Raw genomic sequence first — 57671 nt, 5'->3', positions numbered from 1 at the left:
TCAGTGCTGAACTGGCAGCCCGGGTTATTAATATCAGTGCTGAACGTGGTCAGCTGATGGCATCGGGTGACGAAATTATCCGGCTACGTGAAGGCAGCCTGAAGGCTCAACTGAAGTCTGCTGAAGCTCGTGTCAGACAAGCTGAGCAGGATTACCAGTCAGCCCTTATGCTGCAAAAGAAAAAACACATTGCTGATAATCAGATTACCCAACTTGAGGCTTCCCTGGCTGAGGCGCTGTCGCAAAAAGAGCAGCTCCAGACGCATTGGGACAATACCCTGATTAAGGCCCCCGTTTCCGGCATTCTTAACAAGCGCTATGTGGAAGTTGGTGACTTTATTGATAAAGGAAAACCGGTGGCTGAAATTCTCGACCTTGACCCACTGGTGGTCCATGTCGATGTTCCCCAGAATCACATTAATTATTTTACCTCCGGCCAGAAAGCAGTTGTCCGGTTTCTCGATGGAGCGACCAGCGAAGCCACTATTCGGTTTATTGATCGACAGGCTGATGCATCAACCCGGACATTTTCTGTCGAGCTAACCATCCCGAACCCTGATATGAAAGTTCCCGCAGGCCTCAGCGTTGAAGCCGATCTGCTGATGGAAGCAGTTATGGCACTGGCAATAAGTCCTGCATGGCTTGCGTTGAGTGAAGAAGGCGAACCGGGGATTAAATGGGTGACAATGGACAATCGGGTCGAGTTCACCCCCGTAGACGTGGTCAAGTCGGAAAGTGACCGACTCTGGGTGACAGGCATTCCAGAACAGGCCAGGGTCATTACCCGTGGTCAGGGCTTTGTTCGATCCGGTGATCAGGTTGATGTCATCAACCCTGATGTTTCTCTGGTTGCCGGGGAGTAATGGCCAATGCAAAGTCTGATTGCTGCATCACTGATGCGGACCCGTACGGTCATGATGCTGTTGGCGTTAATCCTGATGACCGGGCTGGCCAGCTATCTTACGATTCCCAGGGAGTCGAACCCTGATATTACCATTCCGGTCATTTATATCTCCGTATCACACGAAGGCATCTCGCCGGAAGATGCCGAACGGCTGCTGGTACTTCCCCTGGAGAATGAACTCAGGGCGATAGAAGGCGTTAAGGAACTCAAGGCCACCGCATCCCAGTCCCATGCCTCCATTACCCTGGAGTTTATCGCCGGGCTGGATACGGATGAGGTCCTTGCAGACGTCAGGGATAAGGTTAACCTTGCCAAAAGTAAGCTGCCACAGGATACCGATGAGCCCATTATCAACCAGATTTCCTTTGCCAGTATGCAACCGGTGATTACGGCGGTACTGTCTGGCAATTTGCCCGAGCGCGCACTGGTGAGAATCGCCCGGGAACTTAAGGATGTGCTGGAATCCAGAAAGCAGATTCTGGAGGTGGATATCGCCGGCGACCGTGAGGAAGTGGTTGACGTTATTATTGATCCACTCAAGCTGGAAAGTTACGGGCTGGTGCCTGCGGATGTGATCAATCTGGTCTCCCGGAACAACCAGCTGGTTGCTGCCGGCAACCTGGACAATGGTAAGGGACGTTTCTCGGTCAAGGTCCCTGCTGTCTACAAAACCGTGGCTGATATCCTCTCCCAACCCGTCAAGGCGGACGGTGATCGGGTAATTACTTTTGGTGATATTGCCAGCGTTCTCAGTACCTTCAAGGACGGTGGCGGTTACGCCAGAATGAACGGCAACAACAGTATCGCCCTGGAAATCAAAAAGCGCCCCGGGGAAAACATTATTGAAACCGTGATGCTGGCCAAAGCCATTATTGCTGAAGGCCAGAAACTGGCACCGAAAACCCTGAAGGTTGACTATGTGGGTGATCAGTCGGTGGATGTGGTGGATATGGTCAACGACCTGCAGAACAGCGTTCTGGTGGCCATCACTCTGGTGGTAACGGTGATTGTCGGGGCGCTGGGCCTGCGCAGTGCCATGTTGGCAGCCATTGCTATTCCCGGCTCTTTTCTGACCGGTATTCTGATCATCGCCATGATGGGTTTAACCATTAATATGGTGGTCCTGATCTCGCTGATGATCGCCGTTGGTATGCTGGTTGATGGTGCCATTGTGGTCACCGAGTATGCCGATCGGAAAATGAGTGAGGGGGTTGCCCGCAGGCAGGCCTATCAGGAAGCCTCGTTACGCATGGCATGGCCAATCATCGCCTCCACAGCCACCACACTTGCGGCCTTTTTCCCGCTGATGTTCTGGCCGGGCATTATGGGTGAGATGATGAAGTACCTGCCATTAACCCTGATTGCTACCCTCTCCGCATCGCTGGTGATGGCGCTGATTTTTATCCCAACCATTGGTTCCCTGATTGGTAAGCCCAGAAAACTCAGTGAGCTGGAAAAAAGGTCCATCACCGAAGCGGAAACCGGAGATTTAAACAAGGTGCCCGGTTGGGCCGGGATCTATATTCGAACGTTGTTGAAAGCGATCCGGCACCCTTTAAAAATACTGTTCTCTGGCATGGCGATGGTGGTAGCCATTTACTTTGCCTTTATCAGTTTTGGCAAAGGCATTGAGTTCTTTCCTGATGTTGACACCAATAACATCATGATCAAGGTGCGCGTGAACTCCAGCAACCTGTCCATAGATGAAAAGGATGAGATTCTGCGACGGGTAGAAGCAATCCTGCTGCAACAGCCAGAATTAAAAACATTGTATGCACGAACCGGTGATAATCAGGAAGTGGGGACCATCCGCCTGAATATGGTGGACTGGAAATATCGCCGCAAAGCAGCTCTGGTGGCAGAAGAGATTAATCAGAAACTTGCCCATTTTGCCGGACTCGATATCACCGTTGAACGAAGAAAAGATGGCCCTCCCCAGGGCAAACCCCTGGAGCTGGTGATCAGTGCCAAAGACCTTGATGTCCTCCACGAGACCGTGGGCAAAGTCAGAACGGTTCTGACCGGCATTGATGGCTTTACCAATCTGGCAGACGACGGCCCTACTTCCGGCTATGAATGGCGCATCGATGTAGACCGTGCCGGGGCTGCCCGCTATGGTGCCGATGTCAGCAGTGCCGGTGGTCTGGTACGGCTGGTGACCTCGGGTTTAACGGTGGGCGGTTACCGTCCGGATGACAGCAGTGATGAAGTGGACATTCGTATTCGTTTTCCTGAGTCAAACCGCCACCTGGAGAGCATTGATCAGCTCCGGCTGATGACCCCGGCGGGCCTGGTTCCCATCAACAACTTCACGACCCGGGAAATTGCCCCCAAGGTTGACAGTATCAAGCATCTGGATGGTAAACGAACCGTCACGGTCAGTGCCAACCTGGCCGAAGGCATTCTGCTCAATGACCTGCTGCCCGAATTGCAGGCGCAGCTTGATGCATTGGAAGTGCCACAGGAAGTCAGCTTTATCATCAAAGGACAGAATGAAGATCAGCAGGAAAGCAGCCAGTTTTTGCTCAAAGCTTTCGCGGTTGCCCTGTTTGTGATGGCCATGATTCTGGTGACTCAGTTCAACAGCTTCTACCAGGCATTCCTGATTATGTCAGCGGTGGTACTGTCTACCGGAGGTGTATTATTTGGCTTGCTTCTGGCAGGAAAACCCTTTGGCATTGTGATGTGCGGTATTGGGGTCATTTCCCTGGCGGGTATCGTGGTCAACAACAATATCGTGCTGATTGATACCTACAATGTGTTGCGCAAACAGGGCATGAAGGCCGAAGAAGCGATTCTTCGCACCGGTGCCCAGCGTCTGCGACCGGTGATGTTGACCACCGTCACTACTATTCTGGGTCTGATGCCAATGGTGCTCTCCACCAATATTGATCTGTTCAACCATCGACTTGAGATTGGCGGCCCAACTGCCCAGTGGTGGAATCAACTATCAACGTCCATTGCCGGGGGATTGGCCTTTGCCACTGTGCTGACACTGGTTCTGACGCCCTGCCTTCTGGTGATCGCTGGTCGTAGGCAAGATAGAAAGATGGCTCAGAAATGATCTTCAAGAGTGAAAGATATATACATTTGTTGACACTCTTCTGGCTGCTATCTAGTATCTACATAGATAGATACTAAAAAGGTTTTACATGGAAACTGAAATCAAGCGATGGGGTAATAGCGCGGCTGTGCGATTACCCGCTAAGGTTCTCGCTAAAGCTGGACTTGAGGTAAATAGCAGTATCAAGATTGAAGCACTTGATGGTGAGATCGTTATCAAACCTGCCAGCTCCCATAAAGAGTACACCATGGACGAACTGCTATCAGCCAGTCCTGCCAGTGCCTTCATTCTGGATGAAGAAGACCGGGAATGGCTCAATGATGCACCAAAGGGAGAGGAGCTTCTGTAATGGCGTATATTCCCGAGCGTGGCGATGTGATCTGGGTTGACTTTGATCCAACGCGAGGCGTGGAAATACAGAAGACTCGGCCTGCACTGGTTTTATCTCCAAAAGCATTTAACCAGAAGACAAAACTGGTTCTGGTAGCACCTGTCACCTCCACTGCCCGTGGTCATGCCTTTGAAGTTTCAATAGCGGGCAATCAGGTTTCCGGGGTTGTAGTGTGCCAGCAGGTCCGAACGGTAGATTACCAGGCAAGACACATAAAGAAGGTGGAAAGAGCTTCAAAATCGGTCGTTGATGAGGCTTTGGCAAAGGTCAGGGCTATTGTGGCCTGACGAAAAAAGACATCAGGCAATAGCATCTGCTATTACCTGAATAACTCAATATTCCAAAATCGTAACTTTATCGCCTATCCGGATAATGCCTTCCTGGTCCGGAATAAGGTTCTGGCCAAAGATAACACCCATTTCCGTTCGACGATATTGCGCCAGCGTAAATAGTGGTTCCCTCCCCTCTTTCTGTCCGGTTTCAGGGTTGACAGTGGTCATTACACACCGTGAACAGGGTTTGGCTACCCGAAATGTGATTTCTCCTACCCTGATCACTGACCAGGTGTCTTCTTCATAGGGCTGTTGACCACTGATGACAATATTGGGCCGGAAGCGGGACATCGGCACTGCATCAGTCAGGCGTTGATTCAAATCAGCCAGAGATGCTTCACTGGTGAGCAAGAAAGGAAAACCATCGGCAAAACTGGTGTGATCCTCTCGCTGGGAGTATCTGGCATCGGTTGGTCTTATTGATAGTTCCGGCTGATAAAACAGCCTGCATTGTATAGCCAGGAAATCGCTGAACCACCGGGCAGCAGCATCCCCGGCATCCAGTGCCTGACAATCGTCTTTCCAAACCGTTACTGTGGCAGAGCAAGCGCCCTCCTCCGGTATCGCTACATAGAGATTCTCGACCGCTGGCCGGGTAATCAGTAATCCCCCATCAACAATGGATGTGACCACGGTTGCCAGCTCTGGATATTGCCGTTGAGTGATAAACTTGCCATGTTCATCCGTCAACAGCCAGCGGCGATCATGCTCAAAACCTCTTCGGGTGACATGGGCGCTTTCCAGGGGTATTCCCCTGGTTGATTTGATTGGATAGATAGCCAGCCCGGTGACTTGCATCCGCCATTGCTCCTGTAAATTTTTTAGCCTGAAAATATTAGCGCCTAAGGATACGGCTATTGCCTGTTGATGAGAACCTTGTTTATAAGAAGAATCAACAGCAAAATATCCGGCAAACATACGGGTTATAACAGGATTCTCAATGACACAGCAGCTGGTGGATATAGGCGTTAACCTCAGTGATAAGGCTTTTGACCAGGATCATGATGAAGTTGTCAGTCGTGCGGTTGAGCACGGTGTTACTACCATGATCCTCACCGGTACTTCTTTGACAGAGTCACAGAGGGTCCTGGGGCTGGCCAGAAAATATTCAAAACACTGCTTTTGTACCGCCGGTATCCATCCCCATGGAGCCAAAGATACCAATACCCAGACCTTTAACGAGCTGAAAGCCTTATACAGTGAGCCAGAGGTGGTGGCCGTTGGCGAAACCGGTTTGGATTTTAACCGTGACTTTTCCCCACGGCCTGTGCAGGAGAAAGTATTTGAGCGTCAGTTGGAGCTGGCTATTGAGTCTGGCCTGCCACTGTTTTGCCATGAGCGGGATGCTTCAGAACGCTTTGCAGATATCATCAGAAACTACCGGGATCAGGTCAGCAAGCTGGTTGTGCACTGCTTCACAGCCGATAAGAAAGCCCTGTATCGATATTTGGACCTGGACTGCCATATTGGCATTACCGGTTGGATCTGTGATGAACGACGGGGAACCCATCTTTACCCGCTGATGAAGGATATTCCTGCAAACCGATTGATGGTGGAAACCGATTCACCATGGTTGCTGCCAAGAACATTGGCGAAAAAGCCGAAAAACCGGAGAAATGAACCGGCCTTTCTCTTTGAGGTTGTGCAAATGATCGCTAAGCACACCGGGCAATCCCCGGAACAGGTTGCCCGGCAAACCAGGGCAACATCACTGGAATTCTTTAATCTCTAGTGATCATGACCATCCGGGTCAAGATGGACAATAACATCCGCTTCGGGCAGGTAGTCAAGCACTGCCCGCTTGGCCTGAACGCCGAGATCGTGGGCATAGATCAGCGGCGTATGTGGCTCAAGATCCAGATGCATCTGAATAAACGGGGTTGAGCCTGACATTCGGGTTTTAACGTCATGAATACCCAGAACACCATCAACCGAGAGCGCCCGTTGCTCAATTTCCTGAAGTTCTTCCTCAGGCAGTGCCTTGTCCATCAACTGCTCAATGGATTCCCAGGCAAGACTCCTGACACTGAACAACATATAACCGCCAATCAGCAGGGCAAGGACATTATCTACCTGGTGATAGCCATAGCTGGTGCCAATGAGTGCAGCCAGCACCGCAATATTGGTCAGAAGGTCCACCTGATAATGCAGTGAGTCCGATTTTATAGCCGCTGAGTTGGTTTTTCGGATGACATAGCGCTGTATGGATAACAGGATCAGTGTGGCAATGATGGAGAAGGCCATCACCATAATACCGGCACTTTCATTTTCCAGCATCACGTCCTCACCGGTTATTCGGTCAAGCGTGTTAAGCACCAGAACAATGGCCGAACCACCAATAAAGGCTGACTGAGCCAGAACGGCAAGCTGCTCAGCCTTGCCATGGCCAAAGTGATGGTCTTCATCCGCTGGCGCAATGGCAATCCTGACGGCAAATAATGTGATCAGGGAGGCCAGAATATCCATGGTGGAATCCAGCAAGGTAGCCAGCAGGCTCATGGAGCCGGTCATAAACCAGGCAATAAGTTTGGCAATGATCAGCAGGCTTGCCGTTGCCACTGAGGCATAGGTTGCCAGTTTGAGGAGGCGGTTTTTGTCGTCAGACACGTTCTTTCCAGTGTTACTGTCATTAAGCCCGGACGATGCCATCCTGGCACGCGATTCTCGTCTTTGAGCCAGAGCGTAGTTAATCATGCGATCCCTGCCAATTAACAACCGTCGATGTTGTTATCCTATCCTGAAACGGGGGTTATCAGCCACTGATTCAATGCCTCAAGGGTAAATGGCCAGCCAAGTTCCCTGCCCTCTGCTGACGCGATGACCGGAATCCGGACACCATAACGATCAACCAGACGATCATCTTCACTGATCTCTACAGCTACCCATCGGCAAACCTGCTGCTTTTGCAGAAAATTGAGCATTTGTTCAGCTTGTTCACACAGGTGACATCCGGAAGTGGTATATAAAGTCAGTTGAATCATAAACTATTCCCTAAAAAGGGTGTCTATCATAGCGATAATATAACCGTAGAGTTAGTAAAGATTACGTAGATATAACTACAATACAATGTTTTTGCTTATACTCTCTCTGGGCATTAATAATTTCAGCTGGCGATCCCATGGACTTTACATTTTTCAATCAACTCATGCTTATTCTGGCTCTGTCAGCCGTCACTATTGCCTTTTTCAAGCGATTTCAACTGCCGGAAAGCCTGGGTTATTTATTTGTCGGCATCATTCTTGGGCCAACAACGTCCGGACTGATACAGCAGGACTTTGATATTGCCCTGCTGGCCGAGATCGGGGTGGTTTTCCTGCTGTTTACCTTAGGCCTGGAATTCTCCATGAAAACCATTATGGCCATGAAAAAAGAGGTATTTGGCCTGGGTGGGTTGCAGGTGCTCCTGACCGGAGTCGGCATTTTTGGCGTTCTGATCGCTTTTGATTTTGCCGTACTCACATCCTTTGTCTGTGCATCGGCACTGGCGCTCTCCTCCACCGCGATTGTCTCCAAGGAACTCACCCAGAGTAACGAAATACGTTCCCGCCAGGGGCAGCTGGCCATCGGTGTCCTGCTATTTCAGGATATTGCCGCCGTTGTCTTTCTGATTATGATTCCTGCCCTGATCGGTGGCGGCAGTGACTCCATCGCCTCCTCCCTCGGGTTTGCCTTTGCTGAAGGGGTTGTGTTTGTGGTGATCATGCTGGCCATTGGCAAATGGGTTCTACCCCTTATTTTTCACGAGGTTGCCAAGGCCAGATCTGAAGAACTCTTCGTGCTTATGGCGTTGGTTATTGCCCTGATGGCCGCCTGGCTCTCTCACGCAATGGATTTATCCATGGCGCTGGGCGGTTTTGTGGCAGGCATGATGATGGGTGAGAGTCACTACAAACACCAGGTTGAAGCCGATATCAAACCCTTTCGGGATGTGCTCCTCGGGCTGTTTTTCGTATCCGTTGGTTTAATGCTGGATATGGATGTACTGGTCACTTTCTGGAAAGAGATTCTACTGGGTACGGTAGCATTGATTGTCTTTAAGTTTCTGGTGATCTACACCCTGACCAGAACCTTTGCCGAGAGCAAAAATATCTCCCTCAGAACCAGCCTGTCACTGGCCCAGGGCGGCGAGTTCTGTTTTGCCCTGGTTGCCCTGGCATCGCAATATGGTGAGAGTGGCGGCAACCTGACTTCCGTTGTACTCGCGATTACCATCTTATCGATGATCATTGCGCCGCTTCTGATCAGAAACAGCAATGCCATCGTTAAACTGGTCAAGTTCGATAAATCCGAACAGAGTATTCATCGGATAAAGAAGAGGAAGTCCGCAAGCAAACTGCCCATATACACCACCATACCCTGATCTGTGGTTATGGCCGTGTCGGGCAAACCATTGCCCGCTTTTTGACCCAGGAAAACAAAGCCTATGTTGCCATTGATGATGACCCTATTCATGTACATGAAGCGGGTCTTGCCGGTGATCCGGTCTTCTTTGGGGACTGCAGGAAATTAGAACTGCTGATGGCGGTTGGACTGGAGCGGGCAAGTCAGGTGGTTATCTGTATCGACCGCCCTGAAAATGCGCTTAAAATCCTACAGGCTGTTCGACAGCAATCGCCCGAGGTTCCCGTTCTTGTTCGCACGCGGGATGACAGTCAGTCCGACGCATTGAAAAAGGCCGGGGCAACGGTGGTTATTCCAGAGGTGCTCGAATCCAGCCTGGTCATTGTCAAGCACGCCCTGCTGATGCTGGGCATGAACCCTATCCGTGTTCGTCAAAGAGTCCATGAAGCCAGAACCAAAGGGTATGAAATCCTCAACGGCTTTTATCCGGGCATCAGTGATTACCTGCTGGAGAATGATACGAAAACTTATCGCCACGCCGTTACCCTGGGCAAAAAATGTGCGGCAGATCAGAAAACCATCGAGTCTCTTGATTTTAAAGGTACAGACGTTTCAATTGTCGAGGTCCGTCGAGATAACATGGTGCTGCAACCACAAGTCGGAATGATTTTAAATGCCGGTGATATTGTGGTTTTGACTGGAAGCAATAGCGATATTTCTCATATTGAGAAACTTTTTCACTAATTTATTGCCTAATAATAAGCAAGCAACAATTATAATCGTCGGATTATTTCAGGCTCCTGGCCTGAAATAGTTAACCTTAGATTGAAATGGCAATGGAGTGCCTCCCATTCAGGATGGTAGGTATGCCAAGAATAATTGTGTCCAATGACCGCTTCCAGAGTTTCCAGACTCTTCGATTTGCCGGGTTATTATCCTTGATTTTCTTATTGTGTAACACCTCACTGGCTTATGCATCCCATCAGAACGAACTTTACCTTTTATCACCAGGCAGCAGTTCTGATTTAGAAATAGCAGCTTCAGAACCGCAGGAAATTACAATTGCCATCGATACCAAAGGTCTTGAGAAAGATCTTCAGGGCAACATTCCTGTACAAATTGTTTTGGAAAATGAAAGTCTGTTATTTGAAAATGGTGAGCGGCAGATATTATGGCATGATCAAATTAGCGCACTAAAAAAAGAAAGTAACCAAAGTGTCACTACAGATGAGCTGATTTATTTAACACTCAAACCAGACCCAAGCCATTTTGACAAGATTGTAAAAATCAGGATAAAAAAAGAGAAAGATCTATCCAGGTTATCAGCACTGGCTGCATTTTTTCCTCAAATGATTCCTGTTATCTTCATGGATGAAGTTACCTTCGGCCCAAAGCCTGTTATTTTCTACGAAGCACTCATGAGATGGAATTATAAGCTATTGGGAGGTGATCTTGTTAAATCGATTCGAAACCTTGTTCTGAGCCAAACGTTTGGTAACCACAAATCCCTGGCAACGCAATGTTCAGCAGATTTTATTGAAGGGTTCCTGCTTTTTGAAGCTGCCAATTATGGAGAAACTTCGGCATCGTCCAGAACCAAAAGCCAAACCATCCGGGCCTATGTGATGAGCGCCCCCTTCAAGAGGCTGATGGACTGTATCTCAAACACAGTGGCATCAGCACTGTTTGATATCCAGAAAAATCACATTGGTGACGATTGGCAATATTTGCAAGGACTGAACAAAGAGTCGATCAATGGCCTGGCAAAAATCATGGTCGGCTATGGCTTTAATACCTTTGCTTTTGAGGCGGGAGACTTCTTTAAGTTACTGAAGCAAATCATTGGTTTTTCTAATGCAATTGAGGATCTTGCGTTGCAGAATGAACTGGACCGGTCAATCGTTAAAGCCACCCAATATACTCTTCATACAGGGTATGAAGATTTCTTTAAGGGCCAACTCAAATCACATAATGTCAATGAGCGCTACGCGCTGCCAATGGCCACGGGTGCAGGGGTTATTGAAATCCTGTTGAGGCTGTATGCCCAACAGGGGATGGCAGGTCGGGACCAGACTCATCAGGTTCATTCATTGACCAAGCGGGCCGAAGCAATTGGAGTATCCTTCAATAAATCCCTGGCATTACCGGAATTATCTGAACTTCAACTACTGACACTGGGTGTCGCAATACCTGCTGTTATTTATGGTGCATTTAAATTAACCACTGGATCTGATGTTTCATCTCCTTTGTTTAAACTCTTTGACGCCACTTATGAAGGAATGGTACTTGGTGCTGCCACGCATTTATTGTCACCTGTTCTTCAGAGATATGGTATTTGGGCAGCAAACACTGTACAAAAGCCTATTCTTCAATACATGGAGGCAGAGCTTGGAAGCTGGTCAGAATATTTTCTGGCAGATACGATTCGTTATCGCATAGATGTGGTTACTGAAAATCACCAGTCAAAAAACTGATTTTGATAATAGATATAAATTTTTATTAGTCCATTTGTGGGAATGCAAAGGGAATAAAAACAAAATTTGTATCTCAATTCATTATGATAAAAAAATATTAAATTCGTTTAAAATATTTGAAAATTCGTCTCTACAACAGAGATAACAACTTTAAACAGTATTATTCCAGATTTTTCTGCGGCAAAGGAGAGCCTTTCTACTTAGGTGGTAAATGATGGCTTTTCTTTTATCCTTCAAATCCAGAAAGAAACCTGAAATATTTAAATCAGGTACGACTACTTTTTATCCCCCGCCCCTGCTGTCACTCATATCCGGGTTATTTAACAGTAAAATCTTGCTGACATTTTTTGTCTTCTCAGTTTTACCGGTTGATTCTTTTGCTGTTAATATTCCGAAGCTATCTCCCAGTAATAACAATTCTGTGGAGATTACAGTAAAAGACAACACGCCACTTCGGCTGGAAATTGATACCGAGATATTAAAAGAACAAATTTTTGGTAAAATACCCATACGATTTCAATCAGAACATGATCAGGCTTTTTTCAGTTCAGGAAACGCAGAGTCCAACACAATGTATTGGCATGACAAGCAAGCTTCTGTTGTTGATAATGGGAAAATCCAGCGTGCCAATAATGACCGCTTTATTCATCTGACACTGAATACCACGGATGAAATGGTGGGTAAAAAAGTAAAAATCATACTTGAGAAAGAGGAGAACCTGTCCAGGGTAGCCGCTGTGGGTGCTTTTGTTCCTCAGGTGGTCCCCATTATTGCCATGAACATGGTAACCTGGCAGCCACACTCATTCTGGCAAAATCTTTTACGCTGGAATTATTTACTTCTGGGTATTGATGTTATTCATTCAATCCGGAACCTTGTCCAGAATCAGGTGTTTACGGATACTGACTCTCTTTTTGCCCAGTGCGCTGCGGATTTTGTTGAAGGCTTTACCGCCTATTCATTACTGGCAAATCATGGCGAAAAGGTGACCGGCGACCTGCACAGACCAGCAGCGGCGGCAGTAAACACCGGGAAAATTGAAAAAAACGTAATTGAGACAAGCAGGATAGAAACGTTCAGACTATTCATGAGGACAACACCCACCAATCGAATGCTTAACTGCATGTCTTCCGTTGTTGGCAGTTCACTGAAGACGCTACACAACGAAGGTCGCTTGCATCAGGTCCTTGGGAAATGGCCCATGCTCCACAGCCTGAATGATGAAACCATTGATGGTATCGCCATGCTGATGGTCGGGTATGGCCTGAATATGATTGGCAACGTTCCCGGAGGTGCGTTGTCTTTAATCCGAAGAGATCTGGGCTTTGACCATTTGCCTGAGCTTGCCGGTGATTTTAACAACTCGATAAAGACCAGTATTCAATACACCATTCACAATGGCTATATGACGTACTTTAAAGGCAGGGGGTGGGATGCAACGTCAGCTTACGCTCTTGCCTCAGGAGCCGGGTTGCTGGAAATCGGGTATCGTTTTTACCAGTTAAATGAAATGATACCTGCAGGCCAGGATGAACGCCTGAGCCTTTCAGATTCAGACGACACAAGCCTGCTCGCCAACCTGCAGCACCAGATAATCTCTATTGGAGAGCGGGCGGAGGCGATAACTTCATCAGGGTATCAACTGATCCCTCTGCCCGAAAACATCAGAGGCTATGTAGTTCCTGTAGCAGCAGCAACCATTCTCCCGATAGCAACCTATTACGCCATGAATGGGGTGTTGAATCATTACACTACCGGTGGTTTGAATATTGCCTTGCAAAGAGCAGTGACATCCGCAACCAATGGCCTGGTTCTCGGTGCAATGGCTTATGTGTTACTGCCCTATGTCAAGGATATGGGGGCCAGAGGTACCCAAATGCTGGCTGATCAACTGGTATCATGGACAGACGCTGATAACGATAGCTGGATCGGCTACTTTGCAGCCAGAGATACCCATTACCGGATCAGGGTTATCGTCCTCAATTAGTCTTAAGTAGTTGGCCAACTGAAATAACAAGATCATAATATGTTAACAGTTGATAAAGAGAGTTGGCTGATGTCAGAAAGAAAAGGAACAGGCATTAAATCAGTGGTGTTGAGTGCGCTGTCTGCTGCATTCGGTGTTCAGAAAAGGGCGAATCTGGAAAGGGATTTCCAGCAGGGAAAGCCAGCGCACTACATCATCGCTGGTATCGCCGGAACCGTACTGTTTGTTTTGATACTTTTATTTGTGGTGCATGTCGTCACTCAAAACACTTAAGCTTTTACTGAGAACTGACCCAGTATACCGCCGTCGCAACAACCAGCATTATCAATGCAACAGCCGCAATGGCATCAATTGTACTGTCTTTCATTATTTATCTCCTTGATACTGTCAAAAAGGGCACATATCGCCCCAACTCATTTAAATTAGCGAAACCCTGACCAACCATCAACTTATTGCACCCCTTTGATTTATTACTTTTTAGCCTACTTTTATTAATAAATAATAGTTTTACTTATAAATAAAAGTCAGTATTCTTCCTCTGTCCCAGGTTTCTGACCTGTTCCCTGGATGTGGCTAATCAGACGAACAATTCATGTATAAATACGATGATTACGACCAGCAGATAGTCGATGAGAGAGTCCTGCAGTTCAGGGACCAGACTCGTCGTTTTCTCGCTGGTGAGTTGCCAGAAGATGAATTCCTGCCTCTTCGTCTTCAGAATGGGCTTTATGTACAGCGCTTTGCCCCCATGCTGCGCATTGCGATTCCCTATGGCATGGTGAGCAGTACACAGATGCGTAAACTGGCCTACATTGCCAGACGTTACGATAAAGGGTATGTCCACTTTACCACCCGGCAGAACCTTCAGTTGAACTGGCCAAGGCTGGAAGAAGTACCGGAAATTCTGGAAGAACTGGCCTCTGTCGAAATGCATGCTATTCAGACCAGCGGCAACTGTATCCGCAATACCACAACAGACCAGTTTGCTGGTGTAGCGCACGATGAGATTATTGATCCCCGCCCCTGGTGTGAAATTATCCGGCAATGGTCCACTTTCCATCCCGAGTTCGCTTATCTGCCCAGAAAATTCAAGATAGCGGTTTGTGGCAGTGAACAGGATCGGGCAGCAACACAGGTGCATGATATCGGCATTCATGCTTTCTTAAATGAAAATAATGATGTTCGATTTAAAATCCTGGCTGGTGGCGGTCTTGGGAGACACCCATGGTGGGTTCCGTTATCAAACCATCCCTTGAGCCAGAGCACCTCCTGAGTTATCTGGATGCCGTACTGAGAGTTTATAACCGTTATGGACGGCGGGATAACAAGTACAAGGCCCGAATCAAAATTCTGGTGAAGGCGCTGACACCTGAGGTTTTTGCCAAGCAGGTTGAAACTGAGTGGTCTCACCTGAAAGAAACAGACGCCAGGCTTCCCCAACAGGAGATTGATCGGGTTCAATCTTTTTTTACTGAGCCTGACTACGACAAGCTGACCAATATCGACTTGACTGATCTGGCTTTAGCCGCCGAACCGGATTTTCAACTGTGGCTCAGACGAAATGTCCATCCCCATAAAAAGCCGGGGTATAGTGCTGTCACCCTGACTCTGAAGGCAACGGCTGATGCTCCGGGAGATGCCAGTGCCGAGCAACTGGAAGCTATCTCAGACCTTGCTGATCAGTTCAGCTTTGGCGAGCTCAGAGTGAGCCACGAGCAGAATCTGATTTTTGCCGATGTCCCCCAAAGCCGACTTCATGAACTCTGGCTGACACTGAAACCACTGAACCTGGCCACACCCAACCAGGGGCTGCTGACCGATATGATCTGCTGCCCGGGAGGCGACTTCTGTGCACTGGCTAATGCCCGCTCCATTCCGTTGGCAGAAAGCATTCAGCGACGGTTTGATGATATGGACTTTCTCCATGATATTGGCGAACTGGATTTGAACATTTCCGGTTGTATGAACGCCTGTGGTCATCACCATGTCGGTCATATCGGCATTCTCGGTGTTGATCGTAAAGGTGAAGAGTATTACCAGGTTCAGGTCGGTGGTGCATCCGGGCATGACGCTTCTCTGGGCAAGATCCTTGGACCCTCCTTCAAAATGGATGAAGTGCCGGACATCATTGATAAAATCCTGAAAACCTACGTCGAACTCCGCACTCCGGAAGAGCGTTTTATCGATACCTGTCGACGGGTTGGTGTGCAGCCATTTAAGGAGAAGGTTTATGCCAAAGCTGCTTAAGGATCAGCTAATCAGTCATGATGACTTTCAGATTCTGCTGCAGGATCCGGAAGAGCCCGTATTACCTGATGGCAATGTGCTCTTCCATGTGTCGTCAATTGATCAGGCTGTGAAAGCCAATGGCCTGCATAAAGGTCAGGTTGGCATCTGGTTTGACAGTGACGACGAACCTGAAACGGTGGCCAATGCCCTGAACCAGTTTGAAGTCATCGCCGTTAACTTTCCTCGTTTTATGGATGGTCGTGGCTACTCTCTGGCCCGTTTGCTTCGGGAACGCTTTGATTACCGAGGGGACATTAGAGCCATAGGCGACATTCTTGTGGATCAGCTCTATTACCTCAAGCGCTGTGGATTCAGTAGTTTCAGATTAAGGGAAGATCAGAATCCGGATTACGCCCTGGCCGCTCTGACCACATTTAGTACGAACTATCAAACCGCTGCCGATAAATTACCCCCTGTGTATCGGTTGAGGCATCAGCTCTAACCAAAGTTTGGAATCTCTTCCTTATTTGGAAGAGATTTTTCCCTTCTTCTGCACGAAAACCAAACTGTTGGTTATACTGTCCTTTCCATAAATAATCCAAGAATGAGCCAGAATGATGGAAAGCGGTTCCCTGCTCTTCTCTTTTTTTCTAATTTTCACCGGGGCAGCGATCCTCGCTACCGGAGCTCTGTTCACCCGTCAGCCCCTGCTGGTAGCCTATATAGCCCTCGGAGCCATACTCGGTCCGTTTGGACTGGAAGTGGTTAATGACACCAATCTCCTCAATGATATTGCCCATGTTGGCATCATCTTTTTGCTGTTCCTTCTCGGGCTGGACATGCAACCAAGTCACCTTGCCCATCTGCTCAGGAAAACGGCTACCGTTGGCTTACTGAGCTCATTTCTCTTTGCCTTGACGGGCTATGGACTCGGGCTGACATTTGGTCTGCCCCAGAACGAGGCGATCATCATTGGAGCAACCATGATGTTTTCCAGCACGATCATCGGCATTAAACTTTTGCCAACCACTGTGCTGCATCATAGACATACCGGTGAGATCATGGTCAGCCTGCTGCTTCTGCAGGATTTGATGGCCATTATTGCACTCCTGCTGCTTTATAACCTGAATCCGTCGCATAGTACTAACTACAACGAACTGATCATGGCCTTCATTGCCCTGCCAGCCTTGATCTTCACCGCTATTACGCTGGTCAAATACCTGCTGCTGCCATTGATGGTCCGCTTTGACCGCTTTCATGAATATCTGTTTTTGATGGCCCTGGGCTGGTGTCTTGGCTTTGCGGAGTTAGCTCATAGCCTGAACCTCTCCTATGAAATTGGTGCTTTTATTGCCGGTATCAGTATTGCCACCAGTCCAATCGCTCAATATATAGCCATCAACCTTAAACCGTTACGGGATTTTTTCCTGGTGCTGTTCTTTTTTTCTATCGGGGCCAGCTTCAATCTTGATTTGGTTGGCCAGGTACTTTTCCCGGCAACGGTGATGACCGGGGCTGTTATCCTGATCAAGCCGGTGGTTTTTGGTTTTCTGCTGCGCAAAGTCAGTGAAAATCGGTCCACAGCCTGGGAAGTCGGCTTTCGATTAGGTCAGACAAGTGAGTTTTCAATATTGATAGCGGCTTTTGCCAGCGGACAGAATCTGATTGGTGAGATTTCAGCGCATATTATCCAGGCAACAGCGATACTCTCACTGCTGGTATCTTCCTACATCGTCGTATTCCGCTTTGAATCCCCTATTGCCCTGTCAGAACGCTTGAGAAGGGATTAAGACAGATATGGAGCAGAATAATTAATTCTGCGCCATCTGCCGTCCCATAAAGTGTGGGCCATCAATCACCAGGAGGATTTTTCTTTGGGGAACCAGGCTACTGTCATAGGCATCAAGCCCATCAATGGATCGACCATGTTCATCGACAGCAAGAGTCACATTGTTATTAATATCTATGACAATGACTGGCATTTTGGCAACCTGTGCCAGGAAAAAAGTATCTATATGGTCTGAAAAACATCCCGGAGCGGCTATTTCGTCAAGTCCATTAGTTATGGAGGTATTGCCAGCGTTATAACCAACATCACCTTGTAATCGCGCATAAGCTCGTGCCTCGATGGGTGAAAAATGGCTGTTGCCATCTGGATAAAGCTGCTGCCATTCTCTTGCAAAACGGGCAACCTGTTGACGAAGATCTGCTGCATCTCTGGCTATTTCCGGGCATTGGTGGGCAGCTGAATCGTACAGGCAATTACCGTCTCGACTACTTCGATAAATAGTTTCCCCATGCTGCCTCAACAAAGCATCCACATCTGTTTCCTGCATCTGTATAAATTCCTCTGGCCCCACTATTTCATAAGCTGGTGGCGGCTCAAAAGGGTCTGCTACAACGAATCCCGGTAGTGGCGTGTAGGCCGGGGGAGGCTCGGCAGGAAGGGGATTTGATGTTACTGGAGGCACATGCGCGGCCGAAGTCCCTGCTGAAGCAGGAGGCTCAGCAAAGGCGGAGTATGGAGGTGGTGCCGATGGCACATAAGAAGCATAATTTGCAAACCTTGGCGGGTCTACATAAGGAGCAGTGGATGGGGTCGCTGCCGATGGTGGAACATACGAAGCAGTGGATGGCGGCGGTGACGATGGTGGAATATATGAAGCAGTGGATGGAGATGGTTGAATGGGAGCTTCAGGACTAACCGTATCCGCTGAGATGGGCTCTGGCGACTGTATATCAGGTGGTGTCGTTGTGCTGTTTCCACCCCTATGGTGGTAAAAATACCCAATGATACACACCCCAAGTACAGCAGTTACAGCACCAGCGGCAATAATCGCAGCCAGGGGACTGGCAAACAAAGAAACAGCCAGGCCCGCAAGCCCTCCTAAAGCTAAAACGGCCACCCCGGCAACTGCCCGAACGGTTCTGGACTGCGTCCAATGCTTAGTCTCAACGACATTATTGTCATTATGCGACTGATTATGATGGTAACCAGTCGCTACTGATGCTCCAACAGGGTTCATTATTATTGTCCATTTGAATAACTGATAGAGCATTTGACAGCTATTTAGATCTATAGTTCAAATTTAATCAGCGCAGATAAGAACAAAAATGATGAATCCCTGAAGAAATAGGAGGCTGACCGAGAATAGCGCCCTTAGCGAGGATGGCAGAAAATTGAGGATAAAAATTCGGTTTTGTGAGATGAATAGCGGGGCTATTTGCCGAACAAAAGCGGATTTTTAGACCAATTTGCTGCCACCGCACGACTGCATGGATGCAGGAGCTAGGGCAACGCAGGAGTAGTTGCCGCGTAGGGCAGTCTATTCTCGGTCAGCCTCCCAGGTACTGCTAAGAAAAGAAGCGACTGGTGTTAAACCGTCCCCACCACTTCATCAAGGTGTTATCCAGGGCTGACTCAGCCGCCATCCCCAGTTTGTCGGCAACGCCTTTTTTCATCGCATACTCAACCTGTACCAGAACAGCCTCATCGACCCTCCGGTAGATATACTCATCACTGGTGCTGATCTCATCAATAAGGTTAAGCGTCAGGGCTTTCTGACCATACCAGATTTCACCGGTTGAAACCTGATCAATATCAACAATTTCCCGCTCGGTCTTGACAAAATCCTTGAATAGCAGATGTGTATCTTCCATATCCTGGATAAATTTCTGCCGTCCTTTTTCGGTATTTTGCCCAAGAACGGTCAAAGTACGCTTGAACTCACCGGCAGTGTGTAACTCGATATCCACATCATGCTTTTTCAAAAGACGGTGAACATTGGGCAACTGTGCCATTACGCCAATAGAGCCCAGTACTGCAAAAGGTGCTGCAACAATATGATTGGCAACACAGGCCATCATATAGCCACCACTGGCAGCCACTTTATCGACGGTGACCGTCAACTTAATTCCTTTATCGCGGATTCGCTTCAGCTGGGATGCAGCCAAACCATAGGAATGAACCAGACCGCCACCACTTTCCAGCCGGATCACCACTTCGTCCCGCTCTTTATCTGCCAGAGAAAGAACCGCCGTAATCTCTTCCCTCAGCGATTTGACCGCTGAGGCTTTAATATCGCCATGAAAATCCAGTATGAAAACTCTTGGTTTACCCTCTTCCTCACACTCTTTATTCTTTTTGGCTTTTTTCTCCAGCTTGGCCTTTTCCTTCTGCTCTTTGGCTTCTTTTTTCAGCTCAGCCTTATCCAGCAAGGCATGTTTCAAATCCGCCTGAAGGTGCTCGTAGTGTTCATTAAGACGAGTAATCTCAAGATGTCCCTTGTGCATTTTTCTGGCTTTCTGGCTTATAGCTGTCACCAGAGCCACTAAAATCACCACACCACCAATCAGGGTAAACGTTTTGGCCAAAAACAAAATAAAGTCTGCCAGATACTCCAAAGGGACCTCCTTAGAAAGGCTTGTGAGTTCCAATATCAAAATGGCCTATATGATAACTGATTTATCATTGGCGGGGACTATAAAAAAGTGATGGGTGCCGGAAATTGTTACTGTCAGAGATTCATACAAGCGTTTGAATTTCATTGACACATTCGGTAAATACTCATAACATCGGTTTTGTCTAACCAGAAATGCTTAATGTTAAGAAGAAGGATAAAGAAAATATGAGCACTCCTGCCGAAATCATTGAGTCCATGAAAAGCCGCTTTAATACCGATGCAGCTGCAGGCGTCGATGAGATTTTCCAGTTTGATATCGAAGATGCTGATGCCTACCACCTGATCATTAAAGATGGGGCTCTGGATATCGTTGCTGGCACCCATGACGACCCAAGCGTAACACTGATTATGGACAGTGAAACCATGTCTGGTGTGATGTCCGGAGAAATTGATGGCATGCAGGCATTTATGATGGGTAAGTTGCGTGCTGAAGGAAACATGATGCTGGCTACCAAGCTTGGTGCCTATTTCCCTAACTAATAGACGACTATCTGTTAACTGTTTGTGAAAAAAAGCTGTCCCCTGATAGATCATCCCAAAAAGCCAGCCCTGGATAACTTCAGAGCTGGCTTTTTTTATTGTCGAAACCCTCTCATATCGGGAAATTCATTGCCATTTATCCAAAAATAGCTACCGCTTATCTCGAATGACGTGAGAAATCAGGTGAGAAAAGATATACAATCACTGACTTTTAATAATAACAATAACGCCATCAGCACCATCGATGAAAAAAATGGATGAAAAGATAAGAGAGTTCATACCTGAAAATTCTGCTGGCTTTACTTTGGTAGAATTGATCATCACCCTGACCGTTCTAAGTATTCTGTCGTCTATTGCCTACCCCTCCCTTACCGAGAGTATTGCCAATAACCGAGTCCGCAGCCACGCCGAAGAGATACAGAGTATCCTGGCATTTGCTCGCTCAGAAGCGATCACCCGTGGTACTGATGTTATTATCTCACCGGATAATGGCTGGGCAGGCAACAATGGCAGGGTGACCGCCAATGGTGCCACCATACTGCAACTCCCTCCCCTTTCCGGTACCGCAATCAATTCGACTGCCGCACAGTTCAGTTTTGATGCACGGGGGCTTTTCACCGGAGCCAATGTTGTTATCAATGATGCCAAAGCTTCTCATACTGCAACATTGAGTATTGATGGTGGTGGCGCTACATCACTATTGATAACTGGAAAGGTTCAGGAACAGCTTGAGACAGATACCGGCAATGCCCAGGAAACAAGTGATGAACAGAAATAACGGCTTTACCATGATTGAAGTGCTGGTGGCCATGATCATCATATCAGTGGGATTGTTAGGCATTGCCGGTCTGGTGGTTGAGTCCCGAAAGAATATCGTTGAAGTACAACAACGATCCATTGCCTTACAACTGGCTGAGGATCTGTTAGCCCGTATTAATGCCAATAATTCCGGGCTGGCCAGCTACAACGGCGATATTGCTGCCGCACCAGCCCTGCCAGCAACCCTGTGCGACGGGGCGAATTCTAACTGTACACCCGCGCAAACAGCCGCCTTTGACCTCTGGCAATGGGGGGCGGCTCTCTTTGGTAATGAGGTGCAAACTGCTGCAAACACAGGCGCGGGTGGTCTCATTTCACCAAGAGCATGCATCAACATCAATAATACCGACGTGACCCTGACGATTGTCTGGCGGGGAAATTTACCCGCCCCGATACCAGGGCAGCGGTTACCTGCGGAGACGCAGATGCAGGCTATCGCTCCACAGTGGATAATGATCTTCGTCGGGTCATGATGATACAAACCACCATCGGTTAGGTGCAGTACATGGATGTGAGCAAAGTCATGATAAAAAACCCGCGGGCCATTGCCAGTGATAAAGACAACAGGGGTTTACCCTGGTTGAACTGATGGTCGCTGTCACCCTTTCGCTATTTCTGCTGGCTGGTGTGGCCGTTCTCTATCTCAACACCTTTACCGCCCAGCGTGACAGCAGTGCCATGATTACTCTCAATGATAATGCCCGCACAGCACTGGCCATCATCTCCCGCGACCTTCGCTCTGCAGGTTATATCAATGGCTTGCCGCCAGAGAGCATCAATCAAAATGGCCTGGCGGTTAGCGATGATTGCACTGGCATCGCTGCAGCCCTGACCCCTTCCCCCGCATTTATGGCCGGACGGGCCAGTAACGATATTTTCGGCTGCGCTGCCGGGCAGCCCGGAGATTATACCGCCAATGATGGCCTGCCTTCTGACTGGCTGCTGTTCCGGGGAGCAATTGGCGAAGTGGTGACCAATCCAGTGGCAGACACTAACTACCTGGTCGCCAATACTCAGGAAGGCCACCTTTTCCGTTCTGCCAATGCGCCATTAATTTCCGCTGACCAGGAGATTCGGGAATATCAGTTCAGCCTGTTTTATCTTCGGGATAATCAGCTGAGGCTGACCCGTCTTGTCAATGACGCCCTGGTTGAAACCACACTGGCCAACAATATCGAAGCCATGCGGGTATTTCTGGGCATTGATGATAATGGCGATGGTCAGGTAAACCGCTATCAGGGAACACCAGCCAACACTAATAACTGGACAGAACAACAATGGAATGACGTACAAAGCATCAAACTTTACCTGCTGGCCACTACCGATCAAATCAATGGCTTTGAAGATTTTCGCACCTACCAGATGGGCGACATTACTGTTCAGCCCAATGGCGATAACCGCAATCGTCGTTTAGCCAGTACCACCATCTTTCTCTACAACCAGACCTATCGGTGACCGGGGATGACACAGTTCAAAGCAAAACAGGGCGGTATGATTCTGATGGTTTCCCTGTTGTTTCTAATGATGCTGACCACTATTGCTGTCACACTGGTTAACCAGTCCAGCCGGTCACCGCGCATGATCGCCAATGCGGAAATAAAGCTGATTACGTTCAACCAGGCACAGGCAACGCTCAACCAGATTGCGATTATGGGCATGGACAGTTTTGACCGGGGCATCTGTGGGGCGGACCAGGCTCCCTATAACCCATACGACCCTGACGATACCATGGACCAGGCACAGCAAGTGGCACATACCTGTGGCACCAACAATACAGCGCCCAGCCCCAGCATTCACTATCAGGCTTCCAGCCAGACGTTACCCCGCAGCGAGAATGCCAGTGGCGTTGGTAAGTACAGCGTTGAGTTTTACCAGATTCAAACGAACAGTGCACAGTCAGGCATAGCGACCTCCCTGGCCATGAACACCTATAAAGTGATGTTGGGTGAACAGGGTGGGTCAGCAACCGGGGACCGGAGTGTCAAGGTTGGCAGTACAGTGACAGCGGCAAGCCCATAGAAACAGTCAGGGACCGTATCAGGAAGTTCTGGTTTCAGCATTAACATGAATAACAAATGTGGTCGTATAATGTGGCATAAAGTGATTTTACAAGGTGTTAAATCTGCGGTAGTGATCGCTGTACTTTTACAGTGTCAACTTGTTGCCCATGCTGACGATACGGAACTGTTTACTGGTGCCAATATTAACAATAATGCCAGGCCCCAGGTGATGATCTTGCTGGATTCATCTGGAAGCATGAACAATAATGCCCCATCCATTCCCAAACGCCCCTACAACCCATCAATTACTTATGGTGGCGACCGGTCGTCCAATAACAGCTACACCATTTATTGGAATTACGAATTACTAGTTGATGGTAGCCCATGTACGCCAGTTTATTTTTTCGGAACAGTTGTTGGTGCAACCTGCCCTGGTAATTACCTTAACTGGTACAATCAGACCGAGTTCCAACCTTCTGGTACCCGAATCAACCTGGCAGTTAACGCAATTACCGATCTTATCAATAATAACCCCGAAGTTGACTTTGGCCTGGCTGCTTTTCTGAATGGCGATAATAGAGGCCGGGGGGGCTATATCAGACATCGAATAAGTCCGGATAGCAGCAATATTCTAAACGACCTGAATTCTATTAACCCGGAAGGTGGAACGCCTCTTTGTGGTGCCTACTACGAAGTGCTTAACTTTTTTATGGGTCGGGAATTATATCGGGCACAACTGACCAATAGCCGCGATACCAGTGTCGAACAAATTCTGGGAAGCCAATACAAAACCACCAGTGATTATGGTGATGTTCCTGTGGTTAAACCCTGCCAAAACCTGTACATCATCTATGTAACCGATGGGGAGCCGAGTAGTGAATCTACCGTAAATACAACAGTCAAGTCTGATACCCGGCTGCTGATCGATGGGCTGACACCCATTACCAGCTGCGATAATTATGCTGATAACAACAATGGAACAAGTGAAAATTGTCTGCCAAAGCTTGCCGAATATCTTGCTAACCCGGGCCCTGGCGGACTTGATGGTGACATTGACACCGGTAATCAAAAAGCATTTACCTACACCATCGGTTTTGCCACCGATCAGCCACTGTTATACGACACGGCGGATAAAGGAAACGGTGTCTGCTATACAACCGTTGGCAGCAATACGGACTCTGACACCGGATGTGTGGTAGTCAATGATATCGCTTCAGCATTCCAGGGTGCCCTGGGGGAAATTCTCCAGCAAACCAGTACCTTCGTTTCTCCAGCAGTTGCCGTAAATACATTCAAGCGAACAGAGTCGCTGGATAATGCTTACTATGCCATGTTCCTGCCAACCGATTCCGCTCGATGGAAAGGCAATCTGAAAAAATTGAAAATCTATAAGGATGGCTCAAGTCCCTCCTGTACAGAGTTGAAAGATCACGTGCCAGGCACCGTGATTGATCGGCGATGTGATGCGGCACTGGATGATGGCAGCAACCGGATCGCTGATGGCCGCAGTTCGTACTGGGGAACCGTTGATGATGGCAGTGATGTGGCCAGTGGGGGATTAGGGGCAACCCTTCTAAACTCAAGGGGGACGTTTTATACCAATTTGGTTAATGCTCAAAATCAGGAGTCAATTGGCTCACTGGATAATATTGATACGAGCCGTTTCAATCTTGGCGGTAATGAGAGCTTCACCGCTACAGATCTGATTAACTGGATCAAAGGACTGGACAGCAGTGGCAATACGCTGGATTGGGTTCTGGGGGATATTCTGCATTCAAGACCAGTAACTCTGAATTATGGTGACACTGATGGCGACGGCACCGAATACAGTGAAAATAAACCCGATATACGACTGGCTTTTGGCACCAACTATGGCGTCCTGCATTTTATTGAGGACCAGGGGAATAACGTGGTTGAGAACTGGTCATTCTTTGCCGGAGAAACCGCCGGTATCACAGCAAAGCTCTATGAAAACCGCGATGATGCAGGCCACCCCTACGGGCTTGATGGCCAGATAAGCGTGATCCGCCTTGACTATAACAAAGACGGCAATATCAAGCATACCGATGGTGATCGAATGATCCTCTATTTCGGCATGCGCCGGGGTGGCAGCAGTTACTATGCCGTTGACGTTTCCAATCCGGATGGCACTCCTACCCTGCTTTGGCGGATTGACCATACCATGCCCGGATTTACCGAGCTTGGCCAAAGCTGGTCAACACCGGTACCTGTTATTTTGCCGGGCCATCGGGAGTTGGTGACGACCACCGAAGGCGAGGTAACGACCAGCTCAATCAACTATAAATATGCTCTTGCCTTTGGTGCCGGTTATGACTCAACCAATGATGATGATCGCCAGGGTGAAGATTTTATCGATGCAGCGGGTGACTCTCATAAAGTCAGGAAATATTCACAAAATGGCCGGGGCCTGTTCTTCGTTGACGCTTCGTCAGGGTCATTAATCCAATCGTTTACTGCCCCTGACGCCATTGATACAGCAAACCCGATACAGTACGAAAGCAGTGATCTGAAATGGAGTGTGGTGGCATCCCCCGCACCCATGGACAGTAATGGTGATGGCCTTACAGACCGGGTCTACTTTGCAGATACCGGTGGCAATGTTTTCAGAATCGATATCGGTAAGGCTTATCCTGATGCCAATGCTCCCGATGTTGAAACTGCCCTGTGGTCCATGATCAAGCTTGCAGAGCTTGGGGCAGATGAGACAGATATACGTCCATCTCCGGATATTTTCGACGATCGTCGTTTTATGTACCAACCGGAGCTGGTGAGAACTACTTACCGGGGACGTGCCTATGATGCGGTAGTACTGGGCAGTGGTAACCGGGCCAACCCCATGGCCACTTCAAATACTGACCGTTACTACGTTATCCGTGATACCAATATTTTCTATAACCGCTTTGGCAGTTGTAATGACTGCACAACACCACCCAACGTTATTTCCCATAGCGACTTGTACGATGCCAGCAGCAACCTTATCCAGCAGGGTACTGATCAGCAAACCGCTAGTGGCCTGTCAATACTGGACAGTAGTAAAGGCTGGTATATCAACCTTGCCGCTTCGGGGGAAAAGACAACCACCACCGGCGATGTTTACAGCGGACAGTTGCTGTATAGCACCTATGCACCCTCCTCTGCCCCGGGGGCCAACATCTGCACACCCAGTATCGGTTCCAGTCGCTTTTATGTGGTGGACATTCACACTGCTTCAGCGATTCGGGACGTAGACAATGATAATGATAAAGAGATAAATGACCGGTTTTCCTTATTTTCCGTTGTAGGGATGCCCGGTGATGCCACTATTGTCTCCCTTGGTAAAGACAGCAACCTGATCGATTTGAATACCGGATACAGCGGTGCTGTCAATGAAGTCGGTATGCATCGCAGTGGCTGGATAGAACAATAGCAATACATCAGGAGTTAAATAACATGGGAAAAGCCTCAGGCTTTACGCTTATCGAGCTAATTATCGCCGTTGTTATTGTTGGCATACTGGCCTCTATTGCTGTGCCAAGTTACCAAAACGCTATCCAGAATGGTCGGCGTGCCGAAGGACAGACAGCATTGCTGGATATTGCCGGAAGACAGGAGCAGTTTTTCCTTGATAACCATCAATACACCGCCGATTTAAGGAATCTTGGCCTGGGAGCCAATCCATTTATATCAGACGAGGGTTGGTATTCAATCAGTGCTGCCTGTGGAGGTAACGGAGATGTTTTCGCCTGTTCCGACGGCTTTGTGCTGATTGCAACCCCACAGGGAGGTCAGGTACCTGATGGCGGCCTGGTCCTCGACTCTTTAGGTAACAGGTTCGGCAATTGGTAAAGATAAACAAATCGAAATTGGCCTGAAAACCCACTCTTGTCAGGCAAATACCCCCGCTATTCTCGGAGATCCTTCTGGTCGACAGGCTTCACCTGATGATTAACTTTGTTGGAGATATTTCAGGTTTATTTTTAAAAGTCATTAAATATGATTGGATAATATCAAACAAACAAATCCACCAGCTTTCTGGCTATAGTAAATCCCGGTGGCAGCTCTGGCGGATTATCCCGATGAAACCAGCCGCCAAAGCTGAGTTCCTTTTCTTCTAGGACAAGTTCACCACTTTTGTACTCCCCATGAAACCCCATCATCAATGAATGGGGAAAAGGCCAGCTCTGACTGAAACAGTAATGGAGTTTGCCCAGCGTGAGGCCTGTTTCCTCCAGTACCTCACGATGCACAGCCTCTTCAGCGCTCTCCCCGGGCTCGACAAAACCGGCCACCAGCGTATGCATGGTTGACGCTTTACCATGGCGATGATGTCGAACCAGAAGCATTTCATCCCCCCGGGTCACCAGGACAATGACACAGGGAGAAATCCTCGGATAGGCATGGTGCTCACATTGGGCACAAGCCATTGCCCACTCTCCGACTTTTTCCTGCATCTGATGACCACAACAGCCACAAAAGGCATGCTCCCTGCGTGAAGTCAGGATCTGCAGGCCATGGCTAAGGAAACTGTAAACCGTTGAGTCTGACCCAGACAGTAAGGACCTGATGCTAATAGTACCTGTTTCAACAGTGAGACTTGAGAGTTCAACAATCCCTGCTGCCTTGCCATGAAGATAGCCGGTGACTATCCCCTGTTGCTTGATGGCCAGCTGAAACTTGTCGAGACTGTACCAGAGGAAGTTTTCTCCGGTGCTTTCGTCATTTAAAACAACCTGCCCTTCAAACAGTACCAGCCAGCACTGGCCAATCAGTTCAGGTTGCAGGCCTTGCAAAGGTGAATAGTTCACATCCATCACATCGGTAAGATCATGATCCAGTGGCAAAGCAAACTCCTTGATTCCTTTCCATACCCTGAAGACACATTAAAATGATGAACTAATCGTTAGCAAGCCACAGGCAGTTACCCGACTGTTTTTGAATCTGTTCCAACTTGTTTTGATGGTTTTTCAACTCAGTATCACTGACAGAGATGACTCGCAGCGCAGGCCTGCCAGCAGCCAGTCGCCGGATAGTACTGCCCTCTTCCGAACCACCAGCACCATCCTCATTGCTGCCCAGGGAAAGAGCCGTCTGCCCGCCGGTCATGGCAAGGTAGACTTCTGCCAGAATCTCAGAGTCCAGCAACGCGCCATGCAGGGTTCGGGAAGAGTTATCAATGAAGTAGCGCTTACATAAAGCATCCAGGTTATTTTTCTGGCCCGGATGTTTTTTTCTGGCAAGGGCCAGAGTATCAAGCACACCACAACAGCCTTCTACATTGGGGAAACCCCGGCGTAACAGGGAAAACTCGTGGTTGATAAAACCAACATCAAACGCTGCATTATGAATAACCAGCTCAGCTCCACGGATAAACTCGAGAAATTCATCAGCAATGGTGCTGAACACCGGCTTATCGGCCAGAAACTCATTGGTAATGCCGTGAACTTCGATGGCTTCCTGCTCTACCACCCGCTGCGGGTTGATATAGACATGGTAATGGTTACCGGTGAGTTTTCGGTCAATCATCTCCACGCAGCCTATTTCAATAACCCGGTGCCCTTGTTTAGGGTCAATACCGGTGGTTTCTGTATCAAGAATGATCTGTCGCATAGTTAACGGTTCTCAAATATTGGCCAGGAGGCTGTCTACTTTTTGAAAGCTTCCGCACCCTTACAGGCCAGCCGGTCAGCAATTTCATTTTCCCGATGACCGGCATGGCCTTTGATCCATCGCCAATCGATATCGTGTCGTTGATTCTGTTGGTCCAGCAGCTGCCAGAGATCCTGATTTTTCACTGGCTGGCCCGCCGCTGTTTTCCAGTTTTTCCGTTTCCAGCCGGTCATCCATTCGGTGATGCCTTTACGGACATACTGGGAGTCGGTAGTAAGAATTATTGAGCAGGGCCGTTTCAGAGCCTTGAGCCCTTCTATCGCTGCCATAAGCTCCATCCGATTATTGGTGGTTTCGGGTTCACCGCCAAAGAGCTCTTTCTCTACAGTACCGTAGCGGAGCAACACACCCCAGCCACCGGGCCCGGGGTTTCCTTTACAGGCACCATCGGTAAAAATTTCAACTGTCTGACTCAAGAGAACTCCAGTCTTTGTTTACTTTCACGGAACTGCTTCTACCAGCACTGGGGCGGGTCAATGGCTGACCGACAAAACGCCTGCGCACATCGGACCACACCTTTCTTACCGGGGTCAGCCCGGGGGTTTCCCGGGTGGCAATCATCATATAAAAACCACCGACCGGCAGCTGAAGTTGTTCCAGCCTTTGTTCAATCAGATCACCACGCAAACCGGTAAAGAAACGTTTCAGCGGTTGAACATAGCCACCATGAACGATTCTTTCCACATTGAAATTGAGCAGGGCAAGCCAGTCTTTCAACCGTGACGGCGAAATAAAGTGCGCATCCCTGAGAAGACGACGCTGAGCTGGTACACACCACCGGGCAATATTGGTCATGCTGTAAGGGTTGAAGCCAATAATTATCAGCTTGCCGTCCGGTATAATGGTATTCGCCGCCTCACTGAGCAAACGATGCGGGCTGTCCACAATTTCCAGCGTGTGTTGCAACAGAACAAGATCCAGGCTTCCCGGTAACACTGGCCAGTAATGGGGATCAGCCATCACCTGTGGCCTCGGGCAATCGGCAAGATGACTGGAACCGAGGATAAACTGCCTTCTTACCGGACTGCTGAACATCAGGTCTTTGTGCCAGGAGGCAGAGTATTGCCCCGCATGGAAACCAAAGATGGTACCTAACTCTCGTTCCAGCAGACTTTTTTCATAGTCAACCAGTAACCTTCCTGAGTCGGTATCCAGCCAGCGGCGCAAGCCTCCAATACGGTCAGAGAAACTGCTTTTGGTCCTTTTCTGAAATGGTCGAATCATGCAAATTATTGTACCAATAAATATCCCAGAGACTTTTCATCATCAGGTCTGTTCATGTTAACCTCGTTAAGATCGAGTTTATACAGAAAATATTATTCTATGACATCAGCAGATATCGGCTATAACATCTTCAACCGGACAACCTCATAGCACATACCGGCTCAAAACTGATCTTCCCTGTGCAGCAGTATCAACGATGATCACAGGGATGAAAGAAAGGACATTCAAGGCGATGCTGATTATATCTCCGATACCCGCATTTAATGACAACTACATCTGGATATTTCATTCACCGGATAGCCGGGATGTTTTTGTGGTTGATCCCGGTGATGCCGGGCCAGTTGAACAGGCACTGAATCATCATGGGCTCAATCTGGTGGGTATTTTCATTACCCACCACCACTTTGATCATATTGGCGGGGTCGCTGAACTGACCCGCAACAGAAATATTCCGGTTTACGGTCCTGATAACCCGAACATCAAGGGAATCACGCACCCTTTGCGTGATAATGATACGGTTGAGCTCAGCTCCTGCCAGTTTACCATTCTGGCCACTCCCGGGCACACACTGGACCATATTGCTTACTTTACCGATTCCGGCGAGGATGAAAATCCAGCGCTTTTTTGTGGAGACACTCTATTTGTTGGTGGTTGCGGCCGATTATTTGAAGGGACGGCAGAACAGATGTACAGCAGTCTGTCCCGTCTGGCTTCACTCCCCGGCCATACACGGATTTACTGTGCCCATGAATACACCCAGGCCAATCTTGAATTTGCCCGGGCAGTGGAGCCAAATAACCGGAAGCTACAGGAACAGGTTATGCAAGTTGCTGAGTTACGCTCTGAAAACCGGCCTACCGTGCCCTCAACCCTGAGAAAGGAATTGGACACAAATCCGTTCCTCAGATCAGATCAACCGGAAGTTATTCAAGCCGCCTCTGACAGGGATCCGTCCTCAAGTGCCAGCCCCATCGACGTTCTAAGGGTAATCCGAGCATGGAAGGATAATTTTTGATAGTGGTAAAATAATGAACTGATAATACTCAGAACCCTATATATGACCAAAGCCCCCTACTTAACAGGCCAGCAGTTTACTTTTGGCCCACCCCGACGGATTCTGCCAACGCTGGCCCTTTCGCTGTTTCTGACGGGTTGTCAGCTGGTGAGTAACTCGCCCTCATCTTCGGCATCCACGGTCAAGAAAGAAACCAGGCCTATTGTTGAAAAGCCTTCTGTGGAAAAAGTGGCGGTAAAAACATCGGAGAAGATAACACCTGAAAAAAAAGAACCGGTGGTCATCGACGACCTGTGGGTTCGCATTCAGTCAGGTCTGGCAATGGATCTTGACCAGAATAACCCGCGAATTCAGGCGGAACTGAACTGGTATAAACGTCACAAGTCTTATTTCAGCCAGATTTCCAAACGTTCAGAGCCCTATCTCTATTTTATTGTCAAAGAAGCGGAAGCGAGAAATGTTCCACTGGAACTGGCACTGATGCCCATTGTAGAGAGCAGCTTCGACCCTTTCGCCTACTCTCATGCCGGTGCTTCAGGGCTCTGGCAGTTTATGCCGGCAACGGGTAAACACTACGGCCTCCATCAGAACTGGTGGTATGACGGTCGCCGGGATGTGGTACATTCTACCCGTGCAGCACTGGACTATATGCAAACCCTGTACAACAGGTTTGGCGACTGGGAGCTGGCACTGGCAGCGTTTAACTCCGGCCCCGGCCGGGTACAGCGGGCTGTTCGGAAAAACAAAAAGCTCGGTAAATCTACCCGTTTCTGGGCACTTGATCTTCCCAGAGAAACCACGGCCTATGTGCCGAAACTGATCGCTCTTGGCAAAGTGGTTCGAAACCCATCCAAACATGGCGTCCAGTTGAACAAAATCCCCAATAAGCCCTACTTCGCCAAGGTAGATACCAGTGGTCAGCTGGATATGGCCAAGGCAGCCAAACTGTCAGGGGTCGAACTGGAAGAACTCTACCGACTCAACCCCGGGCTGAACCGCTGGTCAACGCCACCGGAGGGGCCTCACCACCTGGTAGTTCCAGTCACTCATGCTGAACATTTCCGGACTCAGCTGGCAAACCTGCCGCCGGAGAAACGGGTAAAATGGGATCGCTACACAGTCAGTGCCGGTGATACCCTGAGCACCATTGCCATGAAATACCGGACCAGTGTCAATGTCATTACCGAGGCCAATAAACTCAGCGGAACCATTATCCGTATTGGTCAGGACCTGATGATCCCGGTAGCGGCGAAAACAGCAGAAAGTTACACACTCAGTGCCAGCCAGCGCCTTGCAGCAAAGCAAGACCGTTCGGTGAATGGCCGCTACAAAGTTGAGTATCTGGTAAAGTCTGGCGACAGCTTCTGGACGATTGCCCAAAAGTACCAGGTTGGTGTTAACGAGCTGGCCCGTTGGAACAATATGTCTCCCAAAGATACGCTGAGAATTAATCAGAAGCTGGTGGTCTGGAAGAAACAGGATTCACAAAATGCGGTTGTGAGAAAGGTACACTACAAAGTCCGTTCCGGTGACTCACTGGCCAAAATTGCCTCAAAGTTTAATGTGAATGTCGCCCAGATCAGAGATTGGAACAGCGATATGAGTGGCAAATTCATTCACCCCGGCCAACAGGTCACATTATTTGTCAACGTAACCCGCAACTTCTGACTCCCCACCTTTCCGGCAGATGCTATCCTGATAGCTTTCTGCTGTAAGGTCCTGAGCTTTGATCATCTCTCCCAAAAATAAGATAAGTCTTTAAGTAGCTAACCATATGAAATCATATATTTCTGACTCCTTGTTCAGGCACTCTGCTTCGTTACAACTCCGGTCACATAGCTACGGCTATGCTCCCTCCGTTGTGCCTCGCATAGCACCTGCCCAAGTAGCCAGAAATATATGATTCCATATGGCCAGCTACTTAACAACAGACATCAGGATTACGGCTATGGGGTTTACCGTCTTCAGATTAACAACACTGCTGATCATCTGCGTCTTGAGTATCAGTCCAACGCTATCTGCAGCCGACCAGAACAGCAGGTTAAGGCACGCCATTAGCCTTTATGGTGAGCCCGGGTATGCTGAGGGATTCCGGCACTTTCACTATGTTAATCCCGATGCACCAAAAGGTGGTGAGCTGAAACAGGGCGTTATTGGTCATTTTGACAGCCTTGTCCCCTACATAGATCGTGGCACAGCTGCGGCTGGCAGTTATATGATGTATGACACGCTACTGGCCAGATCCTGGGATGAGCCCCTGACCAAATATGGACTGATTGCCGAGCGCATTGAACTTGCCCCTGATAATACCTGGGTAGCATTTGCCATAAACCCTGCGGCCAGATTCCATAATGGCCAACCCGTCACCGCTTATGATGTTAAGTTCAGCTTTGACCTGCTCCGAGAAAAAGGGTCAACGTTTTATAAACAGTTCTATCAGGATGTCGAGAAGGTAGAAGCCACCAGCAGCCATAGAGCGCTTTTTGTGTTCAGGCACAGCAATAACCGGGAACTGCCATTGATTCTGGGGCAAATGCCAATTCTATCGAAACACTATTGGGCAAACCGTGATTTCTCTTCTCCCGGCATGGAGATTCCTGTCAGCAGTGGCCCCTATAAACCCATTAAAATAGAGCCCGGCCGCTCAATAACCTTTGCTAGGGTTAAAAACTACTGGGGGAAAGATCTCCCTGTTAACCGGGGAAGACACAATTTTGATCGCATTCAATACGAATATTATCGAAACAGCCATGTCCTTTTAGAAGCCTTGCAGAAAGGAGAATACGATCTCAAAACCATCAGCGACCCTCGCGACTGGCATGACCAGATACGGGATGAAGCACTGAAAAAAAATCAATTGATTCGCACATCTTTAAGGAATCGTAACCCGCAGACATTAACCATCACCTACAACGCCAGAAGAGCATTTCTATCAGAGCCGGGGGTCAGAGAAGCGCTGGGATATGCCGTCGAATTTGACTGGATCAATCGACACCTATTCCATGGTATGTACCACAGGGCTGACAGCGTTTTTGCCGGAACAGAACTGGGGGCTTCGGGAAAACCCTCAGAACAGGAAAAAGAGCTGCTCTCAGTATGGAAACATGAAATTCCTGAACGAGCACTGGATCAGGCATGGATTCCACCGGGAAATGAGCCCGGGATGACCCGCCGGGATCGCAGAAGAAAAGCGCTATCGCTGTTAAAGCAAAGCGGCTGGACCATCAACAACAACCAGCTGGTGAACCAGAACGGCAAACCGCTGGAGCTTGAAATCCTGTTATCCTCTTCGGAAGAGGAACGAATCTTTATTCCAGTACAAAAGACACTGGAAAGCATGGGGATCAGACTGACTATAAGAACCGTAGACGCTGCCCAATATGTTGAAAGGCTCAGAAACCAGGACTTTGATATGGTTCTGTACACCTTTCCCCACACGCCCTCACCCGGCACAGAGCAGGCCAGCTTATGGGGTTCAGCGACCGTTGACCAGCACGGCTCCAGAAATATTGCCGGTATCAAGCTGAAGTCCATTGATAGCCTGACGGAGAAAATACCCCGGGCCAACTCCCGGGAGGAACTGCTAACGCTGGTCAAATCCATGGATAGAATCATTCTCTGGAACCACTATGTACTGCCCCTGTGGTACCAGCCCCACTGGCTGATAGTCCACAAACAGCAACTGAAGTACCCGAAAAATCCTGCGCCCTATGCACTGGATTTGAGTACCTGGTGGTACCAGAAAAACCAATAAGTGTGGCTAATTGCAAGGAACCCGCTGAATGACTGACTTTTTGAAAAATGGATTTCTCTTTATCAGTCTTATCTACTCTGTGCATGCTTTGGCAAACCCTGCAGATAAAAATTCAACGATAGCCCATGGCCTGAGCTTTCATAACTCGCTGCAATATCCTGAGAATTTTACCCACTTTGGCTATGCCAACCCCGATGCCCCCAAAGGCGGTACCCTGAGAAAAGGCGTTGTCGGCAGTTTTGATACGTTTAATACGTTTGCCCCAAAAGGCATCTGGGCGGATGGCAGCTACTTTCTTTATGACCCGTTGATGGTCAAGGGCGGTGATGAACCCTATTCAGTCTATGGCCTGATCGCCCGGCAAATTGAGTATCCGGAGGATTTTCGATGGGTCATATACCATCTGAATCCCCATGCGCGATTTCATGATGGACACGCCATCACCTCAGAAGATGTTGTCTATACCTTCCAATCACTGAAGAAACGAGGCCCACCTCATTACAGGCACCTCTATGGAATCATTGATAATGTCGAGGCACTATCTCCCACGTCTGTTCGTTTCAGTTTTTCCGAGCCACCAGCCAAAAGTCTGATTCTTCGACTCTCACAACTCAGGGTGCTGCCAGCGCACTACTGGCAGAACCCTGAGCGTGATCTCTTCAAGGCGACACTGAAGCCCCCACTGTCCAGTGGACCTTACCGGGTAAAAGAGTTCAGTCCCGGACGCTTTGTTACCTATGAACGTGTTACGGATTATTGGGCAGCTGACCTGGCCGTCAACAAAGGTCGACATAATTTTGATCTTATCAGAACCGACTACTACCGGGATGACGGCATTGCTCTTGAGGCCTTTAAAAAAGGAGAGTACGACCTCCGCATTGATGCCAATCCCCGAAGCTGGTCACAGGCGTATAAACCAACGCAGACAGGCAAAGCAAAATTCATTCAGGAAAAAATAGATAACAAAAGTCTGGGCATGCGAGCGTTTGTATTCAATCTGAGAAAGCCGGTTTTTGCCAACCGAAAAGTCAGAAAAGCCATTTCCCAGGCCCTGGATTTCAACTGGATGAATCAACACCTGTTTTTTGGGATGTATTATCAGGCCTACAGTCTTTTCTCTAATTCAGACCTTGCCGCTGATGGGCCTCCTTCTGAAAAAGAGAAGGCGTTACTGGCTCCCTGGCAGGATGAGCTTCCTGATAAGCTGTTTACCGCCCGCTGGGAGCCGGTTCAGACAGACGGTTCTGGCAACTGGCGAAACAACAAGACACTGGCCTTCCAATGGCTGAAAGAAGCCGGTTATCGCTACAACAACAAAACTCTTGTTGACCCCCATGGTCAACCACTGAAGTTTGAAATTCTGTTAACTGACCCTGAACATGAACGCTTTGTGATTCCATTCGTCCGTAATCTCAGTGAACTGGGTATTGCCGCCAGCATCAATACCGTAGATCCCTCGCGGTACATCAATCGTCTCCGCACGTTTGATTTTGATATGATCATTCACGGCTTTTACCCTGGCATTACCCCCGGTACCGAGTTGAAAAACTTCTGGGGCAGCGCCAGCGCAGACAGTGACGCGGGACAAAACCTTTCCGGCATTAAACTCGACTCGCTGGACCGTATGATTGATAACGCCATCCTGGCAACAACCCGTGAAGAGCTGACTCTTTACACCCGGGCCATTGATCGGATCGTACTCTGGCACTATGCGGTCATTCCTCAATGGTACCTCCCCTATTGGCCGATGGTTTACTGGCCGGGACTGCAACACCCTGAGCTTGCCCCGCCTTTTGACAATGGCTTAAGTACCTGGTGGCGGGAATATTGATATAAGTCCTGCCTGACTGGTACTTAACAACCATCCATGGTTCAATCTATATTAGAACGATTACTTATATACAAGACTACGCAGAGATTTTTCAACACTTACGGTTACTTATGATGGTCATGAATTCTGGTTATCTTACACTTGCCGCGCTGACCCTTGGGGTGACTCTCTCTTATTCCAGCGGGTCATCAGCCACTGCCTCTGGAAATACCACCGGGTCAGAGCACGAGGTCATCGCTAAAACGTCACTGGTGCTGCACGGTGAAGCGAAATATGGCAGCAAGCCCTTTACGCACTTTGATTATGTCAATCCGGAGGCCCCCAAAGGCGGCAGTATTCGTATGGCTGCCAGTGGTACCTTTGACAGCCTCAATCCCTATACCAACAAAGGAACCCCGGTTAGCGGTATCGCGCTTATTTATGACACATTGATGACCCAGAGCCGTGATGAGCCTTTCTCCCTCTATCCACTCATCGCCGAGTCCGCAGAAAAAGCCCCTGATAACAGCAGCATTACCTTTAACCTGAACCCCGACGCCCGTTTTCATGATGGTCAGCCCATCACTGCTGACGATGTAAAATACACCTTTGAACTGCTGACCCGTCAGGGACACCCTTTCTACCGCAGTTACTATTCCGATGTGGACACCGTCACCGTTCTTGCTGATCGTCGGGTCAAATTCACCTTCAAACATAGCAATAACCCTGAACTGCCTTTTATTCTGTCAGAGCTGCCCGTGCTCCCTAAGCATCACTGGGAACTGGATGAAAATGATTTTTCCTCTGCCTCACTGCAAATCCCCCTTGGCAGTGGCCCCTATCAGGTTAAGAGTGTTGATGGCGGCCGGAGCATTGCCTATCAACGGGTCAAGGATTACTGGGCCAAAGACTTACCCGTTAACAGGGGCCGATATAATTTTGATGAGGTCAGTTACGACTACTACCGGGACGAACATGTTGCCCTGCAGGCACTGAAAGCGGGCGAATATGACCTGCGCTATGAAAATATTGCCAAAAACTGGGCCACTGCCTACGACGTCCCCCCGGTTCACAACGGCGAACTGATTCTGGCCACCATCCCTACCCGCAACCCTGCGCCTATCCAGGGCTTTGCCTTCAACCTGCGACGGGACTTCCTGCAGGATCCCCTGGTCCGAAAAGCCATGGGCTATGCCATGGATTTCCAATGGCTGAATCGTAACCTTTTCCATGACAGCTACATTCGTTCGACGAGCTATTTTGGCAATTCAGGCATGGAGGCCACCGGTATTCCTGAGGGCGATGAACTGAAACTCCTTGAGCCCTGGCGCAAGCAGTTACCGGCAGAACTCTTTAGCAAACCCTATAGCGTTCCGGTGACCAATGGTTCCGGCAATATCCGGCCGCAACTGAAAAAAGCACTGAGGTTATTGAAAAAAGCCGGATGGACCCTTGAGAACAACAAGCTGGTCAATAACAATGGCCAACCCCTGGAGATTGAGTTACTGCTCGGACAACCCTCTCTTGAGCGGGTGGCGCTGCCTTTCAAGAAAAATCTGGAACAAATGGGGATTGAACTGAAGATCCGAACCGTTGATATCTCCCAATACATCAACCGTATTCGTGACTTTGACTATGACATGATCGTTGCCGGCTATGGCCAATCGGCCTCTCCGGGTAATGAGCAGACGGGGTTCTGGGGCAGTAAAGCGGCAGACACCAAAGGCAGCCGTAACTACATGGGAATCAAAGATCCGGTAGTGGATGCCATGATTGACCATGTGATTGATGCCACCAGCAGAGAGGAGCTTACCACCGCAGTAAAAGCGCTGGACCGGGTGCTGTTGTGGGGTGAGTACCTGATTCCCCAGTGGTACTACCCTTATGACCGAATCGCCCATTCCAGCCGATTAATCAGGCCAGAATCAGAACCTTTGTACAGTACCAACATTTATACCTGGTGGATCGACAGTCAACCGGATGCAACAACGCATTCATCCCGAAACAATGGCGATGCCAGCGAACCCTCCGGTAACGCTGAAAACGACCGTTCATGGTTATACTCAGCACTGATATTGCTGGGCCTTATTCCTGTCTGGATTTATCGCCGCAGAAAAAACCGTTAACAGGAACCCTCCATGAGCAGCTATATTTTGCGCCGACTTGCCCTGATGATCCCGACCCTGTTCGGAATCATGCTGGTGAACTTTGTTATCATTCAGGCCGCCCCCGGCGGCCCGGTGGAACAGATGATTGCCAAACTTGAGGGTTTTGAAGTCAACGCCATCAGCCGAATCGGAGGCTCCGGTAATGCCGAAGTCCAACAGATGAGTCTGGATGAAAGCGGTGAATATCGTGGTCGCAGAGGTCTTGACCCGGAACTGATCAAGGATATCGAGCAACTGTACGGCTTTGATAAGCCAGCCCACGAGCGGTTTGTGCAGATGATCAAAAACTACCTGACCTTTGATTTTGGCGACTCGTTTTTCCGCGATGCCAAAGTGGTTGATCTGATTATGGAGAAACTGCCGGTCTCGATTTCACTGGGCCTGTGGAGCACCCTGATCATCTACCTGATCTCCATTCCGCTGGGTATTCGCAAGGCATTAAAACACGGCAGTCGGTTCGATATCTGGTCAAGCGCTGTGATCACCACGGGGTATGCGATTCCGAGCTTTCTTCTGGCCATTCTGTTAATCGTGCTGTTTGCCGGAGGCAGTTACTGGAACGTTTTCCCACTGCGAGGGCTGGTATCGGACAACTTCGACGAATTAAGTTTTATGGGTCAGATACAGGACTATATCTGGCACATGATACTGCCCATTATCTGTATGGTCATCAGTGGTTTTGCCACACTGACCATGCTGACCAAGAATTCATTCCTGGATGAAATCCATAAACAGTATGTGCAAACCGCAAGGGCTAAAGGACTGGATGACCGTAAAGTCCTGTACGGCCATATCTTCCGTAATGCTATGTTGCTGGTGATTTCCGGCTTCCCTGCGGCATTAATTGGCATCCTGTTTACCAGCTCCTTGCTGATTGAAATCATTTTTTCTCTGGATGGGCTCGGACTGCTTGGCTATGAAGCGGCCATCAACCGGGATTATCCCGTGGTGTTTGGCTCTCTTTATATCTTTACCCTGCTGGGTATGCTGATCAAACTCCTCGGCGATCTCACCTATGTCGTCGTGGACCCCCGTATCGATTTCGAAGCCAGGGACTGACGTGGAATGACAAGGTTCAAACTTAATCCGCTCAACCAGCGTCGCTGGCAGAATTTCAAGCAGAATCGCCGGGGCTATATTTCGCTCTGGATTTTCAGCATTCTCTTCGTCATAACCCTGCTGGCAGAGGTGGTGGCTAACGATAAGCCGCTGCTGCTCTGGTACGATGGCAGCCCCTATTTCCCGACCCTGGTCACCTATCCGGAAACCACCTTTGGCGGAGAGTTTGAACTGGAAATGGACTACCGACAGGAATTTGCCAAAGAACTGATCGAGCCCAAAGGATGGATGCTCTGGCCGCCCATTCGCTACAGTTACGACACCATTAATTATGCCCGTATTGCGCCCGCCCACCCTTCCCTTGACAACTGGCTGGGCACCGATGACCAGGGGCGTGATGTGCTGGCACGGGTGATTTACGGCTTCCGCATTTCGGTACTTTTTGGTTTGGCACTGACCTTTTTCAGTACCGTCATCGGTGTTGCGGTTGGCGCTCTGCAGGGCTTTTACGGTGGCAAAATCGATTTGTTCGGACAGCGTTTTATTGAAATCTGGTCGGGCATGCCCAATCTCTACCTGTTAATCATCCTTGCCAGTTTTGTCGAGCCGGGTTTCTGGTGGCTGCTGGGTATTATGCTGTTATTCCAGTGGATGGCACTGGTGGATGTGGTGCGTGCCGAGTTTCTCCGGGGCAGAAACCTGGAGTATGTTCGGGCCGCCAAGGCGCTGGGGATGACCAATGGGCGTCTGATGTTCCGCCATATTTTACCCAATGCCATGATTGCTACCGTTACGTTTATGCCATTTATTCTGACCGGAGCCATTACCACCCTGACCTCCCTTGATTTCCTGGGTTTCGGCCTGCCGGCTGGCTCCCCTTCCCTTGGTGAGTTGATTGCCCAGGGCAAAAACAACCTTCAGGCACCCTGGCTCGGAATTACCGCATTCCTGGTTATGTCCATTATGCTGACGTTACTGGTGTTTATTGGTGAAGCGTGCCGGGATGCGTTGGACCCGAGAAAATACTATTAAAGAGAACCGAACATTTATGGATAAGCCATTATTGGCCATTAACAATCTCCGGATTGCTTTTCAACAGGGTGAGCACCGTGTTGAAGCTGTTAGAGGTGTGTCGTTCTCTGTCAATGCCGGAGAAACCGTTGGCCTGGTTGGAGAGTCCGGATCCGGCAAGTCCATCACTGCCCTGAGCATTCTGCAGCTGCTTGCCGAAAACGCCCATTGCTCTGGCGAAATAGCGTTTGCCGATGAGGCCCTGCTGGATTTGTCCAAATCACAAATGCGCAAAATTCGTGGCCATAAGATCAGTATGATCTTTCAGGAACCGATGACCGCGCTCAATCCACTGCATAGCATTGAAAAGCAGATAGGCGAAGTACTGGCAATACACCTCGGCCTGCAAAACTCAGAAGCAACGGCAAAGACACTGGAACTGCTGGAACTGGTGGGTATCCGTGATGCCAGGAACCGTTTAAAGGCTTATCCCCATGAGCTGTCCGGTGGACAGCGACAACGGGCCATGATTGCCATGGCCCTCGCCTGTGAACCCACACTGCTGATTGCCGATGAGCCAACCACTGCCCTGGATGTAACCGTGCAACGACAGATTCTCAGTCTGCTGGCGGACCTTCAGCAGAAACTGGGTATGGCCATTCTGTTTATCAGTCATGACCTTAACCTGATACGCCATGTTTCGGATCGAATCTGCGTGATGAAAAACGGTGAGATTGTTGAGCAGGGCGATACAGAATCTGTGTTCAAGGCACCTCAACACCCCTACACCACCGACCTGCTCAATGCCGAACCTGACGGGGAACCTGAACCACTGAACGAACACCCCGCGCCTCTGGTCACTGGCGAAAAGATCAAAGTCTGGTTCCCGATCAAAAAAGGGTTTTTCAAAAAAACCGTAGGCCATGTGAAGGCGGTCACTGATTTATCGCTCACCATTCACCAGGGCGAAACCCTGGGCATTGTTGGTGAGTCCGGTTCCGGTAAAACAACCCTGGGCATGGCACTGTTGAAACTGCAGACATCAGAGGGCCTGATAAAGTTTGAAGATACCCGTATCGACACGATGAACCAGGACCAGTTCCGGCCACTGCGACGGGAAATGCAAATCGTGTTTCAGGATCCCTTTGGCAGTCTCAGCCCACGCATGACGGTTGCTGATATTGTTGGTGAAGGCCTTGATATTCATAAACTGGCCACTGAAGCCAATCGTGAAGAACAGATCATCGCGGCATTGGAGGATGTGGGCCTTGACCCGGAGAGTCGTCACCGTTACCCCCATGAGTTTTCCGGTGGCCAGCGCCAGCGCATCGCCATTGCCAGGGCTCTGGTGCTGAAACCCAGACTGATGGTGCTGGACGAGCCAACGTCTGCGCTGGACAGAACCGTTCAATCCCAGATCATCGATTTACTGCGCAACCTGCAGAAAAAATACCACCTGAGTTACATTTTTATCAGCCACGACCTGGCGGTGGTGAAAGCCATGAGTCATCGAATTGTCGTGATGCAGGGGGGAAAGATTGTCGAACAGGGAACTACCCGACAGATTTTTAACCAGCCTGTAGAAGCCTATACGCGAGAGTTAATCAGTGCTGCTTTTGAATCTCGGAAACAGAGTGCTACTCCTCCATAGGTTCTCTGTCAGCCTTCCGGTACCCATAGGGAACCAATACCAGATAAAGATGTCAGCATTTGAGGATGAAACTGTGAGGCTTTCATATGGATGCTGTTGACGATGTTGCATGTTTAATATGTTATGATTCTGAAAAATGCAGACCCTTCAAACTAACATGCGGGCATGCCTTTGGTAGATCATGCATGCAGGAATGGATGGAAAGTTCTGGCCAAAAGAACTGTTTGTTATGTACAAAACAATTAACTGATGACGAAGTAAAACGGATAAAACGTATCCCGTTGTATGACCGGGCAGTGAATATTTTGATAAAAGCTATCCCTATCTTTGGCAAAACTGCTCTGTATTTTTTCAGCATCTCCGGTCTCGGTACTGCCCTTAGCGTAATTCGTGATGGTTTTTTTACACCGTCCCTGGTTGTTGCCACTGCTGCGGCGGTTGCCACGTTTTTTCCCACTGCTACTATCGGGACTCTTGGGGCTGTTGCTGGTGTTCCCCTACGTTATGCCACAGCCGCCGGGGCTTGTACGGTGGCTATGGTTGACCAGGCTCGAGCTGCCGCCGCTCCTTATCCTTATCGCGCAATCTTTCCTCCTTCTGCTGCTGCGGTTTGTATCTGGGGGGCTGCCGTGGGGTGTGCCGCAACTGGTATAGCGTATTGCGTAAAAAAGTGAGCACAGTTTCCGGAAAGCTTAAAGCACTTTCAGATTAAACCTTTAGCGGTTAAAGTTATTATTAAAAGACCTTGGTTGTCTTTTGGCTGAATCTCGCTGACCAGATTCCTTCTGTCGAGCGTCATTCACTCTTAATGGCCGCCCGGCTACTTCTTTGCCATCCATAGTTCTGGCGGCTTCAGCTTCCGTTTCTTTTTCAAAGGTGATGAATGCAAAGCCCCTTGAGCGCCCAGTCTCCCGATCCCTCATCAGTTTGATATCTTCAATAACACCAAATGATTCAAAGGCCTGTTCAAGATCCTCTTCAACGGCGGTATACGCCAGGTTACCAATGTATAAAGTCCTTTTTTGCATGGAAAACTCTGGTTTTTTTCTAGGTTGAACGCAAGTCCTTGCGTAGAAAAGCAGTATCAACATCAAGATCAACAAAATGTAACAATCATCAGATTGTCACATCACACTGTTGTTGTCCACTGGCTTATCGGCAGATTCCTGTTGATCATTAACGGATTCAGGAATTATAGACATTTCACTAAAATGAACTTATGAACAGAACAGCAGTCTGCCTTTTATATTCTCATGAATTAATGAAATATAATTATGGACAGAAGCTCTGCTGGCATCAGTGGTAGATACACAAGACCAGATAATGATTACAGACAACCAGATGGCCATGCCGCTTCTTTAAGGCGTGGTCGGTATAGACATGCCACGGTCAGCCAGAGGGATAGTACCCCGCGCACTAACCCGTGGCGTCATAAATATTACCGTTCTTCTGCCGTATGCCCTTCTCAACACCTGCAGTGCCGTTCAGTAGACCCTGTTCAAGATTTCAATGACCTCATCAAACAGGAAAGAATGGCTGGTCTGTTGAGTAAATCGAATCGTTTCGGTCACCGCTATGATGGGAGAAATCACGGTCAATATGCCAGTTCAATTAAAAAATACACGTTAGCTGCTAAAAGACCGTTAAATCGAGCGGAACAAAGCCAGCTGATACGTTCGCTGCAAAATTTTACCGCAACCCGGAGTTGGAATTGGCGAAGCCTGACGACAACGCTTCATTCATTCACTTCAGCGGGTGTTTTTACCCTTCATAAACCCATGGATGAGCGTATTAAACTTACTCAAGCCAACATATTGTCAACGCTATTTGATGCAATAAAATTTAACTGCAATCTGAAACCTGAATCCGGGGATATTGATGCCCAGGAAATCGCCAACCTGCTGTGGGCCATGGCAAAATTGGTGGACAATGGACAGGGACGAACACCACGGCTCAAAGAGGCCGCGGCTGCGCTGTTGCCCCATGTGAAAGCACAAAAAGCTCAATTTAAACCACAGGAAATCGCCATCCTGTTGTGGGCCATGGCGAAACTCGGGGACAACGGGCTGGAGTGGGTACCAGGGCTGAAAGAGGCCGTGGCCATGCTGTTGCCTCAGGTGAAGGAACAGAAAGACCAATTTATTCCTCAGCATATCGCCAACCTGCTGTGGGCCATGGCAAAACTGGTGGACAACGGGCTGGAGCGGAAACCGGAGCTCAACGAAGCTGTGGCCGTGCTGTTGCCTTACGTGAACACACAGAAAGACCAATTTATTCCTAACCAGGTCGCCTGCCTGCTCTGGGCCATGGTGAAACTGGTGGACTACGGGCTGGCACAGACACCAGGGCTCAGAGAAACCATAGCCGCGCTGTTGCCCCGCGTGAACGCACAGAAAGACCAATTCAATGCCCATGGTATCAGCAACCTGCTGTGGGCCATGGCGAAACTCGTAGACAACGGCCAGGAGCAGACACCAGAACTCAAAAAGACTGTGGCCGCACTTTTGCCCTGCGTAAACGCTCAGAAAGACCAACTTAATACCCAGGGTATCAGCAACCTGCTGTGGGCCTTGGCAAAATTGGTGGATAACGGCCTGGAACAGACACTGGGGCTCAACGTGGTCTTGGCCAGGCTGTTGCCACACACTCAGAAAGCTAACTTTAATACACAGGGGATTACCAACCTGCTGTGGGCCATGGCGAAACTGGTGGACAACGGGCTGCAGCGGACACCAGTGTTCAACGAGGCCCTGGCTGCGCTGTTGCCACACGTGAACGAACAGAAAGATCAATTTAATGCCCAGGGTATAGCCAACCTGTTGTGGGCCATGGCGAAACTGGTAAACAACGGGCAGGAACACACACCAGAACTCAACGAGGCCGTGGCCGTGCTGTTGCCCCATGTGAACGCACAGAAAGACCAATTTATTCCTCAGCATATCGCCAACCTGCTGTGGGCCATGGCGAAACTGGTGGACAACGGGCTGGAGCGGACACCAGAACTCAACGAGGCCGTGGCCGTGCTGTTGCCCCATGTGAACGCACAGAAAGACCAATTTATTCCTCAGCATATCGCCAACCTGCTGTGGGCCATGGCCAAACTCCTGGACAACAGGCAGGAGCAGACTCCAGAGTTCAACGAAGCCGTGGACGCGCTGTTGACCTGCGTGATCGCACAAAAGGCTAACCTTCACCCGCTGGGTATTGCCAACCTGCTGTGGGCCATGGCGAAACTGGAGGACAACGGACAGGAGCCGACATCAGGGTTCACAGAGGCCGTGGCCACGCTGATTCCCTGTGTAAACGCACAGAAAGATCAATTTATTCCCATCCATATTGCCAACCTGCTGTGGGCCATGGCGAAACTGGGTGAGCTTATTGAGCTGAACGTGTTTACTTCTACGTTTGAATCTCTTGTTCAGCGAATCAGTGACAACCCGATGCTCTCTCAGCAAGGGATATTGATGTCTCTCTGGGGAGTAATGGTGTCCTGTGCCAGGTTATTTCTGGTCGCCACTGTCAATAAAAAAATGTGCTTGAAAAGCACATGGATGTCCTGTTTTCTCGTCTGGACAATACATCACCGGATAATGAAGAGGATCAAACCATCATTTCCATGGCCGCCAAGTGGCTTGGGAAACCTTGCCCGATCGTCCTCCATTACCAGACAACCAGGTCAAGACCTCAAGCCGAGTTCCGGGATAAACTCCAATCATCCATTCCCTCTTTGAAGATTGAAGAAGAAAAGTGTCTGAACTCATTACCCCCGGTTGATCTGTTACTGCCAGATCACAACATGGTGATTGAAATTCAGGGACCGGCTCATTACGTAAGCGGTGATTTCAAAACCAGGAATGGTTCGACTCTGCTGAAAATTGCGTTGTTGCAAAAAGCAGGACTTGAGGTTATTGAAATCCCGGTTAACGAGCTTTTGGACAAAAGTTTAATAAAACGACGTATTGATCAAATAAAGTCCAAAATAGACACCCCGCTACACTGAGATGGTGCTGTATCACTTAAACGAGGGTGGACAGATGACGTATACGTTGCTACCGATGAAGGATGGCAACCCTCAGATTACTGTTACTTAACTGCCGAAAAAGATTCAGAAGAGCAAAGAGGCGAACCAGAAAGTAAAAAAAACAACCAGTAATCTCCCCCCTCTATCATCACTCAAGAACCGTTTTAAAATTCCAGAAGTGAAGAACTTCCAGGTTTTCAACCGTATCTGCAGATGATCCAGGGGTTGTAAGCATTTGAATAGATCTATTTCTCCAACCACTTACGTTTATAAACATTTCAACAAAATGAACTTCTGAGCAGAACAGCAGTCTGCTTTATATCTTAATAAATTAATGAATTATAATTATGCATAGAAGCTCTGCTGGTATAAGTGATAAATACGCAAGATCAGGTAATAATTACAAACGACCGGACGACCACGCAGCTTCTTCAAGGGATGGGCGATACAGAAGCGCCACAGTCCGACATCGGGATGATCCCCCCCGCTCTACACCGGGACGTAATGTGTTTTACCACTCTTCTGCCACACGTCCTTCTAAATATCTACGGAACCGTTCAGTAAACCCGGCTCAAGATTTTAATGCCCTTATCAAACAGGAAATGATGGATGATCTATTGAATAAATCTGATCGTTTTGGCCTTCGCTATGATGGAAGAAATCACAGCCGATATGCCAATTCAATTAAACAGTACACGTCAGCGGTTAAAAGACCGTTAAATCGAACTGAACAAAGCCAGCTGATATGTCTGCTGAAAAATTTTACCGCATCACGGCGTTGGAGTTGGCGAAGCCTGACGACAACATTTCATTCATTGACTTCAGCAGGTGTTTTTACCTCCCATAAACCCATGGATGAGCGTCTCAGGCTTACTCAAGCTGATCTATTGTCATCACTACTTGATGCAACAATATTCAAGTGCAACCAAAAACCCGGAGCCTGGGATAGGGATATTGATCCACGGGGAATCGCCAACCTGCTTTGGGTCATGGCGAAACTGGTTGATAACGGGCAGGAGCAGATACCAGAGCTCAAAGAGGCCGTAGCCGCACTGTTGCCCCACGTGAACACACAGAGAAATCAATTTAAGGTCCAGGGTATCGCCAACATGATGTGGGCCATGGCGAAACTGGTGGACCACGGACAGCAGCGGACACCAGAGTTCAAAGAGGCCGTGGCTGCGCTGTTGCCCCAGGTGAACTCACAGAAAGCTGGCTTTAACCCACAGGAAATCGCCAACCTGCTGTGGGCCATAGCGAAACTGGTGGACAAAGGGCAGGAACATACACCGGGTCTCAGAGAGGCCGTGGCCGCCCTGCTGCCCCACGTTAACGCAAAGAAACACCAATTTATTGCTCAGCATGTTACCAACTTGCTGTGGGCCATGGCGAAGCTGGTGGACAATGGGCATGAGCGGACACCAGAGCTCAACGAGGCTGTGGCCGCCCTGTTGCCCCACGTTAACCTACAGAAACGACAATTTATTCCTCAGCAAATTACCAACTTGCTGTGGGCCATAGCGAAACTGGTGGACAATGGGCTGGAGCGGACACCAGAGCTTAAAGAGGCTGTGGCCGCGCTGTTGTCCCAAGTGAACGCACAGAAATCCAACTTTAAACCACGGGGTATCACCAACCTGCTTTGGGCCATGGCGAAACTGGTGGACAATGGGCTGGATCAGATACCAGAGCTTAATGAGACCGTGGCCGCGCTGTTACCCCACGTGAACGTGCAGGAAGACCAATGTATTCATCAGGCTATCGCCAATCTGCTGTGGGCCATGGGTAAACTGGTGGACTATGGGCAGAAGCAGACACCAGAGTTCAAACAGACCATGGCCGCGCTGTTACCCCACGTGTACGCACAGAAAGGGCAATTTATTCCTCAGCATATCGCCAATCTGCTGTGGGCCATGGCGAAACTGGCGGGCAAGGGGCAAGAGCGAACACCAGAGCTCAACAAGGCCATAGCCGCACTTTTGCCCCAGATAAACACACAGAAAGCGAATTTTAAACCACAGGATATTGCCAACATGCTGTGGGCCCTGGCGAAACTGGTGGACAACGGACTGGAACAAACGTCAGGGCTCAAAAAGTCCGTGGCCGCGCTATTGCCCCCTATAAATGCAAAGAAAGCGAACTTTACACCACAGGAAATCGTCAACTTGCTGTGGGCCATGGCGAAACTGGTGGACAATGGCCAGGAGCGGACACCAGGGCTCAATGAGGCCGTGAGAGCACTGTTGCCCCACGTGAACTTACAGAAAGACCAATTTATTCCTCAGCATATCGCCAACCTGCTGTGGGCCATGGCAAAACTGGTTGACAACGGTCAGGAGTGGACACCAGAGCTCAACGAAGCTGTAGCCGCGCTATTGCCCCACGTGCACTTACAGAAAGATAACTTTAAACCACAGGAGTTCGCCAACCTGCTCTGGGCCATGGCGAAACTGGTGGACTATGGGCAAGAGCAGACATCAGGGCTCAATGAAACCATAGCCATACTGTTGCCACATATGAACGCAAAGAAAGACCAGTTTATTCCTCAGCATATCACCAACATGCTGTGGGCCATGGCAAAACTGGTGGACAACGGGCAGAAGCAGACACCGGGGCTCAACGAGGCTGTGGCCGCTCTGTTGAACCAGGTGAACACACAGAAAGATAACTTTAAACCAAAGGAAATCGCCAACCTGCTTTGGGCTATCGCGAAACTGGCGGACAACGGCCAGGAGCGAACACCAGGGCTCAAAGAGACCCTGGCCACCCTGTTGCCCCGGGTGGACGTAGAAAAAGCCAACTTTAAACCGCAGGGTATTGCCAACCTGCTATGGGCCATAGCAAAAATGGGTGAGTTCATTGAGCTGAACGTGGTTACCTCTACGTTCGAATCTCTTGTCCATCGAATCAGTGACAACCCGCAGCTCCCTCAGAAGGCGATATTGATGACTCTGTGGGGAGTCATGGTATGCTGTGCCAGGTTATCTCTGGCCTCCACTGTCAATAGAAAAAACATGCTTGAAAAGCACATAAATGACATGTTCGCTCGTCTGGAAAATACATCCCCTGACAATGAAGAAGATCAATCCATCATTGCCATGGCCGCCAGTTGGCTTGGGAGAGCGTGTCCGGTCGTCCCACTTTACCAGACCATCCGTTCAAAACCTCAAACCGCCTTGCGGGGTCAACTCCAATCACACATTCCATCTTTGCAGATTGAAGAAGAAATGCGTGTGAACTCATTGCCTCCGGTTGACCTGCTACTGCCAGATCACAATATGGTAATTGAAGTTCAGGGACCCTATCATTACGTGAGCGGTGATTTCAAAACCAGGAATGGTTCGACTCTGCTTAAAACCGCATTGCTACAAAAAGCAGGATTTGAGGTCATTGAAATCCCGGTTAACCTGCTTAAGAGTCAGGATTCAATAAAACAATGTATTGATCAAATAAAGTCCAGGATAAACATTCCGCCACAGGAGGGGCATGGTTCTGCATCACTTAAAAGAGTGTGGACAGATGATGCCTGTGTTGCTGCCAATAAAGGATGGCAAGATAACTCTTACTTAACCGTCGAAGAACATTCAGAAAATAAAACAGGTAAACCAAAAAGTAGAAAAAGAAAAAAATAGTAATCTCCTTTCTTACATCATGACTCAAGAGCCGTTGTCACATTTCATTAAAATGAATTTCTGAACAGAGCCACAGTCTGCGTTTTATATTCTCATGAATTAATGAAATATAATTATGGATAGAAGCCCTGCTGGTATCAGTCGTAGATACGCAAGACCCGATAATAATGCCATCCAATCGGATAACCGGGCTGCTTGTTCAAGGCGTGTGCAATATAAACAGAGTACCGTCAGACAGTGGGATAATCCCCCCCGCTCTACCCCGGGGCGTCATGAATTTTACCATTCTTCTGGCGCATGCCTTCCTCAGCATCTACGGAGCCGTTCAGTAAACCCCGCGCAAGATTTTAATAACCTCATCAAACAGGAAATAATGACTGATCTGTTGAGAAAATCGGATCGTTTTGGTCATCGCTATGATGGGAGATATCACGGTCAATATGCCAGTTCAATTAAAAAATACACGTCAGCTGCTAAAAGACCGCTAAATCGAGCTGAACAAAGCCAGCTGATACCTCAGCTGCAGAATTTTACCGCATCACGGGGTTGGAATTGGCGAAGCCTGACGACCACATTTCATTCATTGACTTCAGCGGGTGTTTTTGTCACTCATAAACCCATGGATCAGAGTGTTAAGCTCACTCAAGCTACCTTATTGTCAACGTTGTTTGATGCAATAATATTCCAGTGCAACCAAAAACCTCAAGCCAGGGATATTGATGCCCAGGGTGTCTCTAACCTCTTTTGGGCCATGGCGAAACTGGTGGACAACGGGCAGGAGCAGACACCAGAGTTCAACGAGGTCTTGGCCGCACTGTTGCCCCATGTAAACGCACAGAAAGACCAATTTATTCTCCAGAATATCGTTAATCTGCTGTGGGCCATGACGAAACTGATGATCAATGGGTCGGAGCAGACACCAGAGTTCAATGATTCCGTGGCCGAGCTGTTGCCCTGCGTGAGCGCCCAGAAAGACCAATTTATTCCTCAGCATATCTCCAACCTGTTGTGGGCCATGGCAAAACTTCGGACAAAGGGCAGAGGCAGACACCGGGGCTCAACGCGGCAGTGGTCATGTTGTTGCCACATGTGAAAGCACAGAAAGACCAATTTACAGCCCAGGGCATCGCCAATCTGTTGTGGGCCATGGCGAAACTGGTGGACAATGGACAGGAGCAGACATCAAGCCTTAAAGAGGCCGTGACCGCGCTGTTACCCCACGTGATCGTACAAAAAGCTAACTTTACACCACAGGAAATCGTCAGTCTGTTGTGGGCCATGGCAAAACTGGTGAACAACGGGCATGAGCAGACACGAGAGCTCAAAAAGGCCATTGCCGCGCTGCTGTCCTGCGTGAAGGCACAGAAAGATCACTTTAAACCACATGAAATTGCCAACCTGCTATGGGCCCTGGCGAAACTGGTGGACAACATGCAGGAGAGGGCACCAGGGCTCAAAGAGGCCGTGGCTCTACTGCTTCCACATGTGGTTTTGCAGCAAGCTAATTTTAAACCTCAGGGTATCGCCAACCTGCTGTGGGCCATGGCGAAATTGGTAGACAACGGGCATGCGCAGACACGAGAGCTCAAAGAGGCCATTGCCGTGCTGTTGCCCCACGCGAACGTAAAGGAAGACCAATTTATTCCTCAGCATATCGCTAACATGCTGTGGTCCATGGCGAAACTGGTGGATAACGGGGAGTGGACACCAGAGATTCAAGAAGCTGTGGCCGCGCTATTACCGCAAGTGAACGCACAAAAAGCCAGCTTTAAGCCACAGGAAATCGCCAACCTGCTCTGGGCTTTGGCGAAACTGGTGGACAACGGGCAAGAGCAGGTAAAGGGTCTCATAGAAGCCATGGCCGCGCTGTTGCCCCACGCGAACGTAAAGGAAGACCAGTTTATTCCTCAGGGTCTCGCCAACCTGCTGTTGGCCATGGCGAAACTGGTGGACAACGGGCAAGAGCATACACCAGGACTCAAAGAGACCGTGACTGTGCTATTGACCCATGTGACCGCACAGAAAGACCAATTTAATGCCCATGGCATTGCCAACCTGTTGTGGGCCCTGGCGAAACTGGTGGACAACGGGCAGGAGCGGACACCAGAACTCAACGAAGCCGTAGTCGCGCTGCTGTCCCACGTGAACGCACAGAAAACTCACCTTAATCTACAGGAAATTGCCAGCCTGCTGTGGGCCATGGCGAAACTCGGTGAGTTCGTTGATCTGGACATGGCTATCTCTACGTTCGAATCCCTTGTCCACCAAATCAGTTACCACCATCAGTTCTCTCACCACGTCATATTGATGTCTCTCTGGGGAGTCATGGTATGCTGTGCCAGGTTGTCTCTGGACTCCAATACCAATAGAAATCATCTGCTTGAAAAGCACATGGATGACCTGTTTACTCGCCTGAAAAATACATCCCCGGTCAATGCAGACGATCAATCCATCCTTGCCATGGCCGCATGTTGGCTTGGCAAACCATGTCCGGTCCTTCCCCATTACCAGACAACCACTTCAAAATATCAGACCATCCTCCGGCATCAACTCCAATCTCACATTCCCTCCTTGAAAATTGCAGAAGAAAAGAGTCTGCATTCATTACCTCCGGTTGATCTGCTACTGCCAGATCACAACATTATTATTGAAATTCAGGGACCCTCTCATTACGTGAGTGGTGATTTCAAAACCCGTAATGGTTCAACTCTTCTTAAAATCGCACTGCTGAGAAAATCAGGATTTGAGGTCATTGAAATCCCGGTGAACAAGTTTTGGAACAAAGGTTTAATAAATAGATGTATTGATCAAATAAAGACCAGGGTAGACACCCCGGCACAAGGTCATGGCACTTTATCATTTAACATCGGGTGGACAGAAGAGGCCAACGTTACTGCCAATAAAGAGGATGGCAATGCTCAGGTCACTCTTACTTAAAGGCTGAAGAACATTTACAACAGCACACACGCAAACCAAAAAGAAAAAGGAAGAGAAAAAAAAGGTAATAACCTCTTCCCTTTCATTATGATTCCTGAACCATGTTCACATTCCAGCAAAATGAACTTCTGAACAGAATCGCAGTCTGCTTTTTATATTCCATGAATTAATGAAATATAATTATGGATAGAGGCACTGCAGGTATCAGTGGCAAATACGCAAGGTCAGGTAATGATTATCACCAACCGGATAACCATGCCGCTTCTTCAAGGCATGGGCAATACAGACAGGGTACAGTCAGACGACGGGATCATTCCTCCCGCACTACTCCGGGGCGTAACGAATCTTACCATTCTTATGGCGCACGCTCTTCCCAATATTTACAGTGCCGTTCAGTACACCCTGCTCCAGATTTTAATGCCCTCATTAAACAGGAAATAATGGATGAACTGCTGAAAAAATCGGATCGTTTCGGTTATCGCTATGATGGCAGGAATCACGGGCAATATGCCAGTTCCATTAAAAAATACGCATTAGCGGTTAAACGACCGTTAAATCGAACTGAACAAAGCCAGCTGCTACGTTTGCTGCAACACTTTACCGCAGCACGCAGCTGGAATTGGCTAAGCCTGTCGACAACACTTCATTCATTGACTTCAGCAGGTGTTTTTACCACTTATAGACCCATGGATGAGCGCGTCAGGCTTACTCAAGCGAACGTATTGTCAACGCTATTTGATGCAATAATATTCAAGTGCCATCAAACATCTGAAGTCAGGTATATTGATACTCAGGGAATTGCCAACCTGCTGTGGGCCATGGCGAAAATGGTGGACTTGGGGCAGGATCAGACACCAGAGCTGAAACAGGCCGTGGCCACGCTATTGGCCCTTGTAAACGCCTGGAAAACCAATTTTAATCCACAGGAAATCGCCAATCTGCTGTGGGCCATGGCGAAACTGGCGGACAAAGGACAGAAGCAGACACCAGGACTCAAAGAAGCCCTGGCTACCCTGTTGCCCCATGTAAACGCACAGAAGGCTAACTTTAAACCACAGGAAATCGCCAACATACTCTGGGCCATGGCCAAACTGGTGGACAGCGGCCAACAGCAGACACCAGCGTTGAAACAGGCTTTAGCTGCGCTGTTACCCCACATAAATGCATCGAAAGTTAACTTCAAGCCACGGGAAATCGCCATCCTGCTGTGGGCCATGGCGAAACTGGTGGACAACGGGCATAAGCAGACACCGGAACTCAACGAGGCCTTGTCTGTGCTGCTGCCTCATGTGAACGCACTGAAAGACCAATTTGATGCTCAGGGTATCGCCAACCTGGTGTGGGCCATGGCGAAACTGGTGGACAACGGGCAGGTATGGACACCAGAACTCGAAGAGGCTCTGGCCGCGCTATTGCCCCACGTGAACGCGCGCAAAGCTAACTTTACTCAACAGGAAATCGCCAATCTGCTGTGGGCCATGGCAAAACTGGTGAACAACGGACTGAAGCAGACGCCAGAGTTCAAAATGACCGTGGTCGCGCTGCTGCCCCTCGTGAGCGCACATAAAGACCAATTTATTCCTCAACATATCGCCAACCTGCTGTGGGCCATAGCGAAACTGGTGGACAATGAGCAGGAGCGAACACCAGCCCTCAATAAGGCCGTGGTCGTGCTGTTGCCCCACGTGAGCGCACAGAGAGACCAATTTATTCCTCAGCATATCGTCAATCTGCTTTGGGCCATGGCGAAATTGGTAGACAACGAACAGGAGCATACACCGGGGCCTGAAGAGGCTGTGGTCGCGCTGTTGCCCCTCGTGATCGCACAGAAAGCTAACTTTAAACCTCAGGAAATTACCAACCTGATGTGGTCCATTGCCAAACTGGTAGACAACGGGCAGAAGCGGACACCAGAACTCAACAAGGCTGTGGCTGCGCTGCTGCCCCGCGTGAACGTACAGAAAGACTATTTTACTGCCCATAGTATCGCCAACCTGCTGTGGGCCCTGGCGAAACTGGTGGACAACGGGCAGGATATGACCTCAGGGCTAAAAGACGCCGTAGCCGCGCTGTTGCCCCACGTCAACGCACAGAAAGCTAATTTTAAACCACAGGGTATCGCCAACCTGTTGTGGGCCTTGGCGAAGCTGGTGGATAACGGACAGGAGCGATCACCAGAGTTCAATGAGGGCGTAGCCGCGTTGTTGCCCCTCGTGAACGCACAAAAAGCTAACTTTAACCCCCAGGCTATTGCCAACCTGCTGTGGGCCATGGCAAAACTGGTGGAAAACGGGCAGGAGCAGACACCAGAGTTCAACAAGGCCGTGGCCGCTCTGTTACTCCTCGTGAACGCACAGAAAGACCAATTTACTCCTCAGCATATCGCCATCCTGCTGTGGGCCGTGGCGAAACTGGGTCAGTTCGTTGAGCTGAACGTGGCTATGGCCACGTTTGAGCCCCTTGTCCACCGAATCAGTAAAAACCCTCATGTCTCTCTCAAGGCAATATTGATGTCTCTCTGGGGAGTAATGGTATGCTGTGCCAGGTTGTTTCTGGTCTCTAATGCCAGTAAAAAAAATGTGTTTGAGAAGCACATGGATGAACTGTTTACTCGCCTGAAACATACATTCCCGGACAATGATGAGGATAAACGCGTCATTGCCATGGCCGCAAGTTGGCTCGGGAGACCCTGTCCGGTTACCCCCCATTACCGGATAATCGTTTCAAAACCTCAAACCGGCTTCCGCGAACAACTCCAATCACGCATTCCCTCTTTGAAGATTGAAGAAGAAAAGTGTCTGAACTCATTGCCTCCGGTTGACCTGCTACTGCCGGATTACAACATGGTTATTGAAATTCAGGGACCAACTCATTACGTGGGTGGTGATTTCAACACCAGGAATGGTTCGACTCTGCTTAAAATCGCCCTGCTGCAAAAATCAGGATTTGAGGTCATTGAAATCCCGGTTAACCAGCTTTGGAACCTGGATTCAATGAAACTGTGGATTGATCACATAAAGACCAGGGCAGACCTCCGGGCACAAGGGCATCGTTCTGTATCAATTACTTAACCCGGATATTTTATCAGTATGAACTTCTGAACCGAGCAATAGTCTGCTTTTTATATTTCCATGAATTAATGAAATGTAATTATGGATAGAAGCTCTGCCGGTATCAGTGGTCAATACGCCAGATCAGATAATGATTTCTACCAACCAAATGACTATGCCACATCTTCAGGGCGTGGACGATTTCGACATAGCACAGTCAGACAATGGGATAATCCTCCCCGCGCCGCCCCTGGACGCAATGAATTTTACCCTTCTTCTGCCGCATACTCTTCTCAATATCTGCAACGCCGTTCAGTAAACCCTGCTCAAGATTTTAATGCTCTCACCAAACAGGAAAAAATGGATGACCTGGTGAGTCAATCGGAGCGTGTCGGTCATCGCTATAATGGGAAAAATCACGGGCAATATGCCAGTTCAATAAAAAAATACACGTCAGCTGCCAAAAGACCGTTAAATCGAGCTGAACAAAGCCAGCTGCTGCGTTTACTGCAAAATTTCACAGCAACACGGAGCTGGAGTTGGCGAAGCCTGACAACAACATTTCACGCATTTACTTCAGCGGGTGTTTTTACTCCTCATAAACCCATGGATCAGCGTGTTCAGCGTACACAAGCTGTCTTATTGTCAACATTACAGGATGCAATAATATTCAAATGCAACCAAAAAGCTGAAGCACGGGATATTGATGTCCGGGGAATCGCCAACCTGCTGTGGGCCATGGCGAAACTGGTGGACAACGGCCAGAAGTTGACACCAGAGCTCAAAGAGACTGTGGCTGCACTGTTGCCCCACGTGAACGCACTGAAAGACCAATTTATACCTCAGAATACCGCCAACCTGCTGTGGGCCATGGCGAAGCTGGTGGACAACGGCCAGGAACGGACACCAGGCTTCAAAGAGACCGTGGCCGCGCTGTTACCCAACGTGAACGTACAAAAAGCTGACTTTAAACCCCAGGGCATCGCCAACCTCCTGTGGGCCATGGCGAAACTGGTGGACAATGGGCAGGAGCAGACACCAGACCTCAACAAGGCCGTAGCCACGCTGTTACCTCACGTGAACGCAAAGAAAGGCCAATTTAATGTCCGGGATATTGCCAACTTGCTATGGGCCATGGCGAAACTGATGTACAACGGGCAGAAGCAGACACCAGAGCTCAATGAAGCC

The 57671-nt window shown here is 49.0% G+C and carries 47 protein-coding genes and 2 pseudogenes (2 of these 49 only partly in view); 38 read left to right on the top strand and 11 right to left on the bottom strand.

From position 1 onward, the window contains the following. The 4 genes from O3276_RS03290 to O3276_RS03275 all read left to right on the top strand — a co-directional run. Positions 1–863 carry the 3' portion of an efflux RND transporter periplasmic adaptor subunit gene (locus O3276_RS03290; protein ID WP_269675928.1) on the top strand. It extends 94 nt beyond the left edge of the window, so the window shows 863 of its 957 coding nt (coding positions 95–957); its start codon lies off the left edge, out of view; the stop codon is at positions 861–863. Between the two features lie 6 nt (positions 864–869). Beyond that, positions 870–3968, top strand: a complete 3099-nt coding sequence (locus O3276_RS03285; protein ID WP_269674360.1) for an efflux RND transporter permease subunit — start codon at positions 870–872, stop codon at positions 3966–3968. Between the two features lie 88 nt (positions 3969–4056). Next, positions 4057–4317 (top strand): AbrB/MazE/SpoVT family DNA-binding domain-containing protein, encoded by a 261-nt coding sequence (locus O3276_RS03280; protein WP_269674359.1) that lies wholly within the window; start codon positions 4057–4059, stop codon positions 4315–4317. Further along, complete coding sequence (locus O3276_RS03275) at positions 4317–4646, top strand: type II toxin-antitoxin system PemK/MazF family toxin (RefSeq protein ID WP_269674358.1); 330 nt, start codon at positions 4317–4319, stop codon at positions 4644–4646. The genes O3276_RS03280 and O3276_RS03275 overlap by 1 nt, the downstream gene beginning before the upstream one ends. A 45-nt stretch (positions 4647–4691) precedes the next feature. On the opposite strand, the gene O3276_RS03270 is transcribed toward O3276_RS03275, so the two are convergent. Beyond that, complete coding sequence (locus O3276_RS03270; RefSeq protein WP_269674357.1) at positions 4692–5489, bottom strand: MOSC domain-containing protein; 798 nt, start codon at positions 5487–5489, stop codon at positions 4692–4694. A gap of 142 nt (positions 5490–5631) precedes the next feature. On the opposite strand from O3276_RS03270, the gene O3276_RS03265 reads away from it, so the two are divergent. Further along, complete coding sequence (locus O3276_RS03265) at positions 5632–6423, top strand: TatD family hydrolase (protein WP_269674356.1); 792 nt, start codon at positions 5632–5634, stop codon at positions 6421–6423. Here O3276_RS03265 and O3276_RS03260 read toward each other — a convergent pair. Together O3276_RS03260 and O3276_RS03255 are read right to left on the bottom strand one after the other, a co-directional pair. Continuing rightward, complete coding sequence (locus tag O3276_RS03260) at positions 6420–7385, bottom strand: cation diffusion facilitator family transporter (protein ID WP_269674355.1); 966 nt, start codon at positions 7383–7385, stop codon at positions 6420–6422. The genes O3276_RS03265 and O3276_RS03260 overlap by 4 nt on opposite strands. Positions 7386–7423: 38 nt before the next feature. Continuing rightward, positions 7424–7672 (bottom strand): glutaredoxin family protein, encoded by a 249-nt coding sequence (locus O3276_RS03255; protein ID WP_101748540.1) that lies wholly within the window; start codon positions 7670–7672, stop codon positions 7424–7426. 137 nt (positions 7673–7809) lie between these two features. Here O3276_RS03255 and O3276_RS03250 point away from each other — a divergent pair, with 137 nt between their 5' ends. From O3276_RS03250 to O3276_RS03240, 3 genes are all read left to right on the top strand, one after another. After that, on the top strand, positions 7810–9051 hold the full coding sequence (locus tag O3276_RS03250; protein ID WP_269674354.1) for a cation:proton antiporter: 1242 nt from the start codon (positions 7810–7812) through the stop codon (positions 9049–9051). Positions 9052–9092: 41 nt separating this feature from the next. Next, entirely contained in the window at positions 9093–9776 is a 684-nt protein-coding gene (locus tag O3276_RS03245; protein WP_269674353.1) for a monovalent cation:proton antiporter family protein, read from the top strand. 122 nt (positions 9777–9898) lie between these two features. After that, on the top strand, positions 9899–11506 hold the full coding sequence (locus O3276_RS03240; protein ID WP_269674352.1) for a hypothetical protein: 1608 nt from the start codon (positions 9899–9901) through the stop codon (positions 11504–11506). A 282-nt stretch (positions 11507–11788) separates the two neighbouring features. Here the strand turns inward: O3276_RS03240 and O3276_RS03235 are convergent, their stop codons facing one another. Then, positions 11789–12016, bottom strand: coding sequence for a hypothetical protein (locus tag O3276_RS03235; protein WP_269674351.1), 228 nt, complete (start codon positions 12014–12016; stop codon positions 11789–11791). Positions 12017–12077: 61 nt separating this feature from the next. Between O3276_RS03235 and O3276_RS03230 the strand changes: the two genes are divergently transcribed. The 5 genes and pseudogenes from O3276_RS03230 (at position 12078) to O3276_RS03210 (ending at position 17512) form a co-directional block, all read left to right on the top strand. Then, a complete protein-coding gene (locus O3276_RS03230) occupies positions 12078–13493 on the top strand; it encodes a hypothetical protein (RefSeq protein WP_269674350.1) in 1416 nt (471 codons plus the stop codon). 69 nt (positions 13494–13562) lie between these two features. Next, a complete protein-coding gene (locus tag O3276_RS03225) occupies positions 13563–13766 on the top strand; it encodes a DUF2970 domain-containing protein (RefSeq protein WP_269674349.1) in 204 nt (67 codons plus the stop codon). A 319-nt stretch (positions 13767–14085) separates the two neighbouring features. Continuing rightward, a pseudogene (locus tag O3276_RS03220) lies at positions 14086–15740 on the top strand (nitrite/sulfite reductase). Continuing rightward, positions 15724–16224, top strand: coding sequence for a DUF934 domain-containing protein (locus tag O3276_RS03215; protein WP_269674348.1), 501 nt, complete (start codon positions 15724–15726; stop codon positions 16222–16224). The pseudogene O3276_RS03220 and the gene O3276_RS03215 overlap by 17 nt, the downstream one beginning before the upstream one ends. Positions 16225–16339: 115 nt before the next feature. Continuing rightward, complete coding sequence (locus tag O3276_RS03210; RefSeq protein WP_269675927.1) at positions 16340–17512, top strand: cation:proton antiporter domain-containing protein; 1173 nt, start codon at positions 16340–16342, stop codon at positions 17510–17512. 21 nt (positions 17513–17533) lie between these two features. Here the strand turns inward: O3276_RS03210 and O3276_RS03205 are convergent, their stop codons facing one another. After that, the gene (locus O3276_RS03205) at positions 17534–18058 is read right to left on the bottom strand and encodes an OTU domain-containing protein (RefSeq protein ID WP_269674347.1); all 525 of its coding nucleotides are present in this window, start codon (positions 18056–18058) and stop codon (positions 17534–17536) included. Positions 18059–18177: 119 nt separating this feature from the next. Between O3276_RS03205 and O3276_RS03200 the strand changes: the two genes are divergently transcribed. Continuing rightward, the gene (locus tag O3276_RS03200) at positions 18178–18426 is read left to right on the top strand and encodes a hypothetical protein (protein ID WP_269674346.1); all 249 of its coding nucleotides are present in this window, start codon (positions 18178–18180) and stop codon (positions 18424–18426) included. Positions 18427–19076: 650 nt separating this feature from the next. Here O3276_RS03200 and sohB read toward each other — a convergent pair. After that, positions 19077–20126: a protease SohB gene (gene sohB / locus O3276_RS03195; RefSeq protein WP_269674345.1), complete on the bottom strand. Its 1050-nt coding sequence runs from the start codon at positions 20124–20126 to the stop codon at positions 19077–19079. A gap of 224 nt (positions 20127–20350) precedes the next feature. Here sohB and O3276_RS03190 point away from each other — a divergent pair, with 224 nt between their 5' ends. From O3276_RS03190 to O3276_RS03160, 8 genes and pseudogenes are all read left to right on the top strand, one after another. Continuing rightward, entirely contained in the window at positions 20351–20665 is a 315-nt protein-coding gene (locus tag O3276_RS03190) for an SCP2 sterol-binding domain-containing protein (protein ID WP_101745809.1), read from the top strand. Positions 20666–20909: 244 nt separating this feature from the next. Beyond that, complete coding sequence (locus tag O3276_RS03185; protein WP_269674344.1) at positions 20910–21443, top strand: GspH/FimT family pseudopilin; 534 nt, start codon at positions 20910–20912, stop codon at positions 21441–21443. Further along, on the top strand, positions 21430–21957 hold the full coding sequence (gene pilV, locus O3276_RS03180; protein WP_269674343.1) for a type IV pilus modification protein PilV: 528 nt from the start codon (positions 21430–21432) through the stop codon (positions 21955–21957). The genes O3276_RS03185 and pilV overlap by 14 nt, the downstream gene beginning before the upstream one ends. Positions 21958–22051: 94 nt before the next feature. After that, a pseudogene (locus O3276_RS25415) lies at positions 22052–22108 on the top strand (prepilin-type N-terminal cleavage/methylation domain-containing protein); the annotation flags it as partial. Positions 22109–22162: 54 nt separating this feature from the next. Further along, the gene (locus tag O3276_RS03175; protein WP_332328241.1) at positions 22163–22939 is read left to right on the top strand and encodes a PilW family protein; all 777 of its coding nucleotides are present in this window, start codon (positions 22163–22165) and stop codon (positions 22937–22939) included. A gap of 6 nt (positions 22940–22945) precedes the next feature. Beyond that, the gene (locus tag O3276_RS03170) at positions 22946–23503 is read left to right on the top strand and encodes a pilus assembly PilX N-terminal domain-containing protein (RefSeq protein ID WP_269674341.1); all 558 of its coding nucleotides are present in this window, start codon (positions 22946–22948) and stop codon (positions 23501–23503) included. 69 nt (positions 23504–23572) lie between these two features. Then, positions 23573–26911, top strand: a complete 3339-nt coding sequence (locus O3276_RS03165; RefSeq protein WP_269674340.1) for a pilus assembly protein — start codon at positions 23573–23575, stop codon at positions 26909–26911. Positions 26912–26934: 23 nt separating this feature from the next. Further along, the gene (locus O3276_RS03160; protein WP_101745803.1) at positions 26935–27330 is read left to right on the top strand and encodes a type IV pilin protein; all 396 of its coding nucleotides are present in this window, start codon (positions 26935–26937) and stop codon (positions 27328–27330) included. Between the two features lie 161 nt (positions 27331–27491). Here O3276_RS03160 and nudC read toward each other — a convergent pair whose 3' ends face one another. The 4 genes from nudC to O3276_RS03140 are packed head-to-tail and all read right to left on the bottom strand — an operon-like array spanning position 27492 to position 30375. Next, complete coding sequence (nudC, locus tag O3276_RS03155; RefSeq protein WP_269674339.1) at positions 27492–28325, bottom strand: NAD(+) diphosphatase; 834 nt, start codon at positions 28323–28325, stop codon at positions 27492–27494. 52 nt (positions 28326–28377) lie between these two features. After that, positions 28378–29091 (bottom strand): DNA polymerase III subunit epsilon, encoded by a 714-nt coding sequence (gene dnaQ / locus O3276_RS03150; protein ID WP_269674338.1) that lies wholly within the window; start codon positions 29089–29091, stop codon positions 28378–28380. 35 nt (positions 29092–29126) lie between these two features. After that, positions 29127–29567 carry a ribonuclease HI gene (rnhA, locus tag O3276_RS03145; protein WP_101745800.1) on the bottom strand — a complete coding sequence of 147 codons (441 nt, stop codon included), beginning with the start codon at positions 29565–29567 and terminating at the stop codon, positions 29127–29129. Further along, positions 29551–30375 carry a methyltransferase domain-containing protein gene (locus O3276_RS03140; RefSeq protein ID WP_269674337.1) on the bottom strand — a complete coding sequence of 275 codons (825 nt, stop codon included), beginning with the start codon at positions 30373–30375 and terminating at the stop codon, positions 29551–29553. Before O3276_RS03140 ends, rnhA begins: the two co-directional genes overlap by 17 nt. Positions 30376–30607: 232 nt before the next feature. On the opposite strand from O3276_RS03140, the gene gloB reads away from it, so the two are divergent. The 9 genes from gloB to O3276_RS03095 all read left to right on the top strand — a co-directional run bounded on the left by gloB (position 30608) and on the right by O3276_RS03095 (position 43517). Further along, positions 30608–31390 (top strand): hydroxyacylglutathione hydrolase, encoded by a 783-nt coding sequence (gene gloB, locus O3276_RS03135; RefSeq protein ID WP_269674336.1) that lies wholly within the window; start codon positions 30608–30610, stop codon positions 31388–31390. A 42-nt stretch (positions 31391–31432) separates the two neighbouring features. After that, positions 31433–33058: a lytic transglycosylase gene (locus tag O3276_RS03130; RefSeq protein WP_269674335.1), complete on the top strand. Its 1626-nt coding sequence runs from the start codon at positions 31433–31435 to the stop codon at positions 33056–33058. Between the two features lie 241 nt (positions 33059–33299). Further along, entirely contained in the window at positions 33300–35144 is a 1845-nt protein-coding gene (locus tag O3276_RS03125) for an extracellular solute-binding protein (RefSeq protein ID WP_269674334.1), read from the top strand. A gap of 28 nt (positions 35145–35172) precedes the next feature. After that, positions 35173–36975, top strand: a complete 1803-nt coding sequence (locus tag O3276_RS03120) for an extracellular solute-binding protein (RefSeq protein ID WP_269674333.1) — start codon at positions 35173–35175, stop codon at positions 36973–36975. A 119-nt stretch (positions 36976–37094) separates the two neighbouring features. Beyond that, entirely contained in the window at positions 37095–39080 is a 1986-nt protein-coding gene (locus O3276_RS03115; RefSeq protein ID WP_269674332.1) for an extracellular solute-binding protein, read from the top strand. Between the two features lie 12 nt (positions 39081–39092). Further along, complete coding sequence (locus O3276_RS03110; protein ID WP_269674331.1) at positions 39093–40181, top strand: microcin C ABC transporter permease YejB; 1089 nt, start codon at positions 39093–39095, stop codon at positions 40179–40181. A 6-nt stretch (positions 40182–40187) separates the two neighbouring features. Next, positions 40188–41213 (top strand): ABC transporter permease, encoded by a 1026-nt coding sequence (locus O3276_RS03105; protein WP_269674330.1) that lies wholly within the window; start codon positions 40188–40190, stop codon positions 41211–41213. 16 nt (positions 41214–41229) lie between these two features. Further along, entirely contained in the window at positions 41230–42843 is a 1614-nt protein-coding gene (locus O3276_RS03100; protein WP_269674329.1) for an ABC transporter ATP-binding protein, read from the top strand. 86 nt (positions 42844–42929) lie between these two features. Next, positions 42930–43517, top strand: coding sequence for an RING finger domain-containing protein (locus O3276_RS03095; RefSeq protein ID WP_269674328.1), 588 nt, complete (start codon positions 42930–42932; stop codon positions 43515–43517). A gap of 42 nt (positions 43518–43559) precedes the next feature. Here the strand turns inward: O3276_RS03095 and O3276_RS03090 are convergent, their stop codons facing one another. Beyond that, positions 43560–43871 (bottom strand): RNA recognition motif domain-containing protein, encoded by a 312-nt coding sequence (locus O3276_RS03090; protein WP_269674327.1) that lies wholly within the window; start codon positions 43869–43871, stop codon positions 43560–43562. 246 nt (positions 43872–44117) lie between these two features. On the opposite strand from O3276_RS03090, the gene O3276_RS03085 reads away from it, so the two are divergent. The 7 genes from O3276_RS03085 to O3276_RS03055 all read left to right on the top strand — a co-directional run. Further along, the gene (locus O3276_RS03085; RefSeq protein WP_269674326.1) at positions 44118–46574 is read left to right on the top strand and encodes a DUF1601 domain-containing protein; all 2457 of its coding nucleotides are present in this window, start codon (positions 44118–44120) and stop codon (positions 46572–46574) included. Continuing rightward, on the top strand, positions 46571–46843 hold the full coding sequence (locus O3276_RS03080) for an RAP domain-containing protein (protein WP_269674325.1): 273 nt from the start codon (positions 46571–46573) through the stop codon (positions 46841–46843). Before O3276_RS03085 ends, O3276_RS03080 begins: the two co-directional genes overlap by 4 nt. A gap of 368 nt (positions 46844–47211) precedes the next feature. Beyond that, entirely contained in the window at positions 47212–50496 is a 3285-nt protein-coding gene (locus O3276_RS03075; protein WP_269674324.1) for an RAP domain-containing protein, read from the top strand. A gap of 115 nt (positions 50497–50611) precedes the next feature. Beyond that, positions 50612–51589 (top strand): hypothetical protein, encoded by a 978-nt coding sequence (locus tag O3276_RS03070; RefSeq protein WP_269674323.1) that lies wholly within the window; start codon positions 50612–50614, stop codon positions 51587–51589. Then, entirely contained in the window at positions 51505–53433 is a 1929-nt protein-coding gene (locus O3276_RS03065) for an RAP domain-containing protein (protein WP_269674322.1), read from the top strand. Before O3276_RS03070 ends, O3276_RS03065 begins: the two co-directional genes overlap by 85 nt. Positions 53434–53615: 182 nt before the next feature. Continuing rightward, positions 53616–56504: an RAP domain-containing protein gene (locus O3276_RS03060; protein ID WP_269674321.1), complete on the top strand. Its 2889-nt coding sequence runs from the start codon at positions 53616–53618 to the stop codon at positions 56502–56504. 81 nt (positions 56505–56585) lie between these two features. Further along, positions 56586–57671, top strand: partial view of a hypothetical protein gene (locus tag O3276_RS03055; protein ID WP_269674320.1) — the 5' portion only. The gene runs 597 nt beyond the window's last position; the window shows 1086 of its 1683 coding nt (coding positions 1–1086); the start codon lies at positions 56586–56588; its stop codon lies off the right edge, out of view.

This window comes from Endozoicomonas sp. GU-1, from assembly GCF_027366395.1.
GTDB lineage: Bacteria > Pseudomonadota > Gammaproteobacteria > Pseudomonadales > Endozoicomonadaceae > Endozoicomonas.
The sequence above is the reverse complement of the archived record's forward strand: the minus strand, read 5'-3'. Positions and strand labels throughout refer to the sequence as shown.

Bases quoted from the DNA above. Each gene is read 5' to 3' on its own strand.
- O3276_RS03225 (WP_269674349.1), top strand. From the start codon at position 13,563: ATGTCAGAAAGAAAAGGAACAGGCATTAAATCAGTGGTGTTGAGTGCG.
- O3276_RS03215 (WP_269674348.1), top strand. From the start codon at position 15,724: ATGCCAAAGCTGCTTAAGGATCAGCTAATCAGTCATGATGACTTTCAG.
- O3276_RS03170 (WP_269674341.1), top strand. From the start codon at position 22,946: ATGACACAGTTCAAAGCAAAACAGGGCGGTATGATTCTGATGGTTTCC.
- O3276_RS03175 (WP_332328241.1), top strand. From the start codon at position 22,163: ATGATTACTCTCAATGATAATGCCCGCACAGCACTGGCCATCATCTCC.
- dnaQ (WP_269674338.1), bottom strand. From the start codon at position 29,091: ATGCGACAGATCATTCTTGATACAGAAACCACCGGTATTGACCCTAAA.
- O3276_RS03270 (WP_269674357.1), bottom strand. From the start codon at position 5,489: ATGCAAGTCACCGGGCTGGCTATCTATCCAATCAAATCAACCAGGGGA.
- O3276_RS03255 (WP_101748540.1), bottom strand. From the start codon at position 7,672: ATGATTCAACTGACTTTATATACCACTTCCGGATGTCACCTGTGTGAA.
- O3276_RS03285 (WP_269674360.1), top strand. From the start codon at position 870: ATGCAAAGTCTGATTGCTGCATCACTGATGCGGACCCGTACGGTCATG.
- O3276_RS03070 (WP_269674323.1), top strand. From the start codon at position 50,612: ATGGATAGAAGCCCTGCTGGTATCAGTCGTAGATACGCAAGACCCGAT.
- O3276_RS03275 (WP_269674358.1), top strand. From the start codon at position 4,317: ATGGCGTATATTCCCGAGCGTGGCGATGTGATCTGGGTTGACTTTGAT.
- O3276_RS03235 (WP_269674351.1), bottom strand. From the start codon at position 12,016: ATGGGTATTTTACCAAAAATTTGTTCTTTTAATATCTCGGTATCAATT.
- O3276_RS03230 (WP_269674350.1), top strand. From the start codon at position 12,078: ATGTATTGGCATGACAAGCAAGCTTCTGTTGTTGATAATGGGAAAATC.
- O3276_RS03100 (WP_269674329.1), top strand. From the start codon at position 41,230: ATGGATAAGCCATTATTGGCCATTAACAATCTCCGGATTGCTTTTCAA.
- O3276_RS03115 (WP_269674332.1), top strand. From the start codon at position 37,095: ATGAATTCTGGTTATCTTACACTTGCCGCGCTGACCCTTGGGGTGACT.
- O3276_RS03185 (WP_269674344.1), top strand. From the start codon at position 20,910: ATGAAAAAAATGGATGAAAAGATAAGAGAGTTCATACCTGAAAATTCT.
- O3276_RS03165 (WP_269674340.1), top strand. From the start codon at position 23,573: ATGTGGCATAAAGTGATTTTACAAGGTGTTAAATCTGCGGTAGTGATC.
- O3276_RS03125 (WP_269674334.1), top strand. From the start codon at position 33,300: ATGGCCAGCTACTTAACAACAGACATCAGGATTACGGCTATGGGGTTT.
- O3276_RS03260 (WP_269674355.1), bottom strand. From the start codon at position 7,385: ATGATTAACTACGCTCTGGCTCAAAGACGAGAATCGCGTGCCAGGATG.
- O3276_RS03200 (WP_269674346.1), top strand. From the start codon at position 18,178: ATGTTACTGGAGGCACATGCGCGGCCGAAGTCCCTGCTGAAGCAGGAG.
- pilV (WP_269674343.1), top strand. From the start codon at position 21,430: ATGAACAGAAATAACGGCTTTACCATGATTGAAGTGCTGGTGGCCATG.
- O3276_RS03210 (WP_269675927.1), top strand. From the start codon at position 16,340: ATGGAAAGCGGTTCCCTGCTCTTCTCTTTTTTTCTAATTTTCACCGGG.
- O3276_RS03090 (WP_269674327.1), bottom strand. From the start codon at position 43,871: ATGCAAAAAAGGACTTTATACATTGGTAACCTGGCGTATACCGCCGTT.
- O3276_RS03095 (WP_269674328.1), top strand. From the start codon at position 42,930: ATGGATGCTGTTGACGATGTTGCATGTTTAATATGTTATGATTCTGAA.
- O3276_RS03120 (WP_269674333.1), top strand. From the start codon at position 35,173: ATGACTGACTTTTTGAAAAATGGATTTCTCTTTATCAGTCTTATCTAC.
- O3276_RS03160 (WP_101745803.1), top strand. From the start codon at position 26,935: ATGGGAAAAGCCTCAGGCTTTACGCTTATCGAGCTAATTATCGCCGTT.
- O3276_RS03060 (WP_269674321.1), top strand. From the start codon at position 53,616: ATGGATAGAGGCACTGCAGGTATCAGTGGCAAATACGCAAGGTCAGGT.
- O3276_RS03105 (WP_269674330.1), top strand. From the start codon at position 40,188: ATGACAAGGTTCAAACTTAATCCGCTCAACCAGCGTCGCTGGCAGAAT.
- O3276_RS03240 (WP_269674352.1), top strand. From the start codon at position 9,899: ATGCCAAGAATAATTGTGTCCAATGACCGCTTCCAGAGTTTCCAGACT.
- O3276_RS03140 (WP_269674337.1), bottom strand. From the start codon at position 30,375: ATGATTCGACCATTTCAGAAAAGGACCAAAAGCAGTTTCTCTGACCGT.
- O3276_RS03205 (WP_269674347.1), bottom strand. From the start codon at position 18,058: ATGCAGGAAACAGATGTGGATGCTTTGTTGAGGCAGCATGGGGAAACT.
- O3276_RS03130 (WP_269674335.1), top strand. From the start codon at position 31,433: ATGACCAAAGCCCCCTACTTAACAGGCCAGCAGTTTACTTTTGGCCCA.
- O3276_RS03075 (WP_269674324.1), top strand. From the start codon at position 47,212: ATGCATAGAAGCTCTGCTGGTATAAGTGATAAATACGCAAGATCAGGT.
- O3276_RS03085 (WP_269674326.1), top strand. From the start codon at position 44,118: ATGGACAGAAGCTCTGCTGGCATCAGTGGTAGATACACAAGACCAGAT.
- O3276_RS03250 (WP_269674354.1), top strand. From the start codon at position 7,810: ATGGACTTTACATTTTTCAATCAACTCATGCTTATTCTGGCTCTGTCA.
- gloB (WP_269674336.1), top strand. From the start codon at position 30,608: ATGCTGATTATATCTCCGATACCCGCATTTAATGACAACTACATCTGG.
- O3276_RS03265 (WP_269674356.1), top strand. From the start codon at position 5,632: ATGACACAGCAGCTGGTGGATATAGGCGTTAACCTCAGTGATAAGGCT.
- O3276_RS03110 (WP_269674331.1), top strand. From the start codon at position 39,093: ATGAGCAGCTATATTTTGCGCCGACTTGCCCTGATGATCCCGACCCTG.
- O3276_RS03280 (WP_269674359.1), top strand. From the start codon at position 4,057: ATGGAAACTGAAATCAAGCGATGGGGTAATAGCGCGGCTGTGCGATTA.
- O3276_RS03190 (WP_101745809.1), top strand. From the start codon at position 20,351: ATGAGCACTCCTGCCGAAATCATTGAGTCCATGAAAAGCCGCTTTAAT.